The organism is Streptomyces tibetensis (genome assembly GCF_007655005.1).
GTDB lineage: Bacteria > Actinomycetota > Actinomycetes > Streptomycetales > Streptomycetaceae > Streptomyces > Streptomyces tibetensis.
Genome location: NZ_SZVW01000011.1, coordinates 1 through 57,671, shown reverse-complemented (window position 1 = coordinate 57,671; position 57,671 = coordinate 1). Strand labels below are relative to the sequence as shown.

The following is a 57,671-nucleotide window of genomic DNA, read 5'->3' as shown; positions in this document are numbered from 1 at the left end:
GGTTTCCGGGTCCCAGCCCGCGGTCCCCGGCCTCCGGCCCGCGGTCCCCGGCCTCCGGCCCGCCGTCCCCGGGTCCCGGCCCGCCGGACCCGGGCCCCGTGCCGCCGGACCCGGGCCCCGTGCCGCCGGACCCGGGCCCCGTGCCGCCGTACCCCAGCCCCGCATACCGCGTGCGCTCGCACACCTCTCGAAGGAGGTCACACCGACATGACCGCACCCACGCTGACGCAGGCGCCCGAGGCCGTCCACGGCGCCCTGACGGTGCGCACGCTGAGGGAGTGCCTGCTCTCCGTCCTCTCCCCGGACCAGCGGAACCGTTTCGTCCGGGACACCGCCGCCGTCGCCGAACTGGGCGCCGCCGCCCTGGACACCCGCTTCCCCGCGGCCGGCCGGTACTACGGGCGCGGCCCGCTGCCCGGCTGGGCGGGCTGGAGCGTGGAGGACGGCATCCGTACCGGCCTGCTGCTGCGGCTGCCGGCGCAGGGCGACGACCTTGCCGCGGAGGCGGCCGCCCGGTACCGCGGCGGCGACGCCGCCGAGCGCCGGGGAGTCCTGCGCGCCCTGCCGTTCCTGCCCGTCGGCGCCGCCGGGCTGACGCTCACCGACGACGCACTGCGCACCAACGACACCCGGCTGATCTCGGCCGCGCTCGGCCCGTACGCACGCGCCCACCTGGACCAGTACCGCTGGCGCCAGGCAGTGCTCAAGTGCCTGTTCACCGGAATCCCGCTGCACCGGGTCGCCGGGCTGCACGAACGCCGGGACGCCGAACTCGCCCGCATGGCCGAGGGGTTCGCCGCCGAACGGCGGGCCGCCGGCCGGACCGTACCGGCCGACCTGTGGCTCGTCGCCACGCAGGAAGCCGCGGACGTCACCGCGGACCGCGCCCCGTACGACGCCTGACCTCACCCACCCCGAGCGGAAGCCACGGCCATGCGCATCTTCGATCCCCACATCCACATGACGTCCCGTACCACGGACGACTACAAGGCGATGCACGCCGCGGGCGTCCGGGCCCTGGTGGAGCCCGCGTTCTGGCTCGGCCAGCCCCGCACCCACCCGGCGAGCTTCACCGACTACTTCGACTCACTGCTGGGCTGGGAGCCCTACCGGGCCGCCCAGTTCGGCATCCGCCACTACTGCACGATCGGCCTGAACCCCAAGGAGGCCAACGACCCGCGCTGCCTGCCGGTCCTGGACCTGCTGCCGCGCTACCTCGCCAAGGACGGCGTGGTCGCGGTCGGCGAGATCGGCTACGACACCGTCACCGACGCCGAGGAACTCGCCTTCGCCCGGCAGCTGGAGCTCGCCGTGGAGCACGGCCTGCCCGCCCTGGTGCACACCCCGCACCGCGACAAGGCGGGCGGTACCCGGCGTTCCCTGGACGTGGTCCGCGCCTCCGGCATCGACCCGGCCCTGGTCGTCCTGGACCACCTCAACGAGATCACCGTCGGCGAGGTCGCCGACAGCGGCTGCTGGATGGGCTTCTCCATCTACCCCGACACCAAGATGACCGCCGAGCGCATGGTCGCCGTACTGAAACGGTTCGGCACCGAGCGCGTGCTCGTCAACTCGGCGGCCGACTGGGGCCACAGCGACCCGCTGCTGACCCGTGCCACCGCCGACGCGATGCTCGCCGCCGGCTTCGACGAGGACGACGTGGACCGGGTCCTGTGGCGCAACCCCGTCAGCTTCTACGGGCAGTCGGGCCGGCTCGACCTCGACGGATACAACGAGACACAGGCCGCCGGCCTGTTCGCGGGCAACTCCGTCGCCCGCGGTGGGAGCTGAGGTCCCCTCATGCGCTTTCGACACCCCGACGGCAGCACCGTCCACCTGGCGTACTGCACCAACGTGCACCCCGCCGAGACCCTCGACGGCATCGTCGGCCAGCTCGCCGCGTACGCCGAACCGGTGCGCGTCGCCGCCGGTGCCCGGCTGATCGGCATCGGCCTGTGGCTGCCCGCCGAGACGGCCGGCGCGCTGGCCGCCGACCCGGCCGGCGTGGCCCGGCTGCGCCGCGAGCTGAGCACCCGCGGCCTGGAGACGGTCACCCTCAACGGCTTCCCCTACCGCGGCTTCCACGCGCCCGTCGTCAAACGGGCCGTGTACTACCCGGACTGGTCGGAACCGGCCCGTCTGGAGTACACGCTGAACCTGGCCCGAGTGCTCGCCGGACTGCTGCCCGAGGGCACGTCACGCGGCTCGATCTCCACCCTGCCGCTGGCCTGGCGCACCGTGTGGACCTCGGCGCAGCGCACCACCGCGGCCCGGCAACTGGACGCGCTCGCGGAGGGGCTCAAGCAGATCGCCGCCGACACCGGCAAGACCATACGGGTCGGCATCGAACCGGAGCCCGGCTGCGTGGCGGAGACCACCGAGCAGGCCGTCGACGTGCTGGCCGGTACCGACCCGCAGTGGATCGGCGTCTGCCTCGACGCCTGCCACCTCGCCGTCGCCCACGAGGAACCGGCCGCCGCGCTGGCCCGGCTGCACGAGGCGGGCGTCCCGGTGGTCAAACTCCAGGCGTCCACCGCGCTGGAGGTCCCCGACCCCGCCCAGGACTCCGTACGGGAGGTGCTCGCACCCTTCGCGGAGCGGCGGTTCCTGCACCAGACCAGGGAGGCGGGCCCCGGCGGGACGCTGCTGGCCTGCGACGACCTCGGGGGCGCGCTCGCCGGCGCGCTGCCGGGCCGGGCGCCCTGGCGCATCCACTACCACGTGCCCCTGCATCAGGAGCCCCCGCCACCGCTGGCCGGCACCCGCGAGGTGCTGCGCGCGACCCTGCGGACGCTGTTCGCGGGGGAGCGGGCCATCACCGACCACGTCGAGGTGGAGACCTACACCTGGTCCGTGCTGCCCGGCCACCACGACGACGCCCTCGTGACCGGACTGGCCGCCGAAATGACCTGGATGCGCGACGAGTTGACGGCCCTGGGCCTCACGCAGGTGACGTCGTGACCGGCGACCGGACGGGCCGGCAGGTCGCCGTCCTGTGCACGGTCGGCCTGACCCGGAGGCTGCTCGACGAGATGCCGCATGTGCGCGCGGTCGGCGAACAGGGCTTCACCGCCCGCCTGGACACGGTCTTCCCGGCCGTCACCGCGACCGTGCAGGCCACCCTGACCACGGGGTCGCTGCCGCGCGAGCACGGGGCGGTGGCCAACGGCTGGTACCACCGCGACCAGGGCGAGGTCATGATGTGGCGCCAGCACAACGGGCTGGTGCACGGCGAGAAGGTCTGGCAGGCGGCCCGCCGCCGCGACCCGGAGCACTCCACCGCCTACCTGTGCTGGTGGTGGGCGATGGGCGCCGACGTCGACACCGTCCTCACCCCCCGCCCCGTCTACCACCACGACGGCCGCAAGTCCCCGGACTGCTACACCGTCCCCGCCTCCCTGCGCGACGAACTCACCGTCGCACAGGGCGACTTCCCGCTCTTCCAGTATTGGGGGCCGACCGCGTCGATCGCCTCCACCCGCTGGATCGCCGGCGCCGCCCGGTACGTCGTCGACCGCCGCCGCCCCGACCTCACCTTCGTCTACGTCCCGCACCTCGACTACGACCTCCAGCGGTACGGCCCGGACAGCCCGCAGGCCGTCCGCGCCGCCCGGGAGACCGACGCGGCCCTTGCCCCGCTCCTCGCCGACCTGCGGGAGCGCGGCACGACGGTGGTCGCGCTGAGCGAGTACGGCATCAGCGCGGTGAGCCGGCCCGTCGACATCAACCGCGCCCTGCGCCGCGAGGGACTGCTCTCGGTGTCCACCCAGCGGGGCATGGAGTACCTCGACCCGCACACCTCGCGGGCGTTCGCCGTCGCCGACCACCAGGCCGCGCACGTCTACGTGGCCGACCCCACCGACGTCCCGAGGGTGCGGGACGTGCTGAAGGCGCTGGACGGTGTCGACGAGATCTGGGACCGCACCCAGCAGGCCGACCACGGCATCGACCACCCCAACTCCGGTGAGCTGGTGGTGGTCTCGGAACCGGACGCCTGGTTCACCTACTACTACTGGCTCGACGACGCCCGCGCACCCGACTTCGCGCGCGGCGTCGACATCCACCGCAAGCCGGGCTACGACCCCGCCGAGCTCTTCTTCGACCCGTCGATCCCGGCGGTGAAGGCGAAGGCGGCACTGACCGTGCTGCGGAAGAAGGCCGGGATGCGCGCACCGCTGACCGTGGTGCCGCTCGATCCCGGCCTGGTCAGGGGCAGCCACGGACGGCTGCCCTCCGACGACCGGGACGCGCCGCTGCTGCTGTGCTCCGACCCGGTCCAGGAACGGGACCGCTACCACGCCACCGAGGTGAAGGAACTCCTCCTGCGCCTCAACGGACTGGCCTGAGACCGGCCGTGACGAGAAGAGAGGAGGAGAGATGGCATCGCTATCGGCCCCGGCCGCAGCACACATCGATCACGCGGCGGACATCAGCGACGTGTACGTGCCGGAGACGGCACGCACGGTGGTGGCCCGGCTGGGGGAGAACGGCGCGGCACACGTGTGGTGGTGGCCGCTGAACGAGGCCGTGGACCCGGTCGACTTCGCGCTGCTGGACGAGGCGGAACGGGCCCGTGCCCGCCGCTTCCACGCGGCGCGGGACGCGGCGGCCTTCACGACCACCCGGGCGGGCGCGCGCCGGGCGGTGGCACAGCTGCTGGGCGTGGCCCCGCAGTCGGTCCGCTTCGGCCGGCGCACCTGCCCCGGTTGCGGCGACGCCGAACACGGTCCGCCCGCGGTCGTCCGGCCGCCCGTCCCGCTCGCGGTCAGCCTGTCCCGCACCACCGGCTGCGGTGTGCTGGCGGTCCGGGCGGGTGACTGGGTGGGCGTCGATGTGGAGGCGTACCGCACGGTGGAGTCCGCGGCACTGGCGGAACTGGTCCTGACGCCGAACGAACGCGAGCAGATCTTTTCCTTCGCCGAGGGCCCGGAGCGCACCAGAACCTTCCACCGGGCCTGGACCCGTAAGGAGGCGGTCGTCAAGGCGGTCGGCCTGGGACTGATGGGCATGCCGCTGAACACCCTGGACGTGAACCCGTCCACGGACGGGCCGCTGACCGTGCGCCACGTGCACCGAGAGCGCACCACGACCTGGCACGTCGAGGACCTGCACCTGCCGGGCCCCTGGTCGGCCTCCCTGTCCCGCCCGTCCGCCGGCCCGCTGGGCCCGGTCCACGTCCATCCGCCCACCTGACCCCGTATCGACCCGTCGATACGGCCCACCCCTGGGAGCGTCCCCCGGCTCCCGGGGCACCACGGTTCCCGGCCCCCGGCCCTCCCCGGCGGAGGCCGGGAACCGTCCGGTCGACATTCCCGCGAGGGAGAAACGATGACCCACACCGTCGGCACCGCCAGCCCGGTCCTGACCCCGCCCCCCGAGCCGTCGCTTGTCCGCAAGGGCCCCCCGCACACCCCGCCCCCCGGCGCCGCCCTGATCGGCGGCGGTCTCGCCGTGGCCGGTGCCGCCCTGCTGACCGGCGTGCTCGCCGCGGGCACCCTGCGCGACGTCCTGGACCGGATGGCCGGCGTCATCGCCCTGGTCGCGCTTTCCGTGGCCGTCGTGCTTGGCCTGGCCACCGCCCTGCGCGGACTGCTGCCGCGCCCGGTCCGCGCGCACGCGCAGCGGCTGCACCGCGCGGCCGGCGCGGTGGGCGTCGGCGCGCTGCTGACCCACATCGGCGTGAAGGTGGCGGGCGGCCGGGTGGACGCCGGGGCCGCCGCACTCGGCTGGGGCAGCGGCGACGCCCTGGTCGGCCTGGGCACCCTCGCCTGCCACCTCTTCCTGCTCGCCCTCGCCACCGGCATCTGGCGCGGCACCTTCGCGCGACGCCGCTGGATCCGCCCGTTTCGCGTTCTCCACGGAGCCTCCTACGCCGCCTGGGCCGCCGCCCTGGCCCACGGCCTCGCAGCAGGCCGCCCCCCGGCCCCCTGGGTCGTGGCCGCCTACATGACAAGCGCCGCGGCAGTAACAGTGACGCTGATCCTGCGCTGGACCCGGTGCCGCACCTGACAGGAGCGCGGCCGACCCCCCCCCAACGGCGCCCGCCGGTCCGGCCGAAGGCCACCACCGGCGGGCGCCGCAGCCGGTCCGGCCACAGTCATCGCACCCGCCACTTTCGGACGATTCTCCGCGTCATCGACCGAAACCCATGCACCGATCCACCCGTACGGGCAGTTTCCATAGGGCCGATATAGATCGGACGGCCAGGTTCGATCCGATGCACTTTCCGCTGTCGGCGGAGGTGCTCACGCCCCACGCGACGATGGATGGAGAGGACTGGTCACGCATGATGACCGAGAGGACCAACACCGAGCCGCGCAGCGGCACCGTCACCCGGAGCCATGCCCTGCGGCTGGACGAGGTCAGCAAGGTCTACGGCAGGAACGGCCGTGGCGTCCGGGCCCTCGACGGCGTTTCCGTGGGCATCGAGCGCGGCTCGTTCACCGCGGTCATGGGCCCGTCCGGCTCCGGCAAGTCGACCTTCCTGCACTGCGCCGCCGGCCTCGACAAGCCGACCTCCGGCCGTGCCTGGATCGGTGACACAGAACTCGGAGGGATGAACGAGACCCAGCTGACCAAGCTGCGCCGCCAGCGCATCGGCTTCGTCTTCCAGGCGTTCAACCTGATCTCGTCCCTCTCCGTGCGCCAGAATGTCGAGCTGCCCCTGCGGCTGGCCGGCGAGCGCCTGGACAAGCGGTGGCTGGAGGAGATCCTGGCCCGCGTCGGCCTCGGCGGCCGGGCAGGCCACCGCCCCGCCGAACTCTCCGGCGGTCAGCAGCAGCGGGTGGCCATCGCCCGCGCCCTGATCACCCGCCCCGACGTCATCTTCGGCGACGAGCCGACCGGCGCCCTGGACACCGTCACGGCGAAGGAGATCCTCTCGCTGCTGCGGTCCTGCGTGGACGACACCGGCCAGACCGTCGTCATGGTCACCCACGACCCGGTCGCCGCCTCGTACGCCGACACCGTCCTGTTCCTCGCCGACGGCCGCCTGGCCGACCGTATGCACGCCCCGACCGCCGAGCGCGTCGCGGACCGGATGACACACCTGGGAGCGTGGGCCTGATGCTGCGTTACGCCTTCCAGACCCTCAAGGCGCGCAAGGGCGGATTCATCGGCGCGTTCCTGGCGCTGATGTGCGCCGCGGCCCTGGTCACCGCCTGCGGCATCCTCCTGGAGACCGGCCTGCGCGGCACCATCGGCACCGAGCGGTACGCCGCCGCCCCGGTGATCGTCGGCGGCGACCAGAACGTCCACCAGACCACCGTCAAGCAGAAGAAGGGCAAGACCAAGACCAAGCACAAGGCCAAGCCGCTCGCCGAACGCGTCTGGCTGCCCGGCTCCACCGTCACCGCGCTGGAGAAGGTGCCAGGCGCCCGGGCCGTCGTACCCGAGATCACCTTCCCCGCGTACGCGGTCGATCCCGACGGCCGCGTCGTCCAGGGCGTCGACGGCAAGCCCTCCTACGGGCACGCCTGGGCCTCGGCCGCCCTCACCCCGTTCACGCTGGTCGACGGCTCCGCGCCCGCGTCCGCCGCCGACGTCGTCGTGGACCGCGAACTCGCCGGCCGCACCGGCCTGAAGACCGGCTCGAAGCTCACCGTGCAGTCGACCGACGCCCCCCGCACCTACACCGTCACCGGCATCGCGGCACCCACCGGCGGCGACCTGAAGCAGCAGACCTCGCTGTTCTTCGCCACCACCGAGGCCCAGAGGCTCTCCGGCCGCGACGGCCAGATCACCGCGATCGGCGTGCTGCCCGCGAAGGGCGTCGGCACCGCCGAACTGGCGGACCAGGTGAAGAAGGCACTGGACGGCACCACCGCCCAGGTCGTCACCGGCGGCGACCGCGGCCCGGTCGAGTTCCTGGACGCGGCGAAGGCCCGCATCAAGCTCGTCTCCATGGGCGGCGCCATCGGCGGCACGTCGCTGCTGGTCGCGATCCTCGTGGTCGTGGGCACCTTCGCCCTCTCCATCCAGCAGCGCTACCGCGAACTCGCCCTGCTGCGCGCCATCGCCGCCACCCCCAAGCAGGTACGGCAGCTGATCGGTCGCGAGGCCCTGATCGTCGGTCTGCTCGCCGGCGTGCTCGGCGCGGCCGCCGGACTGCCGATCGCGTACTGGCTGCACCACAAGTTCGTCGGCTTCGGCACCATCCCCGACACCCTGGAGGTCACCTTCAGCTTCTTCCCGTTCGCCGCCGCCGTCGGCGCCGCCCTGCTGGGCGCCTGGGCCGCGGCCCGCATCTCCGCCCGCCGCACCGCCCGTATCCGGCCCGCCGAGGCGCTCGCCGAATCCGCCATGGAGCGGACCGGCTTCGCCTGGGGCCGCTTCCTCGCCGGAGCGCTCACCCTGGCCGGCGGGGTCGTGCTGCTGGCCGTGCTGAGCGTGCTGAAGACCGAACCGGCGTCCACGCCGGTGACGTTCCTGACCGTCGTGGTGCTGGCGGTCGCGGTCGCCCTGCTCGGCCCGGTCATCGCCCGGCTCGCCGTCGCGGTCCTGGGCGTCCCGCTGCGCGCCTCGCGCGTCGCCGGCCACCTCGCCACGGCCAACGTCCGCGCCAACACCAAGCGGATGGCCTCCGCGATCACCCCGCTGGCCCTGCTCATCGGCATGGCCTGCACGGTGCTGTTCGTGCAGACCACGATGGGCGACGCCGCCTCGGCCCAGGCCGAGGACGGCAACCGGGCCGACTGGGTCGTCGCCTCCTCCGGCCCCGGCGTGCCCGAGCAGGCCGCCGACGCCCTGCGCGCCACCCCCGGGGTCACCGCGATCACCGAGGTGGTCCGTACCAGCGTCCGTGTCGGTCTCGACAAGTACCCCTCGCAGGGCCTGTCCACGGACGGCCTGCGCAAGAACTGGGACCCGGACGTCACCGAGGGAACACTGGCCGGGTTCGGCACCCGCAGCGTCGCGCTCAGCGAGGTCGCCGCCGACCACCTCGGCAAGAAGCCCGGCGACTCCCTCAAGATCACCCTCGGCGACGGCACCGTCGTCACCCTGAAGGTGGCCGCCGTCTACGCCCGCGGACTCGGCTTCGGCGACCTGACCATGGCCCACGATCTTCTCGCGCGGCACGTCGACAACCCGCTCGCCTCCTCCGTCCTCGTCCAGACCGCCGACGACGGCACGGTGGGCCGCGAGCAGCTGCAGAAGGCCGTCGGCGCGTTCCCGGGCGTCGGCGTCCTGGACCGCGGGCAGGTCGAGGACCTCCAGGCCGAGGTGCAGCAGTCCAACGCCGAGGTCAACTACGTCGCCATGGGGCTGATCATCGCGTTCACCGCGATCGCCGTGGTCAACACGCTCGCCATGTCGGTCTCCGACCGCTTCCGCGAGTTCGCCCTGCTGCGCCTGGTCGGCACCACCCGCCGGCAGGTCATGAGCATGTTGCGCATCGAGTCCCTGGTCGTGGTGCTCATCGCCGCGGCGCTCGGCAGCGGCATCGCCTTCGCCGTCCTGACCGCGTTCAGCATCGGCATGACGGGCGCCGCGGCACCCTCCGTCGACCCGAGGATGTACCTGGGTGTCCTCGGCTTCGCCGGACTCCTGGCCCTGCTGGCGACGGTCGTACCGGGCCGGCTGTCGCTGACCGGCCGCCCCGCGGACGTCATCGGCTCCCGCCAGTGACGGCACACCGCCGCGGCACCCACGGCTGAAGGGCCGGCCCCTCGGGGCCGGCCCTTCAGCCGTGGTTCGCCGTCCTGGCCTAGTCCAGAACTGCGCCACCGCCCTTGCGGTCCACCCGGCTGCGGCGGTTGTCCAGGTGCGCGTAGACCCGCTCCAGCCAGCGGTCCGCGCCGTCGTAGCGCGGAACGAAGGAGGTACGGCCGTGCACCGCGACCCGGTTGTCCACGACGGCGAAGTCACCGACCCGCAGCCGGTGCGCGGTCATCGTCTCGACGAACGCGTCCCGCAGCTCCGCCATCGCCGCCTTCGCCGGGTCGTCCAGCGGGTGGGTGGCGGCGAAGTCGACCAGCACGTTGGGGTCCTCCGGGTCACCCAGCAGCACCGGGTGCGCCGACCGGACGCTGTCGAGGCCGCCGAACGACGGCGGCGGCTCGGTCAGGAACCGCGGCTCGGCCAGCACCCGGCGCGCCTCCTCCGACAGCAGCGGCAGCGCGCGGCGGACGGAGGAGGTGCACAGTTTCGCGTCGCCGGTCGGGTCCTCCCGTATGCAGAGCAGCCCCACGTAATCGGGCCGGTTGTCGTGGAAGGCGTTCTCCACGTGCAATTCCAGGAGTACGGAACCGGCGTTGCTCTGTGAATCCTCCCGGCCCGGCACCGGCACCACGTTCTGCACCAGGGCGCCGTTCTTCTCGCTCCGGAAAGAGATCACCTCACCGAGTTGCAGCATCAGCGAGGTGATGACGGAGGCGGCGGTCGTCGGAACGCGCTCGACGGAATGCGGCACGCTCGGCGTCGGCGGCAGCGGATCGCCCGCCACCACCGGAAGGTTCCGCAGCAGCAGCACCCCGTCCCGGCCAGGATCGTGCCGGAACGCGCGCAGCGTGGCCAACAGCGTACGAGGCATCAACGAGGAGGCGGCGAGGGCCGCGCCCAGCCACCCGGAGCTGTCGATGAGCGGATGCCCCGGGCCGGTCAGCCGGCGGGTCAGGGCCACCAGCTGCTCCCTTTCCCGTTCGCTGAGTTCATACCCGGCCACCGTGTTCGAAGCGGCCGGACCCAGCATCTGAATCTGAGTCATAGGAGAGTTTCCTCAGGTTGTCGGCAATTTCCGGGGCAATTCTGGAAGCCCGTCCTATCGCGCCCCTATGGGGCGTCGGTATAGGCCGTCAATAGTCCTGAGGAGGAGGCTCGAGAACAGTGACCGTACACATCTGAGTACATCCGAACAGCCCGGTCGCCGCGGCGGACGGGCGCGGAAAGGAGACGCGGGACATGACACTCCCACGCGATCGAAGCCGGACGGACGCTCCAGGCAGGGCGGAAGAGGAGCCCCGCACCACCACGGACACCACTGCGCGGGTTCGGGGGAGCGGAGGGACGGGTCCGGGCGCGGCAGCCGGGGGAGCAGGAGCGCCGGGTGCGGCTCGGCCCGGCGAAGGGCCCCGCTCTGGCGAGCGGCCCCTGCTCGGCGAGGCGGGCCGGCCTGGGGAGGCGGGCCGGCGTGGTGAGGCGGGCCGGCCTGGTGAGGGAGGACGGCCTGGGGAGGGTGGTATCGCCGGTGCGAGGGGTCGGCCCGGTGGGGATGCAAGCACCTGGCCGGGCGGGGCGGCCGACCCCGGTGAGGCCGGCACCGCCGGTCAGGATGCCGGCCACGGCGAGGCCCGTGCCGCTGACGCAGCTGCCCACCCCGGCAGGGATGCCGACGCCCGCGGCGACGTCGCTCAGCGGGACAGCGAGCCTACCGCCGGCGCGGACCCCTGCCTCGGCGACGACGTCCCCGCAGCTCCCGGCGTTGTCCGCCCCGGCGCGCGCGTCGGCGCGGACCCGGGCGCGGACCCGGCCGCCGCCGTCGACCGGATCATCGCCCGAGGCGAGGCGCACGTGTGGTGGTGGCGCTGCCCCGAGCGGGTCGACCCCGCCGACCTCGCGCTGCTGGGTACGGAGGAGTTCCGGCGTGCCCTCGGCATGCTCGCCGAACGGGACGCCGCCGAGTTCGTGCGCACCCGGGCCGGAGCCCGCCGCGCGCTGGGCGAACTGCTCGGCATCTCCCCGGCCACCGCCCGGCTGGGACACCGGCGCTGCCCGGGCTGCGGCGCGGACGACCACGGCCCGCCGCTGCTGGTGCACCCCCCGCTCCCGCTGGCGATCAGCCTGAGCCGCACGGCCGGCTGGGGCGTCTTCGTGGTCGGCGCCGGCCTCGCCGTCGGTGTCGACGCGGAGGCGTTGCGCCCGGTGCGAGAGACCCTGTTCGCAGGGTCCGTGCTGACCGCGGCCGAGCGGCGCCACCTGGACGCCATGGCGCCGGGCCCGGCCAGGCACGCCGCGTTCCACCGGGTCTGGACCCGCAAGGAGGCCGTCGTCAAGGCGGTCGGCGTGGGCCTCGTCGGCACGGAACTCGACCAGCTGGAGACCCATCCCGACCGGGACGGCCCGCTGCGCGTCACCCACCACGGCATCGGCGGCCCCACCGAGTGGACCGTGGAGGACCTGCGCCTGACCGGCCACCTCGCGGTGGCCCTGGCCCGCGCGGCCGGCCCCGCGGCCCGCGGCCCGGTCCACCTCCACCCGCCCACCGGCCCGTGACCCGGTGGCCCACCCCCGGCACCCCGCGCTCCTGCCGCAGTCCCGACCGGTCCCGGTGGCCCACCCCCGGCCCCCCGCGCCCCTGCCGCAGTCCCGACCGGTCCCGGCGGCCCACCCCCGGCACCCCGCGCTCCTGCCGCCGTCCCGACCGGTCCCGGTGGCCCACCCCCGGCACCCCGCGCTCCTGCCGCAGTCCCGACCGCACTTCGAGAGAGGACGTCACGCATCATGACCACGGAATCAGTCGCCACGCCGGCCCGTCCCGCGGACCTCGACACCACACTCCGCGGGCCCCGCACCGGCCACCTGTCCGCGGCCGAACTGACCGCGTACTTCGACACCCTCGCCGAGGCCGTCCAGCGGATCGACCCCGGCCCCTCCGCGCCCGGCGGCTGGGAGAACCGAGAGCGGCTGCGGTTCTCCACCTGGGTGCGCGCCGCCTACGAACACCCGTTGTCGCCCGCTGTGTTCGTCCACGCCGACGCCGGTATGGCCCGTTCCGCGCAGCACCGCCAGGCCGCCGAGCTCGGTCTGCGCATGGACGTCTCGGGCACCGGTATCCGCCCCGCCCGCCCGACGCCCCACGTCCGCGCGGCCGCAGCCGTGGCCGCGGTCTGGTCGGTCACCGCGCTGGCCGTCACGCAGTCCCCGCGGCCCCCGCGCGAGCGCGTCGTCTCCGACGCCTGGCGGATCGCCCAGGAGATCATCGCCCCGGCCCTGCTGACGGCCGGCCCCGGCTTCACCCGCGCCCGCGCCCGCGGGGCGTGGTGACGTGTCCGGCTCACCGGACACCCCGTGCGGGGGCAAGCCGAGCAGGAGACCGCGTACAGGGACACGCACACGGGCAGCGCCACGTACAGGCACAGGAACAGGGACAGCGACACGGCCCGCTCACCCCGCCCCGGTGACGGGCGTGCCCCGCGGGGCCGTGGGGGCGAGGACCGGCGCGGACGCCTGCTCCCGCTCTGCCCGCGGTCCCGGCGGCTCCCACGGAGCCGCCGCCGCGAGCAGCCGTACCAGCTCGTGGCAGTGGTACAACGGCTGTCCGTGGTCGTCGAGTCCGGACAGTTCGAGGAGCGCGGCGTCGACGAGGGACTCCAGGGCGTTCTCCGCCGCGTCCTCCGACAGTCCGAGCCGGTCCCCGGCCCACCGCGCGGAGAACGGCTCGCCGTCCGATCCGCCGAGCGCCCCGAACACCGACCGCTCGACCGCCCCGAGCTGCTCCACCGAGGACCCCAGGACCCGGCTCAGGTCGAGGTCGCCGAAGGCGAGTTCGGCCAGCCGGCCGGCGGGGCCGGCGAGCCGGTCGGCCAGCCGGGCCGCCGTCCAGTGCGGCCGGGCCGCCAGCCGGGCGCCCGCGATGGCCAGCGCCAGCGGCAGCCCGCCGCAGTACGCCACCAGGTCCTCGGTCCGGTCCGGGTCCTCCAGCAGACGCTGCCGTCCCGCGCGGGCGGCCAGCAGGTCGAGGCCGGCGTCCTCGTCCAGCAACGACAGCGCGAACGTGTCGCCCGCCGTCACCCGGGCCAGCCGCCGCCTGCTGGTGATGAGGACGGCGGACGGCCCGGCCGGCAGCAGCGGAGCGAGCTGCCGATCGCCCAAGACGTTGTCCAGCACCAGCAGCAGCCGCCGGCCGGCGGTCCGCGTCCGGTACAGCCGTACCAGCTCGTCCAGATCGCCCGCGGGCAGGTTCGGGTCGCTCTCGCCGAGCGCCCGCAGCAACTGCGCGAGTACAGCGCGCGGAGCCCGCGGGGCGCCGTCCGAGCCGCAGAGTTCGGCGAAGAGCAGCCCGTCGGGGAAGTGCTCCCCGTTCTCGGCGGCGGCCCGTACCGCGAGCGCGGTCTTGCCGATGCCGGCCATGCCGGTCACCAGGATGCGCCGCTGTGCGGGCTCCTCGTGCCCCAGCCGCCCGCGCAGGGCCCGCAGTTCGTCCTGCCGTCCGACGAGCTCCCCGTCGGAGGCCGGCAGCATCGAGGGCACCGGACCGGTCCGCCCGGCTCGCGCCCCGGCGGTCCGCCCGAGCCCCAACTCTCCGCCCAGCACGGCCTGATACGTCGAGCCGAGCACCTCGCCGGGGTCGATGCCGAGCTGCTCGGCGAGGACGCCGCGCCCCTCGTAGTAGACGTGCAGCGCGTCCGCCTGCCGGCCGCACCGGTACAGCGCGGTCATCAACTGGGCCCGCAGTCGCTCCCGTACCGGGAACGAGGCGACCAGCCCGGTCAGCTCCGCCGTCACCTGCTCGTGGCGCCCCAGCTCCAGATCCGCCTCGATCCGGGACTCCAGGGCGAGCATGCGCTCCTCCTCCAGCGGCGCCAGCTCGGCGTCGAGCAGGTGCTCGGTGACGTTCGCGAGGGCCGGCCCCCGCCACAGACGCAGCGCCCGGCGCAGCGACTCCGAGGCTTCCTCGAACCGCCGTTCCGCCAGCGCCCGCCGGCCGTCCCGTTCCAGCCGCCGGAACTCGACCAGGTCGACCAGGGCGCCGGGAGCGCGCAGCACGTACCCCGGAGGCCGCCGCACGATCTCGGCCTCGTCGCCCAGCTGCTTGCGCAGCCGGGACATGTACGTGTAGATCTGCGCGCTCGCCGTCGCCGGCGGATCCCAGCCCCACAGCAGTGAGCTGAGCCGCGCGTCGGACACGACCCGGTCCTGCGCCAGCAGCATGGCGGCGAGCACCGTGTGAATCTTGGACCCCGAGAGGGCAACCCGCTCGCCGTCCCTTACAGCCTCCACCGGCCCTAGGACCAGAAACTCCATGGGGCACCCCCCTTCTGGTGCGGCCATTCCTACAGTTAGAGAAGGTAGGAGGGGCCGTTATCGGGGGGTTATCGCCGCGGTGCGGTCCGCTTCCCGGTGCTGTGCGTCGTCATCTCCACGCGGCCCATGACCCGGCCGAGCCGGTCGCGGGCGGTGTCCCGCACGGCCTCTCCCACTGCCGGGACCTAGCCGGGGCCTTTCCTCGGCCGTCGTCCTCGTCACGTGCTGGGGTGAATGACGCTGCGTAGTGACGGCGTTACGAAGATGCGCCGGGATCTGAGCGACCAGCCCGTGGACGGGGTCGTGCTTCCCCGCGCCCGGAGGGAGGGGAGCCGGCCGTATGCCGCAACGACGCGTCATCACCGGCCGCAGCCAGGAATCGCGTCAGCGCTTCGCCGAGGAACTGCGCACCCTGAGGGCGGGCAGCGGGACGAGCCTGCGGCAGCTCGGGGAACGCTGGGCTGGGACTGGTCCCTGTTCGGCAAGACGGAGGAGGGCGAGAGGCGGGGCAGTCCAGAGGTGGTCCAGGTCCTCGACACGCGCGGCCGCGCCCTGGACGAGCGTCGGCCCTACCGCTCTCCACCGAAGTGGGCGCGATTCCAGACGTCCTCGAATTCATCGCGACTGATGACGAATGCAGAGAACTCCGGTTGGGCCGCGACCGCTTCGATGGGGCCGACAGGGATTTCACTGAGCCCGATCTCACCGGTTTCGTGAGACGAGTCCGCCTTGAGGAGACGTCCATCCCGATACCGTTGGATCTTACGGACTTCGTATCCGTCTTCGCCGATCTCGCTGAACAGAGTGACTGGCTCGACATCGAAATCGTGCAGCCAGTGCACCTTCCAGTAATCCACTGAGCTAGCTCTTTCCATGGTTGACGATGCGTCCCGCAATGTCCAGGGGGCCCTGGTTTGGTATGACGAAGACGTCCGGTCGCTCAACGGACCTCATCACCTGAAGGCCGCGCACATCTACCTCGATGTAGTGGCTGAACTTCTGACCCGCCCAGGGTACGCGAAGGAAAGCGAACGACAGTTGGCCAGGCGTCTTCGTGCCGGGCCCGATGTCCGACAAGTACTGGCCGTCACCGAATCTGGCATCCTTCGGGTTGTGTTCCTTGAGGGACGGGCGGAGCTCGCCGCTCTCGAGTATGCCTTTGTATCCCTTCTCGTTCGTGTAGTGGAACAACGATGTGATCTCGCCCTCAGGCACCTGTTCGACCTCATAGGTGCAGGCGTTCGGAGCCAGCCCCAGCGGATCTGTCGCGGCGTGCGGATTGTCCACGTACGTGTTGGGGTTCGGTGCAGGCGCGAGACCCAGCGGGTCGGGGCTGAGATACCGCGCCGTCTCGGGATCGTAATGACGAAAGTGGTTGTAATGCAGGCCGGATTCGGGGTCGAAGTACTGGCCGGGAAAGCGAAGAGGCGTGTACGCGGTGCTGTCCGAAGCCCACGCGGTTGATCCCCAGAGGGTGCTGCGTGTACGCCAGGCGATGTCGCCGTGCTCGTCGACCAGTTCGGTGGGTGTGCCGACGAGGTCGGTGACTATGGCGAAGAAACGGGCGTCGATCTCTTCCTGAGGCGCGTCGGCGGCGGTGATGCGTTCCGCCTGGGCGACGGGCTGGAGGCCCTGGTGGTGCCAGGTGAGGACGACGGGATCCGGTTGGGCGGCCGAGACGGTGCTCTGCTCGCAGAGGGTCGTGCCGTCCCACGTGAAGTCGACCTGCTCGACGACCGTTTCAGTGTCCGCCGCGAGGCGTTGCTTGGCTGTGCGGCGGCCCAGTGGATCGTAAAGGTAGCGCCAGAGGCTGCCGTCCGGCGTGACCACGGAGACAAGCCGGTCTTCCGCGTCCCAGGTATAGCGCCAGGTGTCGGGCTTACGGGACTGGCGTCTCTTCTGACGCAGGACGACACGTCCTCGGGCGTCGTGTTCGTAGCGGACGTTTCCGGCGCGGGTGATGCGGGTTCCCGCGTATACGCGGGAACCTGTCGCCTCCTGGCCGGGGTGGGCGGTCGGCCATGCGGCTTCGGTCTGGTTTCCGGCCTCGTCGTAGGCGTACCGCTCGGTCCAATCCTGGCCGCGGACAGCCGTTACGCGGCCTGCGGCATCCAGCTCGAAGGCGCGTGTGCCGTTCAACCGGTCGTCGTGCCGGATCAGGTTTCCGTCGGCCCGGTAGGCGTAGGCATGTGCCTGAACGATTCGGCCGGTGCCGTCGACCACGGACCGCGAGGCGAGGCGACCCATGCCGTCGTAGGTATTCGTCAGGCTCATGGCCCCATCGAGGTGACGGGTCACCTCGCTGCCGTCCGGGTCGTAAGCGAAGCGGAGCGTGTGTCCGGCTGTCACCAGCCCGATCCGACGGCCCCCCGCGTCGTAGTCCCAGCGGCTGGTTGCTCCCGTCGGGGTGGTGCGGTGCGTGCGGCGGCCCAGGGCGTCGTATCGGTAGAGAACGTTTCGGCCGTTGACCGTTTCGGACAACACCTGTCCGACAGCGTCGCGTTCCAGCGTGAGGTCCGCATCCGGGCCGACCGCCCGAAGCAGTTGGCCGCTGAGATCGTAGGCGTAGGTGGTGACCGCGCCGTCGACATCCTTGCGGATGATCCGGCCGAGCGGGTCATGCTCGAAACGGATGACCTCGCCCAGAGCGTCGGTGCGGGTTCGGAGGCGTCCTGCCGGGTCGTGGGTGTAGGTGAGGACGCGGTTGTCGAAGTCCGACTCGCATGTCAGCCGTCCTGCCGGGTCGTACACGTAGTCCCAGCTGAGGCCCTGCGGGTTGGTGACCCGGGTGAGGCGGAGTTCGGTGTCGTAGATGAACTCGTGTCGTACGCCGTCGGGTCCGATGCGGGCCGCTATCAGATCGAAGTGGGTGTACTCGAAGCGGGAGACGCCACCGTTCGCGTCGGTGTGCTGCGTGCAGTTGCCCTCGCCGTCATAGAGCCATGACTCCTTCGCCCCGTCGGCCGCGATGCGGCGGGTCGGCTTGCCCTCGACGGTCCACTCGAGGCGGGTCCGCGCGCCCATCGGGTCCGTGAGGACGACGGGCCGCCCGAACACGTCGCGCTCGTAGGTGTTCACCGCGCCCAGAGGATTGGTCACCTTGACGGACAGGCCCGCCTTGTTGTTGCGGATCTCGGTGCAGTGGCCGAGAGCGTCGGTGATGCGTGTGAGGCCGCCGGAACCGTCGTATGTGAAGAGCGTGGTGCGATCGGCGGGGTCGGTGACGGCCACAGGGTTGCCGGAGTCGTCGTACTGGTGAATCCAGCGCGAACCGTCCGCTTCCCTCACCAGCGTCGGCAACCCCAGCGCGTTGTATTCGCAGCAGAAACGGGCGCCGTCCGGCCGCGTCACGCGCGTGATACGGCCGTGCTCGTCGTATGTGTAGCGCGTCGTCTGTCCCAGCGGGTCGGTCACCGCCACCAGTCGCAGCTCCTCGTCCCATTCCTGCCGGGTGACGTTGCCGAGCGGGTCGGTTTCGCGGATCAGACGCAGGGCCTCGTTGTGTTCGTAGACGCGGGTGTGCCCGACGGAGTCGCTCACGCGGGTGGTGCGGGTGGCGTCGTCGTAGGCGAGGGTAGAGGCCAGGGCGTTGCCGGTGCCGCCGGTGGCGATCACGCGGCCGTGCTCGTCGTACGTGTACCAGTACGTCGTGTTGTTGCGGTCGGTCCAGGAGGTGATGCGGCCCTCTGCGTCGTAGGTGTAGCGCATCGGCAGACCCGAGGAGTTGATTTCCTCGGTCAGGTGGCCCTGTTCGTCGTAGCCGAAGGTCAGCAGCGTGGTGCCGGGTCGGCCCGGGGCCGCGGGGTCCAGCAGGCGCAGGCCGGTGATGCGGGACAGTACGTTGTGACGGTCGATCTCGATGCGGTAGCCGCCCGAGTGCACGACCGCGGACGGGATGTCGCCCTCGGCGTAGAGGACGGTGATGCGGTTGCCGTTGCGGTCCTGGATGTGTTGGAGCGGCAGGTCGACGGCCTCGTCGTCCGCTGCCGCGACTGGTGAGTGGAAGACGTGGATCAGTCCGGTGCCCGGGTCGGTGACGCGGACCGCGCCGTCGACCTCCGTGTCCCAGGACAGCAGGAGGCGTGAGCCAGGTGTCTCCGGGCGGACGGGCTCGTTGGTCTCCGGGTCCGGGACCGGGAAGCAGAGGCGGGCGCCGTCCGCGGCCGCGTACACGAAGCCGTCTTCGTCGGCCTGGACCCGCTGGTCGAGGGTGGAGGTCCAGGTGGGGCCGAACCAGCCGCCGAAGCGGTACGAGGAGATATGGGTGCGCTCCAGGACCAGGGGGAGAACACCCGGCAGTTCGACGTCCACCCGGGGCAGGGCCATGTCGCCGGTGGCCACGTCGATCGGGTCCCGCACAAACTTCTTGATCATGTTGCGGATCGAGGCGGGCAGCTTGTTGTAGCCCGGGTTCAGTTTCAGGCGCTCGAAGGTGGCGCAGTTCAGCTTGAACGCCTTACTTAGCTTTGCCAGCTCGGCCGGCTTGAGCGCCTTCAGCCCCTTGCCCAACGCCTTGCCCAGCAGGCCGAAGCCGACACCCAACAGCGCGCCCTCGGCGAGGATGCCGGCCAGCTTGTCCGGATCCTTGAACGCACCCGGATCCTCCAGCAGCGTCGCGAACGCCGAGAACTTCATGCCCTCCTTGGCCATCTTGGCCACCGACGCCACGCCCCGGATCTCCTTGAGCGTCTTCAGCGTCCGCTCCACACCCCGGATGACCTCCATCACCCCACGGATCACGGACGCGAGCGCGGTGCCCTCCCTCTCGATCCGGGCGATCAGCGCCACCACCTTCAGCGCCCGCTCACCCGCCATCAGGGTCGATGCCACCGACGACGCCCCCAGCGTCAGGACGTCCAACGCCAGGCCTGCTATCTCGAACTCGACGATCTCCGCCAGCAGTACGCCGATCTCGGACAGCAGCTCGTGCGCCTTGTCGGCGAAGTCGTCCAGCGCCTTGGCTCCCTCGCGGAGGGAGTGCGCCATTTCGGTGGCGCTCTTGCGGGCAGCCTTGGCCCTCTTGTTGTACGCCTTGGCGGCCTTGCCCTCCCACTCCACATCCGCCAGCGCCTTGCGCGCCCCCTCCGCGGCGTCGTCCAGGCCGGTGGCCAGGTGCCGCCACTTCTTGGCGATCTCCCGCACCCCGTCCGGATCCACCGCCGGATCGGTGATACCGAGGAACTCCAGGCCACTGGCGAGCGTGTCGCCGAACATGTGGTTGAACTTGTTGACGTAATGCAGGGGGTTGAGGTCCACCACGGAGCTCTCAGCCCTTCTTCGCGCGGGCCGCGGCAGCCAGCAGCAGATCCAGCAGGTCGAAGGCGTCGGATATCTCGCCCAGTAGCTTCGCCTCCGCCTCCCACTCGTCCTCCAGCTGCCCGGTCAGCTTGGCCAGGGTGGCCATGCCCTCCCGTATCTCCTCCGTCGCACTCAGCAGGGAGCCGAGGGCACCCAGCGCCGACAGGTCGTGCGACTGGGCCTTGAACTCCTGCAACGGCTTCGCCGTGTGGTGCCCGACATGACGCAGCCCCGACGCCGCCTTGTTCATGGATGCGGCTTCCTTCGCCAGGTTCGACACGCGACCCGCCCCCGTACTTCACTCTGTGCACATGCCAACCTCCTGACACTAATCTGATCAGTTCCGCACCAAGTCAAGTCGCCGTCAATGGCAGGCAAAGTGAGGGTTTGCGGGAACATGGCAGGTGGTCTCAACGTGGTTGGCCTGCCCGCCCCTGCGGAGCCGCATCTCCATCGATCACGAGGGTGGTCTGATCGAACGGGGCGCCTGGGTCGGGTGGTGATGGCGGGCCGGCGCCTGGGGACGATCAAGCCGTGAACGGGTTCGCGCTTCCCTGTGCCCCGGCGGTCGTTCCACATCTTCCACGCCGTCCACGCGAGCTTTTCGGAGGGGAGTCAGCCCTATGCCGCAACGACGCGTCATCACCGCCGCAGCCAGGAACCACGTCAGCACTTCGCCGAGGAACTTCGCACCCTGCGGGGGGGGCAGCAGGACGAGCCTGCGCCCGCTGCCCCCCCTACCGCCAGGGGACGCGTTCCTGGTCACCAGGAGCAGTTCGCCGTGCGCCGGGCCCTCACGGACCCGTGCGACGGATGCGGATGGGTCCGCGGGCTTCGGTCTCCGTGACGGGCCGGCCGGCCTGGGTCACCTCGACCTCGCCGGCCGCCACCAGACGCCAGGCCGCTCGCGCCACGTCGAGTCGCCGTAGGTCACCTCTTCTCCGGGTCGGCGTCGAGGAGGGCGGCGATCCGAGCGCCCCAGACCGTCTTGAGGATCTCCACCTCCTGCGCGGACCTCAGCCGGGGTCTCGGAGTCCACGATGAACGGCTCGCTCACCTTCATGGCGGCCGGTTCCCCGCCCGGCCACTCCCCCGGATACACCTGGCCCGTGCCGCCCTGCCCGATCCGCATGAGCAGCTCGTATCCGCCCAGCCGGCGGGGTCGGCGGGGCTGAGGAGCGCGATGTGCACGTGGGTCCTCACCATCGGGACGGGCTGCCGGGGCAGGTGTTCATCGGCACGTGGGACCACTTCGTGCCGTGGAGGTCGGCTCTCTCAGACCGGATACGCCGTATGGATATGGCCGTCGCGGATGACGACTTCCACGTCCCTGGTCTCCCGCCCGCTGCCGTTGATGCCCACGGGCTCGCCGTGTTCGAAGCGGTGCAGGTGGCTGTCCTGTCCGGCTCTGGCGCGCGGGTTGGGAGTGGCAGGGGTGCCGTCGACGCCCTCCCGGAGCCGTCGGCCCAGGACGAAGTCGTCGCCCTCCCAGAAGAAGTCCTCGTAGAACTCACCCGGCAGTGAGGGTTCGGGCCCCGTGGGATCGGCGTTCTCCCGCACGCGGTCCTGGGCGCCGGGGCCGTGCTGGCCCTCGATGTGGGCCTCGCGTTCCTCCGTGATGCCGTGCCTGCTGCTCTCGCAGCTCACCAACCCCCACGGGTCGGTCCAGCGAAGGGGGTCGAGGACGTAGCCGTGGTGGTTCGGTGCGGGAGCGAGGCCCAGGGGGTCCGGGCTGATGTAGCGGGCGTTCTCGGGGTCGTAGTAGCGGCGGAAGTTGTAATGGAGGCCGGTTTCCGGGTCGTGGTACTGGCCCGGGAAGCGCAGTGGGCAGTCGACCGGACCCGCTGAGCCGCCTACCGGCGTGCCCCACAGCGTCGTACGTGCCCGCCAGGCGATCCGGCCCTCCTCGTCGACCAGTTCGGTGGGGGTGCCCACCAGGTCGGTGACGATGGCGTAGAAGCGCCGGTCGACCTCGTCCTGGTCGATCTGCAGCAGCGCACGATTGGTGCCGGGAGCCCATTCCCAGCTTCTGGTGGGACCGCCGGCGGAGCTGCTCTGCTCCACCAGGTGGGAGCCGTCCCAGGTGAAGACGGTCTCCTCGACCGGGAGGCCAGCGTCGGAGAGCAGGCGCTTGGCGACGCGGCGGCCGAGGCCGTCGTAGACGTACGCCCAGCGACGCCCGTCCGGGGTCGTGACCTGAGTGAGCCGGTCCTCGGCGTCCCATGTGTAGGTCCACTCCCGCGTTCCCCCGGACAGCAGCTTGCGCGTCTGCCGGACCAGGCGCCCCTGTGCGTCGTGGACGTAGGTGATGTGGCCGGTCCTGCGGATGAGTGTGCCGTCGTGGACCCGTTCCCCCTGCGGGCCCTCCGGCGCCTCCGCTCGGCTGACGTTGCCCGCAGCGTCGTAGGCGTAGCGCTCGGACCACCCGGTGGCGGAGACCGTTTCCACCCGGCCGAGACGGTCACGGCTGAACCGGCGGGTGCCGTGGGTCCGGTCCTCGATGGCGCTCAGGCCGCCGTCCTGTCCGTACGTGTACGAGCGGTGCAGCAGGGCCTCGTCCGGCGAACCCGTGTCGGAGGCGGCCCGGCCGAGGAGCCTCTGTTCGGTCAGACGGTGGCCGGCGTCCCACTCCTGAGTCAGGATCGCCGTCTCCCCGAGCCGCCGCTCGGTCTCGTGGCCCGAGGTCCCGTAAGCGAAGGACAGAGCATTGTCGGCGAGTCGGAGCCGGGTCGGCCGGTTGTTCGCGTCCCATTCCCAGCGGCTGACGGCGCCCGACGGAGTCCGGCGTTCCGTCCGCCGGCCGAGTACGTCGTACGACGTGCGGACCGCGCGGCCATTGCACTCTTCCGAGACGACACGGCCTACTACGTCGCGTGCGAACGTGAGCGTCGTCTCGGGGGTGACCGCTGTGATCAGTTGACCGGACGAGTCGTACGCGAAGGTGGCGATCGCCCCGCCGGAGCGTCGCTCCACGACCCGGCCGCACGCGTCCCGCGTGTATGCGGTGATCTCGCCGGCGCCGTTGGTGCGCCGGATCAGACGGCCCGCGGCGTCGTAGGCGTAGGCGACGGCGCGGCCGTTGAAGTCCACTTCGCGCACGAGGCGGCCCGCCGCGTCGTACGTGTACGACCACACCGCACCCGACGCGCTCGTCACGGACGTGAGCCGCAGTTCGGTGTCGTACGCGAACAGCGTCGTCGAACCGTCCGCCTCCGTCCTGGAGCGGAGCAGATCGAAGTGGGTGAAGGCGTGGGTCGTGGTCCGGCCGTCGAGGCCGGTGTAGTGGACGATGTTGCCCTCGCCGTCGTAGGACCAGCTCTCGCTGCTGCCGTCGGCCATGATCCGCTCAGCGGGGTAGCCCTCCACCGTCCAGGTGGTGCGTGTCGTCGCGCCGGCGGCGTCGACGGTGCCGACGATGCGGCCGAAGGCGTCGCGGGTGACGTGCGAGGTACCGCCCAGTGGCGCGCTGACGGAGTCGGGCAGTCCCAGTGGCCCCGGGTGGACGCGGTGGGTCGCTCCCAGGGCGTTGGTGACGCTGAGCAGTCCACCGGAGGGTTCATAGGCGTAGGTGGTGACGGCACCGTCGGCGTCGACGGTCGCTGTCGGGTGGCCGTGCTCGTCATACGCGTAGCCACGCCTGCCGCCGTTCGGCAAAGTGATCCACAGGGGACGGTCGGAGGCGTCGTACTCGCACGTGGTGACCGTGCCGTCGGGGCGGACCACGGAGATGAGGTTGCCGCGTTCGTCGTAGCTGAAACGGGACGTGTGGCCGAGCGGATTCGTGCGGGAGAGCAGCCGGTTGTACGGGTCCCACTCGGCGTGGGTGGTGTTGCCGAGCGGGTCGGTCTGGGCGACGACCTGCCGACGTTCGTTGTACCGGTAGGTCGTGGTGTGGCCCAGCGAGTCGGTGTAGCGGGTCTCCCGGCCTTCGGTGTCGTAGGCGATGGAGCAGGACAGGAACCCGTGGGCACCTTCGCCGCGTATGCAGCGGTCCTGGTCGTCGTAGGTGAAGCGGTACCAGGTGCCGTTGCGGTCGGTCCAGGACGTGATGCGTCCCTGGATGTCGTAGGCGTACCGGAGGGGAAGGCCGCTGGAGTTGTAGATCTCCGTGAGGTGTCCGTCAGGGCTGTAGCCGTAACGCAGCAGCGTCGTGCCGTCGGGCCCGGCCTCCTCGTTTCGCAGCCGCAGCCCGACCATCCGGTCGCCGTCGGTGTCGATGTGCAGGTAGCGCCCGCCGGAGTCGCGGACGGCGGTGGGGGTGCCGGATGCATCCCGGTCGATGTCGATGCGCCGTCCGTGGCGGTCGGTCACCGCTGCGAGGGGAAGAGTGAACGCCTCGTTCGCGGCGACAGGTCCGGCCGGTGGGGCGAAGTGGCGAGTGCGTCCGGTGGCCGGGTCGGTGATGCGGATGGGAGTGTCGGGTGCGCCGTCCCAGTCCAGTGGCCAGCGTGGTCCCTCCACCGGCATGACCGAGACACCGGGGGCGGGCACGGGATACACGAGGATCATGCCGTCTTCAGCGGCGAAGACGACGCCCTCTTCGTCCAGTTCGAGACGCTCGTCCAGTGTCGAGGCCCAGGACGGACCGAACCACTGACCCCAGTTGTATGTCGACAGATGCGTGCGCCGCAGTACGAGCGGAAGGAGCCCGGGCAACTCCACGTCGGTCTCCTCCACGAGCATCTCGCCGGAGACCATGTCGACGGGATCGCCGTTCTTGCACCGCCCCTTGGCCGGCTTGCTCTTGCCGACCGCGTCGTCGGCTCCCTTGCGCAAACCTCGTCCCAGGCCCTTGGCCATTGCCTTGAGGCCACCCTTGCCCAGGGCTTTCGCGCCCGTCGCGAGCTTGCCGAGCGTGGTGATGCCCTTGCCGCCGGGTATGCAGTCCAGGGCCGCGAATCCCACGTCCCACAGGGACGCTTGGCCTTTGCGATATTTGTTGAGAGTGTCGGCGAGGACGACGAGGGCGGCCACGACGACGATCGCGGCCAGGATCGGTCCGCCGATGATCATCGCGATGACGCCGACCACTGTCACGACGACCTTGCAGACCGCGACGATGGTGTCCCAGTTGTCGGTGAACCAGTCTCCGATGTCCTCCCACCACGACCGATTCTGGATGCCGGCGTCGGACGCCTCGTCGATCTTGCTCTTGGCCTCGCGGGCGGCGTCCTCGCGCATCTTGCGGGCGTCTTCGGCCATCTTCTTCGCCGCGTCCAGGGCACTCTGGGCGTCATCGACGGCCGACTGCGCGTTCGTCTGCGCCGTCCTGGCGTGCTGGACGTCCCGCGTGGCCGCCCGTACCTTCGCCTCGTCCGGGTGGTCGGAGTCCGACTTGCTGCCGGTCGGGTCGTCCTTGTACTTGTCGGCCTCCTTCGAAGCCCGGGTCACCCAGGAGTCGGCCGACGTGAGCTTCGACTGCGCCGAGGAGAGGTTCGAGCGGGCCTCGCGCGCCTTCGCCAGTGCCTTGTCCGCCAGCGCCTGGGCGCGTTCCAGCTTCGGCCAGAAGTCCGCGAGGGCGTCGCCGCACATCCCGTACGACTTCTCCAGCTTCTTCAAGTTCTTCGGGACGCCCGAGAACTCGTCCTTGAAGACCGTGGCGGACTTGCCCGCCCACTCCGCCAGGGTGCTTTCGCCCGCCATGCCCTTGACCAGCCGCAATGCGTCGGACACGTCGTCGGCGAAGTCGTGCAGGACCTTGGCGAGACTGCGCACCCGTTGCGGATCGCCAGGGGTCGGGTCCTTGTCCAGATCGAGGACATGCCAATCCGCTGGCCGGTTTCCCACGTTCTTCCCCCGTCGCCTGGCTCCACTCAAGGCACGTATGCCTCAGCAAAGTTACTTGATCTCCTGCTCGTAGACTCGGGGCGTGAGCCACAACGAAGAGACACCCGGCGACGGTGCTTTTGATCGGCATCGCCGGGAGCGGCCCGGGCCGGAGTCGCAGCAGCCCGCTGAGCTCGGACCGGAAGGAATGTACGAGGCGGCGGAGCGGCTGTGCCGGACGGCGGTCGGCGACGGGCCCCGTGAAGCCTCTGCGGCGCGCACCGTCGGGCAGATCGCCGAGACCCTGGCCGACACGCGGTCGCGGGACTGTGTGACGTTCGCCGTGGACCTCGTGAGCCGGCTGCTGCCCGGAGGGGCCATGTCCCCCGGCGACAGCGACCGATTGCTGCGTTCCGTGGCCGCGAAGCTGGTCAAGGCCCAGCATCTGCGCGACATCGAGCCTCTGTTCGGCGAGTTGCCGGACGGGGGACTGGGTCCGGCGGTCGAGCTACGGGCCTGTCTCCTCGGAGAGCTGGCGCTGATCGGCTCGGGGACCGGTCGGCGCTCCCTGGACGCGTACGCCGAGAAGCTTCGTGAGCTGGGGCACCCACTGGCTCGGCTGCCCGGGACGCGCCTGGACGTCGAGCACCGGTTCGCCGTTCGGGTCCGGGGACTGGGTTCGATCAAGACCGCGAAGCAGCTCCGCTCGCGCTTCCCGGAGGTTCCGCCGACCGACGGCGGTGTGGTCGCCGGCCGTGGTGCCGGGGACGCTCGGGACGACGGCCGGGCGAACGCGGCCGCCCGACCGTTCAGGGCCGGCGGATGGGCCCGTGAGCCCGAGGCACGGTTCTTCACGCTGCCGAGCCCGCTCGCCCCCGATGACTTCGGCATCTCCTTCCTCAAGGAACTGCCCCTGCGCTGCCTGGAAGGTGAGGGCAGCCGCCGGGGAAGCGCCCTCGCCTGCGCGACGACGCCCGACGATGTTCTCAACGAACTCTTCTCGGCTTCGTACGTCGGCGGAGTGACCGGCCACGGGCAGGGCGGTGCGTACGCACGGCTGTACGCCTGGGAGAGTCTCTACGCGCTCATGGGACTGCCCGCCGGGGTGCCCCTCCTGGAGGCCGTGCGGCGCGCGGCGGATCACCGGTGGCTGCGCTTCATGGCGTTCACGGACTGGTTCCACCACGACACCTCGGACCTGGCCTTCGCCGTACTCGATCCCGACCGGACCCGGGTCGCGGTGCTGGCGGCGAGCGATACCGACGTCGACAGCGACGGTCCCGGGTAGCGGAAGCCCTCCCTGGCACCATCTTCGACCTCATCGTCCCTGCCGACCAGGCCGCACACGCCTGGGCTGCCTGAGGTGGTCCCGGAGGCGATGGCCACGGGGCCGGCCGAGCGTGTGGCGAGGAGAGCCGTCAGCCCGCTCAGCTCCCGCCGGAAGGCACGGGCACGGCCACCTTCACCGACCCGTGCGACGGATGCGGATGGGTCCGCGGGCTTCGGTCTCCGTGACGGGCCGGCCGGCCTGGGTCACCTCGACCTCGCCGGCCGCCACCAGACGCCAGGCCGCCCTGCGGGCCGGTTCCATCAGGGCTCGCCAGCCCTCGTCGTCACCTTCGTATGCCTCGCGCGCGGCGTCGGACGGACAGATCGAAGCAGTGGCCGCACGTCGCTCCAGCAGGTCCATGATGACCTGCTCCAGCCGCCGGGTGAGCTGCCGATCCGTCTCCGCCACGCAATCCAGTGTGGCACCGTTCGCGTGGGGGCGGACGATCCTTCCGAGCAGCCCGTGCTTCGCCCGAGGAGCATGGGTCGATGAAGGATCCGGGGGCCGGGCCGACGTGGCGCAACGCTTTCGGGGCGGCTGTCATGCGGGTCATGCTGCGGGCGGCGACGGACGTCCACGACGATCGCGACGTGCCCAGGGGGCCGGGTGGAGGGGCCGGCTCATGGTGTCCGGGGGTGTGTCTCCGCCAGGACCTCCCCCTCATGGCTGCGCCGGGTGCCCGCGGTGAACTCGCTCGCGTACGTCCCCTCGTCCATCGTGGCGCGCAGGCGGGCCGCGATGCGCTCCACGTCACCCCGCTCCGCCGGGGGGTGCGGGGCGCCGGCCCGCTCACGGGTCGCCGCTGCCGTGCCGAGCAGGCGGGTCGCCCGTTCCGTCTCGCCGGACAGGGAGTACGCGCCGGCCAGGCCTTCGAGGGCCAGGGCGACCGAGCGGGGGTCCTTGGTCGTCGCGGCGGCTGCCAGGCCGTCCCGGTGACAGGCCAGGGCGCGGTCGGCGTCGCCGCGCTGCTCGGCGATGAAGCCCAGTTCGGCCAGGACCAGCGCGAGACCGGGGCCGTCGCCGCGGCGGCGGTTCCAGGCGAGCCAGGGCCGCAGCCATTCCTCGGCCTCCTCCAGCCGGCCCTCGCGGCGGGCGCTCAGCGCGAGGCCCAGCGCGGCGAACTGCTCGGCCGGCTGGTTGCCCTGCCCGACCGCGATCCTGAGCGCGCGCGTGTGCAGATCGTCCGCCTCGTCGTAGCGCTGGGTGAGCAGGGCGATCCGGCCGAGACCCGACAGCTTCGTGGACATCTCGGGCCAGGTCTCCAGGGCCTGGGCGATGCGCAGGCTCTCCCGGTGCAGCTGGGCGGCGAGGTCGTAGTCGCCGTTGATCTCGGCGAGCCTGCCGAGCACGTCGGTCGTCTTCAACCGGCCCCACAGGTCGCCCAGTTCCGCGAACTGGGCGCGGGCCTCCTCGGCGTTGCCGCGCAGCGACTCCAGGTCCCCGCGGGCCAGGGCGAAGCACGCGCGCGTGGTCAGCGCGGCGGCGGTGCCCCACGCGTCACGCAGCGTGCGGAAGCGGACCAGGACCCGCTCGACCCGCTGTTCGCCCTCGACCAGCGCCCCCACCGTCCACTGCGCGTGCGCCAGGAACCACTGGGCCCTGGTCGACTCCAGGGTCGACTCCGGCGGGTACTCCTCCGGGGCGTCGCACTCCCGGTCGTGCTCGCCCAGCAGCAGGCGGATGCCCGTGTACCAGAACTCCGCCTCCACGCGCTCCTCGGCAGTGGCCTCGCCCGCCGTGTCCAGGGCCGTCGCCAGCGCCCTGCGGGCCTCGCCGAGCCGGCCGCGGACGTACCAGTACCAGGTCAGCGAGTTGACCAGGCGCAGGGCCTCCTGCGCGGCCCCGGACCGGTCGGCCTCGGCCAGCGCGCGCTGCACGTTGGCCGCCTCCAGGTCCAGGTACTGGAACCAGCGGGACTGCTCCCGCTCGTGCAGATGCGGACGGGCCCGCTCGGCGAGGCGGACGCAGTGGCGCAGGTGCCGGGCGGCGGTCTCGGCGTGCTCACCGGACTCGGCGAGCTTGTCACGCGCGTAGACCGCGACCGATTCCAGCAGCCGGTAGCGCGGGCCCTGCGGCCCTTGCGTGCGGACGGCCAGGGAGCGTTCCACGAGCAGGCTCAGCGTGTCGAGGACGTCGGCGGGGGACACGCCGCCGCCGGAGCACACGTCCTCGGCGGCCCGCAGCCCGCACCCCTCGCCGAACACCGACAGCCTGCGCAGCACGGTCCGTTCCCGGTCGTCGAGCAGGCCCCAGCTCCAGTCGAGCGTGGCCTGCAGCGTCCGGTGGCGCGAAGGGGCGTCTCGGTAACCGCTGTTGAGCACCTTGAAGCGGTCGTCGAGCCGGTCGTGCAGTTCCCCGATGCCCAGCGACCGCACGCGTGTGGCGGCCAGTTCCAGGGCGAGCGGGATGCCGTCGAGGCGCCGGCACACATCCGCGACGAGCGGAGCGGTGGTGGCGTCCAGCACGAAGTCCGGGTCCGTCGCCCTGGTCCTGTCCACGAAGAGACGTACGGCCCCCGCGCTCGTCAGGGCGTCGAGGTCCGGGTCGTTCTCCGGGGGCAGCGACAGCGGCGCCACCGGATACACCGTCTCGTCGCGGGTGCGCAGGGGCTCCTGGCTGGTGGTCAGGATGTGCAGGTGCGGGGCCCGGCTCAGCAGCAGACCGGTCAGATGCGCGACGGCCTCCACGACGTGTTCGCAGTTGTCCAGCACGAGCAGCAGCCGCCGCCCCGCCAGCGCGTTCGCCAGCCGGTCGACCGGACCCTTGGCGTCGTCGTCGGAGGTGTTCTCCCGGATGCCCAGCGTCGCCATCACCTGCTCGGCCAGCGCCTCCGCACCTGCGAACCGCTCCAGGCCCCCGGCGTCCGCGAGCTCCACCAGCCAGGTGCCCTCGCCGAACGCGCCCGCCAGACTCTCCGCCGTGGCCTGGGCGAGACGCGTCTTGCCGACCCCTCCCGGGCCGGTGAGCGTCACCAGGCGGCGCTGTAAGAGCAGGGCCCGGATCGCCGGGACGTCCTGCTCACGGCCCACCAGGGGCAAGGCCGAACCCGTCGGCGCCGGGCCCGCCTGCACCACCGCGGTGGACGGCGCGGGCCGCTCCGGCCGGGCCAGAAGCGGGTCGTGGCGCAGGATGGCCTGCTGCAGCGCTTCCAGGGACGGCCCGGGTGTCAGCCCCAGCTCCTCGTCGAGCCGGCGCCGCAGGTCGTTGAAGCAGTCGAGCGCCTCGGAGGAGCGCCCCGCCTGGTACAGCGCCCACATCAGCGCGCCCCGCAGGCCCTCACGCAGCGGATGGTGCTCCACCAGCTCCGTCAACTCGCCCACCAGCAGGCTGTGCTCGCCCAACTCCAGCCGCACCCCGGCGTGTTCCTCCACCGCCGTGAGGCGCTCCTCCTCCAGGCTCGCCGCCGTCGGCCGCACGGACGGCTGGTCCGCGAACTCGGCGAAGGCGGGGCCCCGCCACAGTGCCAGCGCCTCGGTGTACAGCGCCGCCCGCGTCACCGGGTCGGCGCCGGACCTGGCCCGGGCGACCAGTTCGCGAAACCGCCCGGCGTCGAGCGCACCGGCCGGGATGTCCAGGACGTATCCGGGAGGCCGGTGCGCGATCAGTTCACGGCCCCCCGCCTCCGCGTCCTCCAACGCGCGCCGCAGCTGGGAGACTTTGGCCTGGAGTGACGCCGTCGGCCGGGCCGTGAACGTCGAGCCGCCCCACAGGTCCTCGATCAGCCGCGCCGCCGGGACGACCTGCCCGTGGTGGGCGAGCAGATCGGCGAGGAGCATGCGCACCTTGACTTCGGGTACCCGCACCAGACGACTCTCGTCCGTGCGCACCTCCAGCGGCCCCAGCACCCCGAATTCCATGATCTCAGCGTAACCGGCCGACGACCGGCGTGACGTGCGACGAAAAGGGCTCGGCCATCCTTCCGAAGGGCTCCCGCGCAGCGTTTCCGAAGTCGTCCGAAGCGAATCCGAAGGGGCATATGCCAGGGTTCCCCGAGGAATGCGGTTGGGCGCTGGTGCGGAAGGCGGGGGCAGGTGGCCGAGAATGAACGACTGCGGCTGGCGATCATCATCGGCAGCATCAGGAAAGGCCGGTTCGGGCACGTCGCGGCGGAATGGCTGGCCTCGCGGGCCCGGTTGCGACCCGACTTCGATGTGGACGTCATAGACCTCGCCACGGCCTGGCTGCCCGACGTGATGTCCGCCGACCCGTCCGCGCCCCGGCCCCAGGCCGTCAAGGACCTGGCGCCCTGGTTGCGATCGGCCGACGCGTTCGTGGTGGTCACCCCCGAGCACAACCAGACGTTCCCGGCGTCCCTGAAGAACGCGATCGACTGGTACGACGAGGAATGGCACGCCAAACCCGTCGGGTTCCTCTCCTACGGCGGACCCTCCAGCGGGTTGTGCGCGGTGGCCGCCCTGCGCCAGGTCTTCGGCGAGGTCCACGCCGTCCCGGTGCACGAGACCGTGAGCTTCCACAACTACTGGGAGCGCCTCGGGCCCGACGGCACCCTGGCCGTCCCCGACGACTGGGACGTGTCGGCCCGGCTGATGTTCGACCGCCTCAGCTGGTGGGCCGGTGTGCTGCACCGGGCCCGGGCGGAGCGCGGCTACCACGTACCGCAGTTGAACAGACAGGAGCGCAACGCGCGATGGACGGCCAGTGGTTCCGACGTTTCGGTGATCCCGAGCCCGACGCTCTCAGGCTGATCTGCTTCCCGCACGCGGGAGGCGCGGCCAGCGCGTACCTGCCGCTGTCCCGGCTGCTCCGGCCGCACGTCGAGGTGCGGGCCGTGCAGTACCCCGGGCGGCAGGACCGCCGGCTGGAGACACCGGTGGCGGACATCGGGGAACTCGCCTCGGTCGTGGCCCAAAAACTCCAGGACGAGGAAACGGCAGCGCCCTACGCGTTCTTCGGCCACAGCATGGGCGCGCTGATCGCCTACGAGACCGCCCGGATCCTCGAGGAGCGCGGGGCCCGGCCACCCCGCCGGCTCTTCCTGTCGGCCCGGGGAGCACCGGGGCCGCGGCGCAGTCCGCACGACGTGCTCCCCGACGACGAGGCGGTCCTGGCCGCCGTGCGCCGGCTCGGGGGAACCGGCGTGGCCCTGCTCGACGACCCCGAGCTGGTGGCAATGGTGCTGCCGGCTCTGCGAGCCGACTACACGGCCCTCGCCGCGTACTCCTGGACACCCGGGGAGCCGCTGCACACGCCGGTCACCGTGCTGTGCGGCGACGCCGACCCGGTCGTCTCCGTCGAGGAGGCGGCCGGCTGGCGGGCGTTCACCCGCGCCGAGACCGAGGTGCGGGTCTTTCCCGGCGGTCACTTCTATGTGGACCAGCGGCTCGACGACGTGGCCGAGGTGGTACTGCGCGGCGTCCGCTCGGCGAGCGCCGCTCGGGCGGGCAACGACGCCTGCCATGACTGATCACGGGTGTTCGACGTACGGGGGTAGGCGTGGAATTCAAGGTTCTCGGACCGCTCGACGTGGTGAGCGGCGGGCGCAGTCTGCCGCTGGGCGGCGTCAAGCAGAGAGCGGTCCTCGGACTGCTCCTCCTCCACGCCAACCAGGTGGTCGCCACCAGCCAGCTCCTCGACGCCCTGTGGCCCGAGGACACCAGGCCGGTCACGGCGCGCAAGATGGTGCAGAACGCCGTATGGGGGCTGCGGGCCCTGCTGGAGAGCGGTGAAGGCGACGGGCACGAGCCGCCCCGGCTGCTCACCCGGGCACCGGGCTACGTCCTGCGCGTCGACCCCGAACAGCTCGACGCGACCCGCTTCGAGCGCGCCGTCGCCGCGGGCCGGGCACGCCTGGACGCGGGCGAGGCGGCCGAGGCAGCCGATCTGCTGGGGGAGGCCCTGGCGGAGTGGCGCGGATCGGCCCTGTCGGATCTGGCCGAGCAGGGCGTGGAGTGGGCCGAGCTGACGGCGCTGCGGCAGCTGCGCCTGGACGCGATGGAGGACCGCTTCGAGGCGGAACTCGCGTGCGGCCGGCACCATGCCGTGCTCGGTGAACTCACCTCGCTGGCCGAGGCCGAACCCCTGCGGGAGCGGCTGTGCGGGCAGTTGATGCTCGCCCTGTACCGCTGCGGCCGGCAGGCGGAGGCGCTGAGCGTGTTCAGCAGGGTGCGGCTGGCCCTGGTGGAGGAGTACGGCCTGGAGCCGTCCGCCGCCCTGCAGACCCTGCAGCACCGCATCCTGCGCCACGACCAGGCACTGGCCTGCCCCGCGGAGGCCCGCCCGGAACCGGTCGCCCCCGAGACGGGCACCGCGCGACGGCACCCGGCCGGCGACACGGGTGCCGCGCCGACGCCCGTCCGGATCACGGCGGACACCGGGGTTCCGGGGAGGGCCGGGCCGGGCGCCGTGGTTCCCGGCGTGGCAGGCCCCGACGCCGGGGCGCCCGAACCCGTGCGCGGGGCCGCCCTCCTGCCCGTCGATGCCGCCGAGAGCGCAGACCACACCGGCGTGACGTCCGCGTACGGCGCCGACGTAGGGGGAGACCGCTCCGGCGTGGCGTCCGCGTACGGCGGCGACGTGGAGGGAGACCGCTCCGGCGTGGCGTCCGCGTACGGCGGCGACGTGGAGGGAGACCGCTCCGGTGTGGCGTCCCCGTACGGCGGCGACGTGGGGGGAGACCGCTCCGGTGTGGCGTCCGTGCGTGGTGCCGCGCACAGCGCCGAACAGCCGGGCGCGGCGGCGGGCTTCGGCGAGGGGGGCGCGGTCGCCGAGCGGCGGGACGTGTGCGTGCTCGTGGTGTGCACCGAGTCCGCCGGGGACGCCGCGGCCATGGGGAGCGAGCAGCTGGACACCTCCCTGCACGACGCGGTCACCGTGCTCACCGAGAGCGTCGAGGACCGCTCGGGCACGGTCGTCGGTTCCATGGGCGGGCTGTGCGCCGCGCTGTTCGGGCTGAGGTCCGAACGCCCCGAGGCGTCGCTGAACGCGGTGCGCGCGGCCTTCACGGCCCGGGACCGACTGGCCTTACGGGCGGGCATGGTGATGCGAGCCGTGGTGATCTCCGGCAAGGCGATCGTGCGGCACGACCCGCACGACCCGAGCGCCGCCGTCTCGGTGGTGGGCACCCTGCTCGACAAGGCGCACGGGCTGCTCTCCGGCGTCCCCGAGGGTGAGTTGTACGTGAGCGACGACGTGGCCGGCGACACCGGCGCGTGGGTGAGCTACGACGAGACACCCCGCCCCGCCGACGGCACCCCCGGCATCCGACGGGCCCGAGCCCTGCACCCGGACGAGCCCGCCGGGCCCGGCACCGGCACCCGGCCACGGCCCGAACTCCCCCTGCTGGAAACCCTGCTGGAGTACTCCCGCCACCACGGCGTGCCCTCCATGCTGACGGTGCTCGGCGATCACGGGGCCGGCAAGACCCGTCTGCTCGCCCAGTTCGAGGACCGCGTCGCGGGCGCCGTCGACGGGGCGCGTGTCGTTCGGCCGCGCCTTGCGAAGGGAGGCCAGGACGCCGCCGCCGTCGCGGCCGCACTGACGCAGGCGTGGGGACCGCGGCACCTGGCGCGGCTCGAGCCGCCGGAGCAGCGGATCAGAACCGCGGTCCGCTCCGCCGTCGGCTCCGACGGGGACGCGGCCCGGCTGTCGCGCTTGCCGGGCCCGGCGCCGGCACCCCACGCCGTCCCGCCCGGGCGCGGGGCGGACCTGCTCGCCGCCTGGAGCGAGGTGATCGAGCACGAGGCACGTCACCGCCCGGTGGTGCTCTGCCTGGACGACCTGCACCTCGCCGACGACGCGGTGCTGGACTGGGCGGAGAGGCTGGGCGGCTCGGGCACGGGGGCCCTGCTGGTCGTCGTGTGCGGCCATTTCGAACTGCTGCGCCGCCGGCCCATCTGGGGCAGTGCCTGCGAACACGCCAGCAGGCTGACGCTGTCCCGCCTGCGCGAGCCGGCCGCCGCCGCTCCGCTGCCGCGGCGCACGCTGCCCTTCCCGGACTGCCGCCCGAGACGGCAGGAGGAGCGGGCGAGACCGTCCGGCCGGATCCACGCGGGCTTCCGGGGCAAGCCGGCCGAGCCGGTCGAGGTACGCCCCAAACGCCGGGCGGTGTGAGGGTCGGGCCGACCGGGGTCGCGCCGCCAGGGTGTTTGGGGTGTGGGTTCGCCGGAGTGATGCGCCCGTCCGGCTGGGTTCGCCGGGGTGATGCGCTCGGCCGGCTGGGTTCGCCGGAGTGATGCGCCCGGCCGGGTGTTGGAGTGTGGGTTCGCCGGGGTGATGCGCCCGTCCGGCTGGGTTCGCCGGGGTGATGCGCCCGGCCGGGGTGTTGGGGTGTGGGTTCGCCGGGGTGATGCGCCCGGCCGGGTGTTGGGGTGTCGGTTCCCCAGGGTGATGCGCCCGGCCGGGTGTTGGGGTGTGTGATAGCCGTCGGGGCGCGCCTTCAGATGCGGGGGCGCGGTGTCCGGCCCCTCGACGGCGTGGACCTCACCGTCCCCGGCGGCCAGGTGCATCGCCCGGCTCGCCGTTCTGCTGTGATGACCGGGGCGAGGATCCGCGAATGGGTGGCGTGTGGACGGGACTTGGTGTGCTGTCCGTATGGACATCGCAGCTCCCCAGACCCGCCGCCCGGCGCACGCGTCACCCCGGCCCGGGCGGGCACCCGGCCCCGGCGAGATGGACACCCCGCTGGCCGTCTTCGTCGGGGCCCGGTTCGCCGCGGCCCTGCACGAAGGGCTGAGCCGGGCCGGCCGGCCCCGGGACGCCGAACCCGGGCGACCGGACGACTCCGAGCCCCTCGCCCGCCCGCCTGGGCGCACCACGGCGCGGCAGGACGCCCTGCTCGCCGAGCACGCGGGGGAGATACTCGCCCGCTTCGGCGCGGCACTGAGGGCCGTGCCGGGCGTCACCGCGCCGCAGCGGACCCGGATGACCGCGTGGGCGCGGCGGGTGCTCGGCGAGGCCGGGGCCGCCGCCCCGGTGCGCACCGGGACGGCGGCCCCCTGGGCGGCGCTGGCGGGGTCCCTGCTGGTCGAATCGGCCGCGGACGTCCTGCCCGACGGGTCCGCGGACGGCACGCGGGCGCTGGGCGCCCTCGCCCGTGCCATACGCCTCACCGGCACGGGCGGGACACGCTCAGGCGACCTCGGACTCCCGGACCGGCGCGAACAACGACTCCAGTAGCCGGTCCAGGGCGTCGCCCGTCTCCGTGCTGAGGCTGAGGGTCACCGTGCGCGGGTGCGCGGTGGCCCAGCCCGGCCTGCGGTCCGGCAGCCGCGAGTCCGCCCCGACGACGGTGAGCAGCGGCACGCCCGCGTGGGTCTGCGTCAGCCGCTCCACCATGTCCAGCAGCGCGTCGTCGGCGTGCTGGAGATCGTCCCAGATCAGCACCAGGGGCTGCTCGCGCGCCGCCCGCGCCAGGAACGTTCCCCAGGCCCGGAGCATCTCGCCCGGCATCCGCCGCTCGTGCGCCGACCGTTGCGGTGACAGCAGCCGGACCAGCGGCGCGTACAGGTCCGCCGTGACGGCCCGGTCGCCGCCGAGACGGTCGAGCGTGGCCAGCAACCGCGCCGTGGTGTGGGGCTCGGAACTGCCGGGATCGATGCCGCAGTAGGCGGCGAGGATCTCCGCCGGCACCGACAGGGCGGAGCCGGCGTGCGGCGCGGGAACCGTGCCGGCCAGTACCCGCGCCGGGCCGCCGTGACTCTCCTCGACCCGGCGCTGGAACTCCATCAGCAGCCGCGTCCGGGCCCGGCCGGAACCCTCGATGAGCGTGATCAGATGTGCCGTCGAACGCCGCAGGGTGTGCAGCAGGGTGTGGTGCATCAGCTCCAGCTCGCTGACGTGGGCGGTGGCGCCCGCCGGTCCCCACGCCAGGTCCGTGACGTCGTCGTGCAGGGCGTGCAGCTCCCACGGGGCCATGGCGGACGCGCAGGCACGCCGGAACGTCGCCGCCCCCTCGACCTGACGGTGGGTCTCCTCGCAGACGTGGATCTCCCCGGCCTGCACATGGGCCAGCATCGTCCGGCAGGTGTCGACGAGCCTGCCGCCGCTCCAGGGCGGCGGCGGGTCGTCCGAGGGCCGGCGCGGCACCAGGGCCTCGCCGGACGCCACGGCCGCGTGCACGGTGAGGCCGCGCACGGCGGCCTGTGGCGGTGCGAGTGTGCCGGTGGGGACGCTCAGGCTGTCGCGCACGGCGGCCGCGGTGCGGACGGCGCGCTCGGCGCTGTCGGCCGGGTCCGTCCCCTCGGCGAACACGGAGAGCACCGTCGAACCCAGCACGGCCGTCACCCGGCCGCCGTGGAGTTCGGTCTTCTCCCGGGCGATCTGGGTCAGCGCGTCGAGCACCCGGTCCCGGTCCTCGGCCAGCAGCCGGCCCAGCTCCGCACCGAGCCCCAAGCGGAACATCACCACGCTGGCGGTGCGGGACTCGCGCCGCCCGGGGGAGGAGACCTCGGCGGCCGGAGCGGCCCGCTCCCCGCCGGCGGCCGGTTCGGCGCGTGCGGGCGGTTCGTCGTGCACGGCCGGTTCGACGCGCGCGGGCGGTTCGGAGCACGCGGCCCGCTTCACGGGGGCGGGCGGTCGGTTGCGCGAGGCCCGGTTCGCAGGCTCGGCCGCCCGGCGGTGCGGGGCGTGGCTCACCGGTGTGGCCGGTCGCTGCTGTGGGGCCCGGCCGGCGGGCGTGGCCGGTTCGGTGCGTGCGTCCTGCTCCGCGGGTCTGGCCGGTTGGTGGTGCGGGGCCTGGCTCGCGCGTGTGGACGGTTCGGCGCGCGGGGCCCGGCTCGCGGGCGGGGACGGTTCGGCAGGTGTGTGCGGCTCGGTGTGCTCGGCCCGCGTGGAGGCCGACGCTGCCGCCGCCGGTAGGAGGGCTGCCGGTGCGGGGGCCACCGGTGCGGGGGCGGCGGCCGGTTCCGGCGGGGCCGCCCCCGGTTCCGGCGGGGCCGCCGCGGGCCGGGGGACCGGGGCGAGGTTCACCGGCTCCCGGCCGCCCGCCGTGCGTGGCACCTCCAGCATCGCGTCCTGGGTGAGGATCGCCTGCTGCAGCCGGTGCAGTTCACGCCCCGGCTCCAGCCCGAGCCCCTCCACCAGGGCGGTGCGCACCCGGCCGAAGACGGCCAGTGCCTCGGCCTGCCGCCCGCACCGGTACAGGGCCACCATGAGCTGCCCCGAAGCGCGCTCCCGCAGCGGCTCGGCGGCCACCAGGCTCTCCAGATCGGGCAGGACCAGCTGGTGCCGGCCGCAGGCGAGTGCGGCCTCGAAGTGGTCCTCCATGACATCGAGCCGGCGGTTCTGCAGGGCCGTCAGCTCCGGCCAGCAGATACCTTCCTCCACCAGGTCGGAGAGGACGGGCCCGCGCCACAGGGCCAGCGCCTCGCCCAGCGAGCGGCGGGCACGCTCCACCTCGCCCGTCGCCAGGGCGGCCCGGCCCGTCACCACCCGCTGCTCGTAGTCGAGCAGGTCGACGCGCTGCTGGGGCACCCGCAGCAGATAGCCGGGCGCGCGGGTCAGCAACTCGGGACTCTGCTCGCTGCGCGGCGGACGCGACAGGACGCCGCGCAGCTTCCACACGGCGTTCTGCAGGATCTTGCGCGCGGTCATGGGCGCTTCGTCGTCGGCCCACAGGGCCGACAGCAGCTGGCTGGTGGACACCACCTTGTTCGCCTGCAGCAGGAGATACGCCAGCACGGCGCGCTGCCGGTGCCCGCCGAGGTCCACCAGGCTGCCCGGCGGTCCCCCCACAGGCTCGACTTCCAGTGGCCCCAGTAGGCGGAACTGCATGAACTCCCCCGTCTCACTTGCTCAGGCGTGCTGCGTCACCCGGGACCGGTGTCTCGCCCGACGGCTCGTCGACGCGGTCCGCTTCCCGTACTGCTTCCGCCCAGGTGGGCCGGCCCGGTCGTGGCCGGCACCCGGCCGGAGTGTGTGCCCCGGGAGTCCGCCGGTGGGGGGAGACGGCGGACCCGGGGGTGGATCAGCGGCCCGCGTCGGTGAGTTCGGCGCCGGCCTGCTTGCGCAACAGTGTGCACACGTCGTGCAGCCCTGCGTACAGCTGTTCCAGTTCGGCGTCTGTGACAAAAATCGAGGGTTCAAAACGCAACGTGCCGACCGCGCTGGCCGTCGGGAACGTCCGGACCCGGTGCCGGCGCAGCAGATGGCCCGCCAGGAAGTAGCCGAACAGGCCGCTCTGCGCGATCTGCCGCAGTTCCGGTGAGGAGGCGTCGGACTGGTCGTGGAATTCCAGGCCCTGCATCAGCCCGTGCCCGCGTACGTCCGCCACCACGTCCGGGAATTCCGCCCGCAGCGCGTCGAGCTTCGCGCGCAGCGCCGCACCGCGCTCCTCGGCCTGCCGGTAGGCCGCGCCTCCGTCCCGCTCCAGCAGTTCGAGGACCTTCAGGGCGATGTGGCAGGAGAAGCTGTCCTTGGCGAAGGTCGAGCTGTGCACGATCTCGAAATCCCGGCGGTAGCGCTTTTCGCGCACCAGCATCACGGACGCCTTCGCGATGCCGCCCCCGAGGGTTTTGGCCAGGGTGTAGTAGTCACCGCGCAGGCCGGTCCGGGAGCTGGCGAGCAGGGCGCCGGTGCGGCCCATTCCGCTCTGGATCTCGTCGACGACGACGGGGCAGTCGATCCGGGCGCAGAACTCCTGGATCTCCCGGGCGAACTCGCGGGACAGAACGCGAATTCCGCCCTCCCCCTGAATGGGCTCGACGAGGAAGGCGCAGAACACGGGGAACTCGTGCTCCGTCACCGTGACCCTGCCGTTTCGCGTGCTCAGGCCGAGCAGTGTGCGGCGTTCACGCGCGTAGACCGCGTTCAGGTCCTCGGGGCTGTCGTGCGGGACGAACCGCGTCTGCGCGCCGAGGGACTTGAAGGGCAGCCGGTAGCCCTCGTTGTGGGTCAGCTGCACACTGCCGGCGAGCTTGCCGTGGAAGCCGCCCTCCAGGGCGAGGAACAGCGGTGGGGCAGCGGCGGTCTCGTCGTTGCGGCGTCTGATCGCCGCCTCCATCAGGCGGACGGTGTCGGTGCCGTCGGCGGCGAGGGCGACTCCGAGGCGAGCGGCCGCCTCCCCGTGGACGGTGGCGGACCCGTCGGCCACCGCGGCCCGCGCCCGGGCGAGTTCGGTGTCGACGGAGCCGAGCAGTTCGGACACGCGCATGCCCCGGTCCAGTTCGGCGTGCTTCACAGCGGCTTCCACCGCTTCCGCGCCACTGTTTCCGAAGATGGCGTAATAAGGCTCACCGTCGGCGAGTTCACGCGCGATGATGCGGTTCAGCTCGGCGGCCAGCCGGTTGGCGTACGGGTGGCGCGAGAACTGGGCGTGGACCGGTGTATGTTCGGCGAGCAGCTCGCGGGCGTGCGCGGTGATCTCGGGGTGGTGGTGGCCGAGGAGCACCGAGCCGTAACCGCCGGCGAAGTCCACGACCGGGAATTCGGTGCCGTCGTCGTCCCGTACGTACAGGGTGTTCCCCTCGGCGCGCACGTATTCCACCGCCAGTCCCGCGGTGTCGAGTACCTGGCGCAGATAGGGCTCGGCGAGTTCGCGTTCCGCGGCTGCGGCGGAGGTCTCAGTCATGTCCTCAGGGTCCGATGGGCGGGTAAACGTCCGGTCATTGAAAGGTCATCGGTGACGGTCGGTCACAGAAGGCCCACCGGTTACCCGCGCATGAAGGCACTGCGAGACGCCACGACTACGTTGATTGCGCCGGCTGCCCCTTTTCGTGCGGACGGCACAGACGTGTCCCGTGACCCATCGGAGAGTGGCATGAATTCCGCGTCCGCCGAACTCGATCACGCTGCCGTGCGTTCCGGGCCCCAACCGGTACGCCCGGACCGACTGCGCGGGGTGATGTCCCGTTTCGCCACCGGCGTCACGGTCCTCACCGTGGGCGGGGAGCACCTGCACGCCATGACGGCGAACGCCTTCAGCTCGGTCTCCCTCGACCCTCCGTCGGTGCTGTGCAGCGTCGGCCACAGCGCGGTCATGCACGGCGCGCTCACCGGGGCCGGGCGTTTCGCCGTGAACATACTCGGCGCCCACCAGGAGCCGCTCGCCCGGCACTTCGCCGACAAGAGCCGCACGCTGGGCGCCGCCCAGTTCGAGCACGTCGACTGGCGCACCGGCGAGCACACGGGCGCGCCGCTGCTCGACGACTGTGTGGCGTGGCTGGAGTGCGAGCTGACCGAGTCGCACGCGTTCGGCGACCACACCATCTTCATCGGCACCGTGCTGGCGGCGGGCGAGGGCACGAGCTGTGACGAGCTGCTCTTCGTCAACGGCCGCTTCGGCAAGCCGGCCACCGTCTCCTGACGCGGGTCCGGCCTCCGCCGGTCCGGCGGGCACGGCTGGGACACGGCAGGGCGGCACCACCCGTCGGTGGTGCCGCCCTGCCGTATGTCGTGGCCTCCCGCCGCCGCGGGAGGCCGGCCGTCACAGGAAGTACGTGCCCGGGTCCATGCCGACCAGGACCCGTCCCTGGACCTCCAGGTTGGCGTCCCGCTGGACCAGGGCGTGCAGCGCGAAGCCCTGGATGTCGCGGTGGAACCGCTGCAGGGCGACCTCGCGCCGGATGACCGAGCCGCCGCTCGCCTCGTACAGCACCTCCACGGCCTCCTTGGCGAGCTGCGCCGCGTACGCCGTCCGGCCGCGGATCACGGCCTTCTGCTCGTCGGTGGGCTGTTCGCCGGCGTCGGCCCGGGACTGGAGGACCTCCAGCCACAGGTCCGCCAGGGCCTCGGCGGCGTCGATCTTGTTGGCGGCCGTGGCGACCTGGATCTGTGTGAGCGGGTGCAGCTTCTGGTCGGTCCAGTCGGTGTAGGTGATGCCGCGGCCGGGCAGGCGCTCCAGGAACAGCTCGTAGGCGCCGCGCGCGATGCCGGTGAACGCGGCGGCGACGCCGGAGAGGACGTACCCGAGCAGGCCGTAGTTGCGGCCGGTGGCGCCGGTGTTCTCGCGGTCGCCGGTCGCGCTGACCATCGCCTCCTCCAGGGAGACCACGCGGTGGGCGGGCACGAACACGTCCTCGGCGGTGGTGGTGCAGCTGCCGGTGGCGGCTCCCGCGCTGACGTGCCAGTCGTCGGTGACCTCCAGCTCGGAGACCGGGACCAGCGCGACGAGTTCCTCGTGGCTGCCGTCGGGGCGCTCCACCATCGCGGCGAGCAGGTCCCAGTCGGCCCCCCGGACACCGGAGTTGTAGCCCCAGGTGCCGTTGAGGCGGTAACCGCCCTCGACGGGGGTGAGGGTGCCGGTCGGGGCGAAGACGATGGACACCCGGGTGTTGCCGCCTTCGAACACCTCCTTCTGCGCCCGGTCGGGGTAGAGGGAGGCGCACCAGGTGCTGGTGAGCCACACCATGGTCAGCCAGCCGGTGGACGGGCAGCCGCGGGCCACCTCGGCGATGACCTTGAACTGGTCGGCGACGCCGAGGTCGAGCCCTCCGTGCGCGCGGGGTACGGCGGCGCGGAACACCCCGGCCTTGTCCAGCAGCCGGATGTTCTCGTCGGGGATCCAACGCCGTTCCTCCGCGTCCGCGCCGTTCGCGCGCAGCGTGGGGACGGCATCGCGTACGGCGTCCAGCACGGACGCCAGGTCTTGCTGATCGGTCACTGTCTCTCCGTCGTTTCGTCGGGCCATCTGGGGTTTTCCGGCACGGCGGAGCCCCCCTGGCGCACCAGGGGGGCTCCCGGGCGCGCTAGTCGGCGACGAGACCGGTCGCGGCCACCGGGCGGTCGATGGCCATCAGCCAGCGGCCGTCCTCGGTCTTGCGGAGCACGTCGGTGCAGACGCCCTCCAGCCGGACCGGCTCACCGTCGGGGCCGGTGGTGTCGATGGCGTACTCGACCCCGATCAGCGCCACGTCGCCGGCGACGTACGAGTGGGTGACGCTCGCCTCGAGGGTCGGCTTCGAGGCCAGGAACTCCTTGAAGAACGCCAGCCGGTCGGCACCCGTCAGGGGCTCGCCCGAGAAGTTCGACACGGAGTCGTCGAGGTAGAGGCGGTTGAACAGCTCGCCGTCACCCGAGTTGAAGACCTGGATGAAGATCTCGTTCTGGATGTCGGTGTCGGCGGTGAGGTCGGGGCGTTCCGGGTCGAAGGGGACGGTGAAGGACGTGGCTGACGTGGCCGGCGTTGCTGACATGGGGATGCGGTTCCCTTCCGGGGGGTGGGTGGGTGATGCCTCGGTGGTCATTCCTCGCCCGCTGCCTGCCGGGCGGCACGCAGACCGGACTCGATGGCGCCGTCGATGTAGCCGCTCCAGCCGTTGGCTATGTCGCCGCTGGCGAAGGAGAGCCGCCCGCTGGTGTAGGTGACCTCCGGGTAGAGCGTGGTGAGCTGCTTCGGCTTGCGGAACGCCCAGCCGCCGCGCGCGTAGGGGTCACGGCCCCAGTCGTGCGCCTTGACGCCGATGATGTCCAGGTTCACGCCGAGCTGCTGCACGGCCTTCTTCACCTGGGCGGTGTTCGTCGGGTCGAGCGTGGGATCGGTGCTGAAGGCGACGTAGAGCATGCCGTCGGAGGTTTCCTTGAACGGCAGCAGCATGGGGATCGCGGAACCGCCCTCGGCGCCCTGGCCGTAGACCCGGCCGGCTCCCTTGCGGGCGTGGATCCACAGCTTCACCGCGTTGGCGACGGCGATGCCCTGGCTGGTCGCGGTGGTGAGCGCCGGGGGCAGGGACGGGCTGAACTTGACCGTGCTCAGGGCGTTGACCGGCATCGCGACGACGACCGCGCCGGCGCTGTAGCGGGTGCCGGAGGTGGTGGTGACGTACACCAGCGACCCGGTGTCGTTCACCGAGGCGACCGGCGAGCTGAGCTTGATCGTCGGCTTGGCCTCGTCGACCATCGCCTGGAGCAGGGCCTTGGTGCCCTTGGCGATGCGCCAGCGCATGGTGTCGTTCCAGCCCGCGTTGGTGTGGCCGGCCAGGGCCCACCAGTGGGCGAACATGGTGAAGGCACCGGCTGTGCTCGCGCCGCCGGCGTAGACCGCCGTCTGCCCGTTGACGAGGAGTTCCTCCTCGCGCGTGAGGGCGAGCTGGGTCAGGCGGTCGCGCAGCGTGAGCTTGTCCAGGCTCTGCAGCAGGTCGGCCCGGTGCAGGGGCTGGAACGGCTTGTCGAAGTACGTCCGCGTACCGTCGAACATGCGCTCGAAGACGGTGCCCATCCGGCCGAACCCGTCCTCGGGCGTGAACTGCCGCGGGCCGCTCGGCGTCGGCAGCCACGTGGTCGAGATCGGCTCGTCCTCCTCCAGTGCCAGCTTGTAGCGGGTGAGTTCGGCGCCGAGGTAGGGCTGGGTCGGCTCGACCCAGGTCCCGCCGCGCTCGATCAGCTGGCCGCCGTAGGTGTCCGTCCAGGTGCGGCCGCCGATGCGGTCGCGGGCCTCCAGGACGAGCACCCGCTTGCCGCGGGCGCGCAGTTCGCGGGCCGCGGTGATGCCGGCGAAGCCCGCGCCGATGACGATGACGTCCCAGTCCGCCGCGGCGCCGCGGGCGGCGGCCGAGGCGGCAGGGGCGAGCGGGGCGAGGGCGGGTACCGTGACGGCGGCCGCCCCGGCCGCCTTGAGCAGGGTGCGGCGCGTCGGCCGCCGCCCGCCGATGGGTCCGGTGCTGTGCATGGTGCTGTGTGTCCCCCGTGTACTCGGTGCGGGCCCGCCGTGCGGAACCGGCATCTCACTCATGGGCCAAGGTGTTTGCGGTGCTGCGGTGCTGCGGTGCTGCGGTGCTGCGTGCCGCGGCGCTCGCGCCGGTCAGCTCGCCTGGCCGTACGGGTCGTCGATGGCGTAGCGCCACACCCCGTCCTCGCCCCGGGTCAGCACGTCCACCCCGACGCCGGCCAGGTGGTCGGTGGTGCCGTCGGCGCCGGGGATGTCGATCGTCCAGTCGACGATCATCAGCGCGGTCTCGCCGGTCACGAACACCTGCCGGGGCTTGGCCGCCATGCGCGGCCCGGCCAGCAGGAATTCGCGCTGGTACTTCCGGCGTTCGTCACCGCTGAGCGGCTTGCCCGGTTCCCAGACGGCGACCGCGTCGGCGGTGTAGAACTTCTCGACCGTCTCGTAGTCGCCGGCGTTGACGGCCTCGACGTAGCGGGCGGTGTGGTTTTCCAGTTCCGCGACGATCTCGGACATGGCGGAAATCGACCTGCCTTCTTGGCTGGAGAGACGTTTGAGGGGAACGTTCAGGAGAAAGGAACGTTCCACGCGGTGCTGCACGGGCAGTGCGGTTGCCCGTGCATTTCCGTGGCCGACACTATTCGGGCGTGTTCAACGTTCCAGCCACGCTGCGGTAATGCCGTGGTCTCCCGGCGGGCGGGGGCGACATGACAGTGCCGCCGGGCGACTGTGTGAGTCGCCCGACGGCACGTGATCCGGTGAGCGGGGAGGGGCGGCGGCGGCCTCGCGCCCCGGTCCTGCGGACGGCCTCAGGCCTGGCGCACCCGGCCGTCCCAGCGCCAGGCGCCGCGGCGCGGCAGCCCGGGCAGCGCGGCGCGCCCGGTGCACCACAGCAGCGTCTCGGCGGGGGAGTGACCGGTGGGCGCGTCGGGGAAGAGCCGCTCGACCACCGGCGCCGCCAGGGCGTCCGACGGCGTGTACTCCACGCCTACCGCCTGCGCGATGTCCCGCCCGTGGACGACGAGTTCGAGCACACCCATCGCGGCGAAGCCGGCCGCGTCGGAGTGGCCGTACGGGTGCCAGGCGCGGACGTCCGGCGGGGTGTCGCGGACGGTGCCGGCGAGCAGCGTGCCGGCGATCCGGATGCCCTCCAGGGCGGCCGGCACCGGCGCGTGGCCGTCGATCGAGGAGAACAGGGTGATGTAGCGGTCGGTGGGGCGGGCGATGAGCAGACCCGCGTACCCCACCACTCCGAGCGCGATGTGCGAAAGGGTCTCCCGACAGCTCCAGTCCAGATCACCCGCCTTTCCGCGCCAGTCCTGATCGGCTCCCTTTTCCAGTGCCGAGGTCGTGTCCTCGGCCGCCGTACGTACGAGTTCGGGCCATGAAAGAGTCATGCTGGGATGGTCCCACACAGGCCTTTGCGAGAACCGCCCGATCATTTCCCGGTCAGTGCCCGGTAATTGTTGGGTAATTGTGCGTCAGATCGCCTCCGGTTTCCGGAGGTGCGGCAGTGATGACCGGGCGATGAGTGTGCTCTTACTCATTTCTCCGAGCCCTTCGTTAAGGTTTTGAACTGCCGGGGAGCGTTGGGTTCTCGCGCCTCTCGACCGGCAGTAGGAATCACAATCGAGGAGCCGGAAATGGCCACGAACGACGACCTGGCAGCCGTACTGGAAGCCGTGGACAGCATCGTCCCGACCCTGCGCGAGAACGGCCGCGCCGCCGAGGACCGCGGCTGGCTGCTGGACGAGAGCATCGAACTCCTGGAGAAGGCCGGGGTGTTCCGCATGGCCGTGCCGCGCCGGTTCGGCGGGCTCGACCTGCCGCTCGCCGACCAGGCCCGGGTCATCGCCGAGATCGGCCGCGGCTGCCCGGCCGCCGCCTGGGTGACGATGGTGTGGGTGACGAGCACCTGGACGGCGACGCTCTACCCCGACCGGGCCCAGGAGGAGGTCTTCGCGTCCGGCTCCGTCAAGATCTCCAGCGCGTTCGCGCCGACCGGTGTCGCGGTCCCCGTCGAGGGCGGTTACCGCCTCAACGGCACCTGGAAGTTCAACACCGGCTGCAAGGGCGCCGACTGGGACTTCACGGCGGCGATGGTGCGCAACCCGGACGGCACCGAGGGCGAGATCATGGCACTCGTCCCGATGTCGGACCTCAAGGTCGTCGACGACTGGGACGTCTCGGCCGGAGCCGCCACCGGCAGCGCCACCGCGGTCGCCGAGGACGTCTTCGTGCCGGCCCACCACGCCGTGTCCTTCGAGGAGGTCATGGTCAGCGCGACCGGCGACCGCTCCAACATGGGCGCCACCGGCCGCAACTACGGCCTGCTCAGCTTCGTCATGGCCGAGTGCGCCGCCGTGTTCATCGGCATCGCCCGCGGCGCCTACGAGCTGTTCCTGGAGCGCCTGCCCGGACGCGGCATCACCTACACCGACTGGACCGACCAGAAGCTGCACCCGCTCACGCAGATCCAGGTCGCCACGGCCGCCAACAAGATCGACGCCGCCGAGGCCCTGTCGACCCGCTGGCTCACCCTCCTCCAGGAGCGCGCCGACGCCGGCGAGCAGCCCACCGACGAGGAGAAGGCCATCGTGCGCGGCCAGACCGGCTTCGCCGCCCAACTGGCCAAGGAAGCCGTGGAGATCCTCCACAACGCCAGCGGCGGCTCCGTCATCCGGCGCGACGTCCACCTGCAGCGTTTCCACCGCGACATCCAGGGCTTCTCGCTGCACGCGCTCGCCAACGCCGACGTCAACCTCGAACTCCAGGGCCGCGTCCTGGTCGGCCTGGAGCCCGGCACCGTCTTCCTCTGAGTCGACGCCCCCCGGACCGCCCCCCTTTACCGGCGCACCCAGCGTGTCGGTTCGCTCAGCACACCACTTTCGTACTGGAGGAACACATTCATGGGTGACAACCACACCTCGGTGTCGGTGCTCGGCCTCGGCCTGATGGGGCAGGCCCTGGCCGCCGCCTTCCTGAAGGCGGGCCACGCCACCACCGTGTGGAACCGCTCGGCGGACAAGGCCGACGGCCTCGTCAAGGACGGCGCCGTCCTCGCCGCGAAGCCCGCCGACGCCGTCGCCGCGAGCGACCTGGTCGTCGTGTGCGTGTCGACGTACGACGTGGTGCACGACGTCATCGGCTCGCTCGGCGACGCCCTGCGCGGCAAGACCGTGGTCAACCTGACCACGGGCTCCTCCGAGCAGGCCCGGCAGACCGCCGAGTGGGCGGAGAAGAACGGCGCCAAGTACCTCGACGGCGCCATCATGATCACCCCGCCCGGTATCGGCGCCGAGACCTCCGTCCTCTTCTACGCCGGTGACCAGGCCGTGTTCGACGCCCACGAGCCCGTGCTGAAGCTCCTCGGCGGCGGCACCACCTACCTCGGCACCGACCACGGCAAGCCCGCCCTGTTCGACGTGTCGCTGCTCGGCCTGATGTGGGGCGCCCTCAACAGCTTCCTGCACGGTGTGGCCATCGTGGAGACCGGCGGCGTCAAGGCGCAGGAGTTCCTGCCGTGGGCCCACATGTGGCTCGACGCCATCAAGATGTTCACGGCCGACTACGCCGCGCAGATCGACGCCGGCGACGAGAAGTTCCCGGCCAACGACGCCACCCTGGAGACGCACCTGGGCGCGCTCAAGCACCTCGTCGAGGAGTCCGAGGCACTCGGCGTCGACACCGAACTGCCCAAGTACTCCGAGGCGCTGATGGAGGGCATCATCGCCCAGGGCCACGCCAAGAACAGCTACGCCAGCGTCGTGAAGGCATACCGCCGCCCGAACAAGTGAGCACCGGGCCCGGTATTCGCTTCACCCCCTGACGAAGGGGCCGGTTCCGAATCCCCCGTCGGAACCGGCCCCTTCCCCATGCCCGAAACTTTGGCGTCCCGGAATCGGATACGCCCCCTCTTCCTTCATGTCGCGTCCGTCGATTCCGTGCGCTTTCCGTCCCGCAATTCCCGCTCTTCGCGAAAGGTGTGTTCCATGACCGAGAACGGCGACAGCACGACCCCCCGCGCCCACGGACGCGTCAGCAGAAGAACCGTCCTCAAGGCGGCGGGCGCCTCCGCGCTCGCCGCGGGTGCCGTCACCGCGACGGCGTCCTCCTCCGCCGCGGCGGACGGCAAGCCCTACGACGCCATCGTGGTCGGCGCCGGGTACGCGGGCGGCACCGTCGCCCGCGAGCTGGGCGCCCGCGGTATGAAGGTCCTGGTCCTGGAGGCCCGCGGCCGGATCGGCGGCCGCATCGAACCCGGCACGCTGGCCGGGCAGCACATCGAACTGGGCGGCGGCTGGTTCGGCCCCGGCCAGGACCTGGTCGCCCGCGAACTGAAGCGCTACTCGCTCACCACCACCGAGGACGTGCACGCCACCCGCATGGTGATGCCCGGCCCGAACGGCTACACCAGCCACTCCCCGCAGGAGGCCGGCGCCCGCCTCAACACCCTCTTCGCGGACTTCTACGCCGGTTCCGAGCAGTACTTCGAGCGGCCCTACGAGCCCCTGCACCGCAAGGACCTGCTGGCGTCCGTGGACCGCCTCTCGCTCGCCGACCGCATTGCCCAACTCCAGCTGAGAGGCGTCGACCACGACTGGGTGAGCGGCGCCACCTCGGTGTTCGCCGGCGGCAACCGCACCGGCTCCCTCACCGGCCTCGCCCAGTGGTACCAGCTCGCCGGCGGCACCTACGACAAGTTCCTGTCGGCGATGAGCGAGCTGCCCGAGGGCGGCATGATCTCCGTCCTGGAGCGGATGCTGGGCGAGTCCGGCGCGACCGTCAGCCTCAACTCGCCGGTCACCGCCATCCGGGAGCGCGGCGGCCTCACCCACGTCGAGGTCCGCGGCGGCCGGGTCTACCAGGCCCCGGTGGTGGTGCTCGCCACGCCCGTCAACATGTGGTCCACGCTCACCTTCGAGCCGGGCCTGCCCAAGGTGTACGCCGACGCCGCCCGCGAGGGCATCGGCGTCCCGCACGCCACCAAGCTGTGGCTGCGTGTGCGGGGCACCTCCGAGGCGGTGTCCGCCCAGGCTCCGGAGGGCGCCCCCATCCTGCTGCTGATCCCGCAGAAGCAACTGCCCGACGGCCGTGTCTTCGTCGCGTTCACCGGGCCCGCCCTCGACGTGTCCGACCCGCAGGCGGTGCGCGCGGCCGTGCGCGGACTGCTGCCGGAGGCCAGGGTCGTCGAGTACCGGGCGAAGGAGTGGCACAAGGACCCGTACGCGCGCGGCGGCTGGGGCCTGCGCCGGCCGGGACAGCTCCTGCGTCAGCTGCCGGACATCCAGCAGCCGTTCGGCCGCATCGTCTTCGCGGGCGGTGACATAGCGAGCGGCTGGAACGGGGCCTTCGTCGAAGGCGCCCTGGAGTCCGGCTTCCGCGCCGCGGAACAGGCCGCGAGCCTCGCGGGCTGACCGACGGCAGCGCCATGACCGGGCGGTGTGAAACGGGGAGTGCGGTCCCCGTCCACCGCCCGGTCATGGCGCCTTCTCCTTTTCCCCCTCCTTTTCGTCCGCACCGAATTACCGAAGCGAGGCCGGACACTGAGAGGGGGGAGAGACCCCCCTGCCTACGATCGGGCCGAACATTCCCCCACTCAGCAGTCTTGCGGTAATTCGGCCGAAAGGGCAGTCGAGCGCGATGACGAATCAGCACCAGTCCGAATCGATCGGGACGCGCCGTGCACGGAGCGAGGAAATCGCCGTCGTCGGCCTTTCCTGCCGTCTGCCCGGAGCCGGCGACCCCGAGGCCTTCTGGGAGCTGCTGAGCACCGGCCGCTCCGCCATCACCCCGGCCCCGGCGGACCGCCTGAAGCCCGCGGCCTTTGGCGAGGCCGCGCCCGAGGGCACCGGACCCGGCCTGCGCCACGGGGGCTTCCTGGAAAGCGTCGACACCTTCGACGCCGGCTTCTTCGGCATCGCCCCGCGCGAGGCCCGCGTCATGGACCCGCAACAGCGCCTCGTGCTCGAACTGGCCTGGGAGGCGCTGGAGAACGCCGGGATCGTCCCGGCCACCCTGCGCGGCAGCCGCACCGCCGTCTTCGTCGGCACCCTGCGCGACGACTACGCGGCGCTGCTCTACCAGCACGGCGCCCGTGCCGTCACCCAGCACACCATGACCGGCGTCAACCGCGGCGTCATCGCCAACCGCGTCTCCTACCACCTCGGGCTGCGCGGCCCCAGCCTCACCGTCGACTCGGCCCAGTCGTCCTCGCTGGTCGCCGTGCACCTGGCGTGCGAGTCGCTGCGCACCGGCGAGTCCGACGCGGCCATCGTCGCCGGGGTCAACCTCAACATCCTCGCCGAGGCCGCGGTGGCCGGAGAGCGCTTCGGCGGCCTGTCTCCCGACGGCACCACCTACGCCTTCGACGCCCGCGCCAACGGCTTCGTACGCGGCGAGGGCGGCGGCGCCGTCGTCCTCAAGCCGCTGTCCCGGGCCCTCGCGGACGGCGACGACGTCCTCGGCGTCATCCACGCCAGCGCCGTCAACAACGACGGATCCACCCCCGGACTGACCGTGCCCGGCCAGGAGACCCAGGAGCGGGTCCTGCGCGAGGCGTACGAACGCGGCGGCCTCGACCCCGACGCCGTCCAGTACGTCGAACTGCACGGCACCGGCACGCCGGTCGGCGACCCCGTCGAGGCCGCCGCACTGGGCGCGGTGCTGGGCACGGCCCGCTCTGTCGCCGGACCGCTGCGCGTCGGGTCCGCGAAGACCAACGTGGGCCACCTGGAGGGCGCCGCCGGCATCGTCGGCCTGATCAAGACCCTGCTGGCCCTGCGCCACCGCCGGCTGCCCGCCAGCCTCAACTTCGACACCCCGAACCCGGCGATCCCGCTTACCGAACTGGGCCTGGAGGTGCAGCGCGAGACCGGTGACTGGCCCGCACCCGACCGGACGCTGATCGCCGGGGTCTCCTCGTTCGGCATGGGCGGCACCAACGCCCACGTGGTGCTGGGCGAGGGACCGGCCACACCGGCACCGGCGGAGGCACCGGACGCGGACGATGCCCTGCTTCCCTGGGTCGTCTCCGGCCGCGACGCCGCCGCCCTCGCCGCACAGGCCGACCGGCTGCACGCCGCGGTGACCGCCGGACCCGAGCTCCGCCCCGAGGACATCGGCCACTCCCTGGCCACCACCCGCACCGTCTTCGACCACCGGGCCGTCGTCCTCGCCGACGACCGGTCCGGCATGGTCGCCGGCCTGACCGCCCTGGCGGGGGGCCGCGCCGCCGCGCAGGTCGTCACCGGAGCCGTCCGCCCCGGTACGACGGCGTTCCTGTTCACCGGGCAGGGCGCACAACGGGCCGGCATGGGCCGCGAACTGCGCGACGCCTTCCCGGTGTTCCGCGCCGCCTTCGACGAGGTGTGCCGGGCCTTCGCCCCGCTGCTGGAGCGGCCCCTCGCCGAGGTGGTGGACTCGGGGACCGGCCTGGACGACACCGCCTGGACCCAGCCCGCTCTGTTCGCCGTCGAGGTCGCCCTGTACCGCCTCGTCACCTCCTGGGGCGTCACCCCCGGCCACGTGGCCGGGCACTCCATCGGGGAGATCGCGGCCGCCCACGTCGCGGGCGTGCTGTCCCTCGACGACGCCGCCCGGCTGGTCGCCGCCCGGGGCCGCCTGATGCAGGAACTGCCGGCCGGCGGCGCCATGATCGCCGTCGAGGCCACCGAGGACGAGGTGCTGCCCCTGCTCGCCGCGCAGGACGGGCCGGTGGCCGTCGCCGCCGTCAACGGACCGCGCGCGATCGTGCTGTCCGGCGCGCTCGACAGCGTCACCGCCGTCGCGGAGCAGCTCGCCGCGCAGGGCCGCAAGACCCGCCGACTCACGGTCAGCCACGCCTTCCACTCGCCGCTCATGGACCCGATGCTGGAGCCCTTCCGTGCCGTCGTGGAGGAACTGACCTTCCACGAGCCGCGGATCCCGGCCGTGTCCACGGTCACCGGCACCGCCGTCGCACCGGGCGAGTGGACCTCGCCCGCCTACTGGGTCGAGCAGGTGCGCCGCCCGGTCCGCTTCCTCGACGCCGTACGCACCCTGGAGGAGCTGAGCGCCGCCACCCTGCTGGAACTGGGCCCCGACGGCGTCCTGACCGCGCTGGCCGCCGCGAGCGCCGGTGACACCGGGGCCACCGCGCCCGTCGCCACGCTCCGCGCCGGCCGCGCCGAGGTCCGCTCCCTCCTCACCGGCGTCGCCGCCGCGTTCGTCCGCGGCACGCCCGTCGACTGGGCGGCCGTGCACGCCGGCGGCCCGGGCCGCCGCGTCCCGCTCCCCACCTACGCCTTCCAGCGCGAGCGCCACTGGATCGACGGCCCGGCCGCCCCCGCCGCCCCCGCCGCGCAGGCGTCCGCGTCGGCCCTGTCAGAAGCCGGAACCACCGCCACACCCCCGGCCGCCCCGGCCCCGCACGCCGCCGACGCCACCGCCCTCGTGCTGGAGCGGGTCGCAGCCGTTCTGGAACACACCGACATCCGGCGCGTCGACCCGCACGCCGCGTTCAAGGACCTCGGCTTCGACTCCCTGATGACGGTAGAGCTGCGCGACCGACTCGCCACCGCCACCGGTCTCAAGCTGCCCAGCGGCCTGCTGTTCGACCATCCCACCCCGGCCGCCCTCATCGCTCACCTCACCACCCTCCTCACCGGCCCGGGCACCGCCGAAGCCACCGAGGACCGTCCGGCCGGCACCGCCGACACGGCGCACGAGCCCATCGCCATCGTCGGTATGGCCTGCCGCTACCCGGGCGGCGTCACCTCGCCCGAGGAACTGTGGAACCTGGTCGCGAACGGCCGGGACGCCATATCCGGCTTCCCCGGCGACCGGGGCTGGGACGCGGACCTCTACGACGCCGACCCCACGCACGGCGGTCACAGCACCGTCCGCGAGGGCGGCTTCCTGCACGACGCCGCCCTGTTCGACAACGAGTTCTTCGGGATCTCGCCCCGCGAGGCCCTGGCCATGGACCCGCAGCAGCGCCTCCTCCTGGAGACCGCCTGGGAGGCCGTCGAACGGGCCGGCCTGGACGCCGCCGCCCTCAAGGGCAGCCGCACCGGCGTGTTCGTGGGCGCCACCACCCTCGACTACGGGCCCCGGATGCACGAGGCCCCCGACACCGTCGAGGGACACCTCCTCACCGGCACCACCCCGAGCGTCATGTCCGGCCGCATCGCCTACCAGCTCGGACTGCTCGGCCCGGCCGTCACCGTCGACACGGCCTGCTCCTCCTCCCTGGTCGCCCTGCACATGGCGGTGCGCTCGCTGCGCACGGGCGAGACCAGCCTGGCCATCGCGGGCGGCGCGACCGTCATGTCGTCGCCCGGCATGTTCGTGGAGTTCTCCCGCCAGCGCGGCCTGGCCGCCGACGGACGCTCCAAGTCCTTCGCCGCGTCCGCCGACGGCACCTCCTGGGCCGAGGGCGTCGGCCTCCTGGTCGTCGAGCGCCTGTCGGACGCGATCCGCAACGGGCACCGGGTTCTGGCCGTCGTACGGGGCAGCGCCATCAACCAGGACGGCACCGGCAACGGCCTGACCGCCCCGGTCGGCCCCTCCCAGCAGCGCGTCATCCGCGACGCCCTGTCCGACGCCCGTCTGACGCCTGCCGAGGTGGACGCGGTGGAGGCGCACGGTACGGGTACGCGGCTGGGCGATCCGATCGAGGCGCAGGCGCTGCTGGCGACGTACGGGCAGGACCGCGAACAGCCGTTGTTCCTGGGTTCGTTGAAGTCGAACATCGGGCATGCCCAGGCGGCGGCCGGTGTCGGTGGTGTCATCACGATGGTGCAGGCGATGCGGCCCGGTGTGCTGCCGCGGACGTTGCACGTGGACGAGCCGTCGCCGTTCGTGGGGTGGGACACCGGCTCGGTGGAGCTGCTGACCGAGGAGCGTGAGTGGACCGCCAGGGACGGCGTGCCGCGTCGCGCGGGTGTCTCCTCCTTCGGCATCAGCGGGACCAACGCACACGTGCTGGTCGAGGAGTTCGTGCCCGCCGAGGAACCCGTCGAGCGACCGGAGCCGACCGGGCCCGTTCCGTTCGTGCTGTCCGCGCGGGACGATGCCGCGCTGCGCGCCCAGGCCCGGCGCCTGCACGACGTCGTCACCGAGCGCGGCACGCACCCCGCCGACCTCGGCGCGTCCCTCGCCCTCACCCGCACCGCCCTGCCGCACCGCGCCGTGGTCACCGCCACGGACACCGGCACGCTCCTCGCCGGACTCACCGCCCTGGCCGGGGGCGAGGAGAGCGCGCAGGTCGTCACCGGCAGCGCCGCCGGTTCGGGCCGCACCGCCTTCCTGTTCACCGGGCAGGGCGCCCAGCGCCCCGGCATGGGCCGCGAACTGCACGCCGCGTCCCCGGTGTTCGCGGCGGCCCTCGACGAGGTGTGCGCGGCCCTCGACGCACACCTCGAACTGCCGCTGCGCACGGTGATGTTCGCCGAAGCGGACACCGAGCCGGGCCGTCTGCTGCACCGCACCGCCTACACCCAGCCCGCCCTGTTCGCCGTGGAGGTCGCCCTGTTCCGGCTCCTCGCCCACCACGGCACCACACCGGACCTGCTCGCCGGGCACTCCATCGGCGAGCTCGCCGCGGCCCACGTGGCGGGCGTGCTGTCCCTCGCCGACGCGGCCCGGCTGGTCGCGGCCCGGGGCCGGCTCATGGAGGCGGCCCGGCCGGGCGGAACCATGATCGCCGTGGAGGCCACCGAAGCCGAGATCGCCGCCGATCTGGAGAAGGCGGCGGGCCGCCTCGACCTCGCCGCCCTCAACGCCCCCGACTCCCTGGTGATCTCGGGTGACGAGGACGCCGCCGAGCAGCTGGCCGCGCAGTGGCGCGCCCGGGGCCGCCGCACCCGCCGGCTCCAGGTCAGTCACGCCTTCCACTCACCGCACATGGACGGCGTCCTGGACGAGTTCCGCGCGATCGCCGAGAGCCTCACCTTCCACGCGCCGCGCATCCCGATCGTCTCCACGGTCACCGGCGAACTGGCCACCCCGGACGAGCTGACCTCGCCCGACTACTGGGCGCGGCAGATACGCCGGCCCGTGCGGTTCGTCGACGCGGCCCGGGCCCTGCACCGGCACGGCGCCACGGTGTTCGTCGAGACCGGCCCGGACGCCGTGCTCGCCCCGCTGACCCGGACCGCGCTGGCCGACGCGGACGCGGTCACCGTCCCGCTGCTGCGGGCCACCCGCCCCGAGGCCGAGACCTTCCTCGCCGGGATCGCCGCGGCCTGGACCGGCGGCGCACCGCTCGCCGCCGAGACCTTCCACCCCGGCGCCCACCTCGTCGACCTGCCGACGTACCCGTTCCAGCGCGAGCGCTACTGGCTTGCCCCCGAACGTCCGCTCGACGCCCGCGGCCTGGGCCTCGACCCGGCGGGGCATCCGCTCCTGCACGCCTCGATGGAACTGGCGGGCAGCGACGGGCTCGTCCTCACCGGCCGCCTCGCCGTGGCCGACCAGCCCTGGCTCGCCGATCACACCATCACCGGCGCGGTCCTCGTGCCCGCCACGGCGTTCCTGGAACTGGCCCTGGCCGCCGCGGGCAGCCTGGGCTTCGACCAGATCGACGAACTGACCCTGGAAGCACCCTTGGAACTGCCGGAGCAGGGCGCCGTGCGCGTGCAGGTCGCCGTCGGCGCACCGGACGCCTCCGGCAGCCGGCCCGTGGAGATCCACGCCTGCCCGGACAGCGGCCCGGATGCCGAGCAGCTGTGGACCCGGCACGCCTCCGGCACCCTCGGCGGCACCCCGGCGGCCGGCCCCGACCTGCCTCAGTGGCAGCAGGCCGCCGCCGACGTCGACCTGCGTCAGTGGCCGCCGGCCGGCGCCGACGAGATGCCGCTGGACGACGCCTACGAACGCCTGGCCGCACTCGGTTACGCCTACGGCCCGGCCTTCCAGGGCCTGACGGGCCTGTGGCGCACGGCCGACGCGCTGTACGCCGAGGTCGCCCTGCCCGACCCGCACAAGAGCGGCGCCGACCGGTTCGGACTGCACCCCGCCCTCTTCGACGCGCTCCTGCACCCGGTGGTGCTGCACGCCGCCGGGGACGACACCGCCGAGGACACCATCCGGCTGCCCTTCTCCTGGTCCGGCGCCTCCCTGCACGCAGGTGGCGCCGACACCCTGCGGGTGCGGATCGAGCCCACCGGGTCGGGCACCTACGCGCTGCACGCCGCGGACGCCGTCGGCGCACCCGTCATGAGCGTGGAGTCCCTCGCCCTGCGCCCGGTCGCCAAGGACCGGCTGCGCTCCGCGTCACGGCTCCACGACGCCCTGTACGCCGTGGAATGGGCGCCGGTCACGGCACCCGTGGGTGAGACCCCCTCCATCGTGGAGGCCTCCGACCTCACGCAGGTGGACGCCACGGCCGACGTGGTGCTCGTACGTGCCCCCGCCGCTGACCGGCCGGCCGACGTGGTGCTCGTTCGCGCCACCGCCGGTGACGGACCGGCCGACGTGGTGGCCCATGCCCATCACACGGCGGACGTCTTCCTGCGCCTGGTGCAGGACTTCCTCGCCGACGAGCGCCTGACCGACGCGCGCCTCGCGGTGCTCACCTCGGGGGCCGTCGCCGCCGCCCCCGGCGACCTCGTCCCCGAGCCGGCCCAGGCCCCGCTGTGGGGCCTGCTGCGCAGCGTGCAGTCCGAGCATCCGGACCGGGTGGTCCTCATCGACGCCGACACGGCCACCGACGACCGGCTCCTCACGGCCGCCGTTGCTTCGGGTGAGGCGCAGGTGGCGGTGCGGTCGGGTGGG

At 72.5% G+C, this 57,671-nt stretch carries 35 protein-coding genes and 3 pseudogenes (1 of these 38 running past the window's edge); 22 read left to right on the top strand and 16 right to left on the bottom strand.

What is annotated here, in order from left to right:
• From FDO69_RS19555 to FDO69_RS19515, 9 genes and pseudogenes are all read left to right on the top strand, one after another.
• Nucleotides 1-28 (top strand): annotated as a pseudogene (locus FDO69_RS19555) (sugar phosphate isomerase/epimerase family protein) (its annotated part extends 998 nt beyond the left edge of the window); the annotation flags it as partial.
• A gap of 179 nt (nt 29-207) precedes the next feature.
• Nucleotides 208-903, top strand: coding sequence for an EboA domain-containing protein (locus FDO69_RS19550; protein WP_104781144.1), 696 nt, complete (start codon nt 208-210; stop codon nt 901-903).
• Nucleotides 904-933: 30 nt separating this feature from the next.
• Entirely contained in the window at nt 934-1,791 is an 858-nt protein-coding gene (locus FDO69_RS19545; protein WP_104781143.1) for a TatD family hydrolase, read from the top strand.
• 9 nt (nt 1,792-1,800) lie between these two features.
• Nucleotides 1,801-2,961, top strand: a complete 1,161-nt coding sequence (gene eboE, locus FDO69_RS19540; RefSeq protein ID WP_104781142.1) for a metabolite traffic protein EboE — start codon at nt 1,801-1,803, stop codon at nt 2,959-2,961.
• Nucleotides 2,958-4,346: an alkaline phosphatase family protein gene (locus FDO69_RS19535; RefSeq protein WP_104781141.1), complete on the top strand. Its 1,389-nt coding sequence runs from the start codon at nt 2,958-2,960 to the stop codon at nt 4,344-4,346. Before eboE ends, FDO69_RS19535 begins: the two co-directional genes overlap by 4 nt.
• A gap of 31 nt (nt 4,347-4,377) precedes the next feature.
• Entirely contained in the window at nt 4,378-5,193 is an 816-nt protein-coding gene (locus tag FDO69_RS19530) for a 4'-phosphopantetheinyl transferase family protein (protein ID WP_104781140.1), read from the top strand.
• A gap of 135 nt (nt 5,194-5,328) precedes the next feature.
• A complete protein-coding gene (locus tag FDO69_RS19525) occupies nt 5,329-6,009 on the top strand; it encodes a ferric reductase-like transmembrane domain-containing protein (RefSeq protein WP_104781139.1) in 681 nt (226 codons plus the stop codon).
• 277 nt (nt 6,010-6,286) lie between these two features.
• Nucleotides 6,287-7,066: an ABC transporter ATP-binding protein gene (locus tag FDO69_RS19520; RefSeq protein ID WP_104781330.1), complete on the top strand. Its 780-nt coding sequence runs from the start codon at nt 6,287-6,289 to the stop codon at nt 7,064-7,066.
• Nucleotides 7,066-9,627 (top strand): FtsX-like permease family protein, encoded by a 2,562-nt coding sequence (locus FDO69_RS19515; protein ID WP_234388006.1) that lies wholly within the window; start codon nt 7,066-7,068, stop codon nt 9,625-9,627. Before FDO69_RS19520 ends, FDO69_RS19515 begins: the two co-directional genes overlap by 1 nt.
• 79 nt (nt 9,628-9,706) lie before the next feature.
• Here FDO69_RS19515 and FDO69_RS19510 read toward each other — a convergent pair whose 3' ends face one another.
• A complete protein-coding gene (locus FDO69_RS19510; protein WP_104781137.1) occupies nt 9,707-10,705 on the bottom strand; it encodes a TauD/TfdA family dioxygenase in 999 nt (332 codons plus the stop codon).
• A gap of 803 nt (nt 10,706-11,508) precedes the next feature.
• On the opposite strand from FDO69_RS19510, the gene FDO69_RS19505 reads away from it, so the two are divergent.
• Entirely contained in the window at nt 11,509-12,210 is a 702-nt protein-coding gene (locus FDO69_RS19505) for a 4'-phosphopantetheinyl transferase family protein (protein ID WP_234388005.1), read from the top strand.
• 228 nt (nt 12,211-12,438) lie between these two features.
• Nucleotides 12,439-12,981: a hypothetical protein gene (locus FDO69_RS19500; RefSeq protein ID WP_104781136.1), complete on the top strand. Its 543-nt coding sequence runs from the start codon at nt 12,439-12,441 to the stop codon at nt 12,979-12,981.
• Nucleotides 12,982-13,101: 120 nt separating this feature from the next.
• Here FDO69_RS19500 and FDO69_RS19495 read toward each other — a convergent pair whose 3' ends face one another.
• The gene (locus FDO69_RS19495; RefSeq protein ID WP_104781135.1) at nt 13,102-14,961 is read right to left on the bottom strand and encodes an AfsR/SARP family transcriptional regulator; all 1,860 of its coding nucleotides are present in this window, start codon (nt 14,959-14,961) and stop codon (nt 13,102-13,104) included.
• Nucleotides 14,962-15,301: 340 nt separating this feature from the next.
• Here FDO69_RS19495 and FDO69_RS42070 point away from each other — a divergent pair.
• Nucleotides 15,302-15,498 (top strand): annotated as a pseudogene (locus FDO69_RS42070) (helix-turn-helix domain-containing protein); the annotation flags it as partial.
• A 32-nt stretch (nt 15,499-15,530) separates the two neighbouring features.
• On the opposite strand, the gene FDO69_RS19485 reads toward FDO69_RS42070, so the two are convergent.
• From FDO69_RS19485 to FDO69_RS19460, 5 genes and pseudogenes are all read right to left on the bottom strand, one after another.
• A complete protein-coding gene (locus tag FDO69_RS19485) occupies nt 15,531-15,818 on the bottom strand; it encodes a DUF6881 domain-containing protein (RefSeq protein ID WP_104781134.1) in 288 nt (95 codons plus the stop codon).
• A 4-nt stretch (nt 15,819-15,822) separates the two neighbouring features.
• Nucleotides 15,823-20,220: an HYD1 signature containing ADP-ribosyltransferase family protein gene (locus tag FDO69_RS19480; protein WP_159030625.1), complete on the bottom strand. Its 4,398-nt coding sequence runs from the start codon at nt 20,218-20,220 to the stop codon at nt 15,823-15,825.
• Nucleotides 20,221-20,227: 7 nt separating this feature from the next.
• A complete protein-coding gene (locus tag FDO69_RS19475) occupies nt 20,228-20,509 on the bottom strand; it encodes a hypothetical protein (RefSeq protein WP_104781133.1) in 282 nt (93 codons plus the stop codon).
• Between the two features lie 544 nt (nt 20,510-21,053).
• Nucleotides 21,054-21,167 (bottom strand): annotated as a pseudogene (locus tag FDO69_RS19470) (DUF3253 domain-containing protein); the annotation flags it as partial.
• Between the two features lie 367 nt (nt 21,168-21,534).
• Complete coding sequence (locus FDO69_RS19460) at nt 21,535-26,046, bottom strand: DUF6531 domain-containing protein (RefSeq protein WP_234388004.1); 4,512 nt, start codon at nt 26,044-26,046, stop codon at nt 21,535-21,537.
• A gap of 82 nt (nt 26,047-26,128) precedes the next feature.
• Here FDO69_RS19460 and FDO69_RS19455 point away from each other — a divergent pair, with 82 nt between their 5' ends.
• A complete protein-coding gene (locus FDO69_RS19455) occupies nt 26,129-27,313 on the top strand; it encodes a DUF6183 family protein (RefSeq protein ID WP_104781131.1) in 1,185 nt (394 codons plus the stop codon).
• Between the two features lie 174 nt (nt 27,314-27,487).
• Here the strand turns inward: FDO69_RS19455 and FDO69_RS19450 are convergent, their stop codons facing one another.
• Nucleotides 27,488-27,763 (bottom strand): DUF3253 domain-containing protein, encoded by a 276-nt coding sequence (locus FDO69_RS19450; protein WP_104781130.1) that lies wholly within the window; start codon nt 27,761-27,763, stop codon nt 27,488-27,490.
• 212 nt (nt 27,764-27,975) lie between these two features.
• Nucleotides 27,976-31,212, bottom strand: coding sequence for an AfsR/SARP family transcriptional regulator (locus FDO69_RS19445; protein ID WP_104781129.1), 3,237 nt, complete (start codon nt 31,210-31,212; stop codon nt 27,976-27,978).
• Nucleotides 31,213-31,386: 174 nt separating this feature from the next.
• On the opposite strand from FDO69_RS19445, the gene FDO69_RS19440 reads away from it, so the two are divergent.
• The 4 genes from FDO69_RS19440 to FDO69_RS41245 all read left to right on the top strand — a co-directional run bounded on the left by FDO69_RS19440 (nt 31,387) and on the right by FDO69_RS41245 (nt 36,490).
• Nucleotides 31,387-32,061: an NADPH-dependent FMN reductase gene (locus FDO69_RS19440; protein WP_104781128.1), complete on the top strand. Its 675-nt coding sequence runs from the start codon at nt 31,387-31,389 to the stop codon at nt 32,059-32,061.
• Nucleotides 32,004-32,780 carry a thioesterase II family protein gene (locus FDO69_RS19435; protein WP_104781127.1) on the top strand — a complete coding sequence of 259 codons (777 nt, stop codon included), beginning with the start codon at nt 32,004-32,006 and terminating at the stop codon, nt 32,778-32,780. The genes FDO69_RS19440 and FDO69_RS19435 overlap by 58 nt, the downstream gene beginning before the upstream one ends.
• A 29-nt stretch (nt 32,781-32,809) precedes the next feature.
• On the top strand, nt 32,810-35,425 hold the full coding sequence (locus tag FDO69_RS19430; RefSeq protein WP_104781126.1) for a BTAD domain-containing putative transcriptional regulator: 2,616 nt from the start codon (nt 32,810-32,812) through the stop codon (nt 35,423-35,425).
• Between the two features lie 480 nt (nt 35,426-35,905).
• Nucleotides 35,906-36,490: a hypothetical protein gene (locus tag FDO69_RS41245; RefSeq protein WP_159030624.1), complete on the top strand. Its 585-nt coding sequence runs from the start codon at nt 35,906-35,908 to the stop codon at nt 36,488-36,490.
• On the opposite strand, the gene FDO69_RS42065 is transcribed toward FDO69_RS41245, so the two are convergent.
• Both FDO69_RS42065 and FDO69_RS19415 read right to left on the bottom strand, forming a co-directional pair.
• The gene (locus FDO69_RS42065; protein ID WP_234388003.1) at nt 36,443-39,085 is read right to left on the bottom strand and encodes a BTAD domain-containing putative transcriptional regulator; all 2,643 of its coding nucleotides are present in this window, start codon (nt 39,083-39,085) and stop codon (nt 36,443-36,445) included. The genes FDO69_RS41245 and FDO69_RS42065 overlap by 48 nt on opposite strands.
• Before the next feature lie 193 nt (nt 39,086-39,278).
• Nucleotides 39,279-40,880, bottom strand: a complete 1,602-nt coding sequence (locus FDO69_RS19415; RefSeq protein WP_104781124.1) for an aspartate aminotransferase family protein — start codon at nt 40,878-40,880, stop codon at nt 39,279-39,281.
• A gap of 189 nt (nt 40,881-41,069) precedes the next feature.
• On the opposite strand from FDO69_RS19415, the gene FDO69_RS19410 reads away from it, so the two are divergent.
• Nucleotides 41,070-41,615, top strand: a complete 546-nt coding sequence (locus FDO69_RS19410; RefSeq protein WP_104781123.1) for a flavin reductase family protein — start codon at nt 41,070-41,072, stop codon at nt 41,613-41,615.
• A 120-nt stretch (nt 41,616-41,735) separates the two neighbouring features.
• On the opposite strand, the gene FDO69_RS19405 is transcribed toward FDO69_RS19410, so the two are convergent.
• From FDO69_RS19405 to FDO69_RS19385, 5 genes are all read right to left on the bottom strand, one after another.
• Entirely contained in the window at nt 41,736-42,938 is a 1,203-nt protein-coding gene (locus FDO69_RS19405) for an acyl-CoA dehydrogenase family protein (RefSeq protein WP_167526643.1), read from the bottom strand.
• A gap of 58 nt (nt 42,939-42,996) precedes the next feature.
• Nucleotides 42,997-43,443, bottom strand: a complete 447-nt coding sequence (locus tag FDO69_RS19400; RefSeq protein WP_104781121.1) for a YybH family protein — start codon at nt 43,441-43,443, stop codon at nt 42,997-42,999.
• A 47-nt stretch (nt 43,444-43,490) separates the two neighbouring features.
• Nucleotides 43,491-44,915 (bottom strand): flavin monoamine oxidase family protein, encoded by a 1,425-nt coding sequence (locus tag FDO69_RS19395; RefSeq protein WP_234388002.1) that lies wholly within the window; start codon nt 44,913-44,915, stop codon nt 43,491-43,493.
• Nucleotides 44,916-45,047: 132 nt separating this feature from the next.
• Entirely contained in the window at nt 45,048-45,428 is a 381-nt protein-coding gene (locus tag FDO69_RS19390) for a YybH family protein (RefSeq protein ID WP_104781119.1), read from the bottom strand.
• A 293-nt stretch (nt 45,429-45,721) separates the two neighbouring features.
• Complete coding sequence (locus FDO69_RS19385) at nt 45,722-46,309, bottom strand: maleylpyruvate isomerase N-terminal domain-containing protein (protein ID WP_104781328.1); 588 nt, start codon at nt 46,307-46,309, stop codon at nt 45,722-45,724.
• A 246-nt stretch (nt 46,310-46,555) separates the two neighbouring features.
• On the opposite strand from FDO69_RS19385, the gene FDO69_RS19380 reads away from it, so the two are divergent.
• The 4 genes from FDO69_RS19380 to FDO69_RS19365 form a co-directional block, all read left to right on the top strand.
• Nucleotides 46,556-47,731, top strand: a complete 1,176-nt coding sequence (locus FDO69_RS19380) for an acyl-CoA dehydrogenase family protein (protein ID WP_104781118.1) — start codon at nt 46,556-46,558, stop codon at nt 47,729-47,731.
• 90 nt (nt 47,732-47,821) lie between these two features.
• A complete protein-coding gene (locus FDO69_RS19375; protein WP_104781117.1) occupies nt 47,822-48,709 on the top strand; it encodes an NAD(P)-dependent oxidoreductase in 888 nt (295 codons plus the stop codon).
• A gap of 195 nt (nt 48,710-48,904) precedes the next feature.
• The gene (locus FDO69_RS19370) at nt 48,905-50,329 is read left to right on the top strand and encodes a flavin monoamine oxidase family protein (protein ID WP_104781116.1); all 1,425 of its coding nucleotides are present in this window, start codon (nt 48,905-48,907) and stop codon (nt 50,327-50,329) included.
• A 226-nt stretch (nt 50,330-50,555) separates the two neighbouring features.
• The coding region (locus FDO69_RS19365) for a type I polyketide synthase (protein ID WP_138430123.1) at nt 50,556-57,671 on the top strand (7,116 nt) is incomplete at its 3' end.

Bases quoted from the DNA above. Each gene is read 5' to 3' on its own strand.
- FDO69_RS19380 (WP_104781118.1), top strand. From the start codon at position 46,556: ATGGCCACGAACGACGACCTGGCAGCCGTACTGGAAGCCGTGGACAGC.
- FDO69_RS19500 (WP_104781136.1), top strand. From the start codon at position 12,439: ATGACCACGGAATCAGTCGCCACGCCGGCCCGTCCCGCGGACCTCGAC.
- FDO69_RS19545 (WP_104781143.1), top strand. From the start codon at position 934: ATGCGCATCTTCGATCCCCACATCCACATGACGTCCCGTACCACGGAC.
- FDO69_RS19520 (WP_104781330.1), top strand. From the start codon at position 6,287: ATGATGACCGAGAGGACCAACACCGAGCCGCGCAGCGGCACCGTCACC.
- FDO69_RS19525 (WP_104781139.1), top strand. From the start codon at position 5,329: ATGACCCACACCGTCGGCACCGCCAGCCCGGTCCTGACCCCGCCCCCC.
- FDO69_RS19530 (WP_104781140.1), top strand. From the start codon at position 4,378: ATGGCATCGCTATCGGCCCCGGCCGCAGCACACATCGATCACGCGGCG.
- FDO69_RS19435 (WP_104781127.1), top strand. From the start codon at position 32,004: ATGGACGGCCAGTGGTTCCGACGTTTCGGTGATCCCGAGCCCGACGCT.
- FDO69_RS19515 (WP_234388006.1), top strand. From the start codon at position 7,066: ATGCTGCGTTACGCCTTCCAGACCCTCAAGGCGCGCAAGGGCGGATTC.
- FDO69_RS19385 (WP_104781328.1), bottom strand. From the start codon at position 46,309: ATGACTCTTTCATGGCCCGAACTCGTACGTACGGCGGCCGAGGACACG.
- FDO69_RS19375 (WP_104781117.1), top strand. From the start codon at position 47,822: ATGGGTGACAACCACACCTCGGTGTCGGTGCTCGGCCTCGGCCTGATG.
- FDO69_RS19510 (WP_104781137.1), bottom strand. From the start codon at position 10,705: ATGACTCAGATTCAGATGCTGGGTCCGGCCGCTTCGAACACGGTGGCC.
- FDO69_RS19475 (WP_104781133.1), bottom strand. From the start codon at position 20,509: ATGAACAAGGCGGCGTCGGGGCTGCGTCATGTCGGGCACCACACGGCG.
- FDO69_RS19370 (WP_104781116.1), top strand. From the start codon at position 48,905: ATGACCGAGAACGGCGACAGCACGACCCCCCGCGCCCACGGACGCGTC.
- FDO69_RS19410 (WP_104781123.1), top strand. From the start codon at position 41,070: ATGAATTCCGCGTCCGCCGAACTCGATCACGCTGCCGTGCGTTCCGGG.
- FDO69_RS19550 (WP_104781144.1), top strand. From the start codon at position 208: ATGACCGCACCCACGCTGACGCAGGCGCCCGAGGCCGTCCACGGCGCC.
- FDO69_RS41245 (WP_159030624.1), top strand. From the start codon at position 35,906: ATGGACATCGCAGCTCCCCAGACCCGCCGCCCGGCGCACGCGTCACCC.
- FDO69_RS19495 (WP_104781135.1), bottom strand. From the start codon at position 14,961: ATGGAGTTTCTGGTCCTAGGGCCGGTGGAGGCTGTAAGGGACGGCGAG.
- FDO69_RS19405 (WP_167526643.1), bottom strand. From the start codon at position 42,938: ATGGCCCGACGAAACGACGGAGAGACAGTGACCGATCAGCAAGACCTG.
- FDO69_RS42065 (WP_234388003.1), bottom strand. From the start codon at position 39,085: ATGCAGTTCCGCCTACTGGGGCCACTGGAAGTCGAGCCTGTGGGGGGA.
- FDO69_RS19390 (WP_104781119.1), bottom strand. From the start codon at position 45,428: ATGTCCGAGATCGTCGCGGAACTGGAAAACCACACCGCCCGCTACGTC.
- FDO69_RS19395 (WP_234388002.1), bottom strand. From the start codon at position 44,915: ATGCACAGCACCGGACCCATCGGCGGGCGGCGGCCGACGCGCCGCACC.
- FDO69_RS19445 (WP_104781129.1), bottom strand. From the start codon at position 31,212: ATGGAATTCGGGGTGCTGGGGCCGCTGGAGGTGCGCACGGACGAGAGT.
- eboE (WP_104781142.1), top strand. From the start codon at position 1,801: ATGCGCTTTCGACACCCCGACGGCAGCACCGTCCACCTGGCGTACTGC.
- FDO69_RS19400 (WP_104781121.1), bottom strand. From the start codon at position 43,443: ATGTCAGCAACGCCGGCCACGTCAGCCACGTCCTTCACCGTCCCCTTC.
- FDO69_RS19415 (WP_104781124.1), bottom strand. From the start codon at position 40,880: ATGACTGAGACCTCCGCCGCAGCCGCGGAACGCGAACTCGCCGAGCCC.